This window comes from Rhizobium sp. YTUHZ045 (assembly GCF_051124255.1).
Lineage (GTDB): Bacteria > Pseudomonadota > Alphaproteobacteria > Rhizobiales > Rhizobiaceae > Rhizobium.
This window is the reverse complement of sequence record NZ_CP101432.1, coordinates 4,037,757-4,094,644: the sequence shown is the minus strand read 5'-3', so window position 1 is coordinate 4,094,644 and position 56,888 is coordinate 4,037,757. Positions and strand designations below refer to the sequence as shown.

The following is a 56,888-nucleotide window of genomic DNA, read 5'->3' as shown; positions in this document are numbered from 1 at the left end:
GCCCTGATAGCTGCCCCTCACCCTAACCCTCTCCTCGTAAACGGGGCGAGGGGACGCGGCAAACGCAGCGTTGAGGTTGAGGAAGACGGTGCGGCATACCTTCGCCCCGCTTGCGGGGAGAAGGTGGCGGCAGACGGATGAGGGGCAGGTGCCCCGATCGTCTGAACTAAGGATTATGTTGGGCAGGCCAAGCCGGGCGAAGGCCCGGCTCGATCAGCAAGTAATTGAATAGCTTAAGCCGCCCAGGGATGCGACGCGGCGTTCTTCTTTTCGAATTCGTCAATCGCCTTGCCCTTTTCCAGGGTCAGGCCGATATCGTCGAGGCCGTTCAGCAGGCAATGGCGCTTGAACTCGTCGAGATCGAACTTGATGGAGCCGCCATCGGGGCCGGTGATCTCGAGGTTTTCAAGATCGACTGTCAGGATAGCGTTCGAGCCGCGCGAGGCGTCGTCCATCAGCTTGTCGAGATCTTCCTGGCTGACCTTGATCGGCAGGATGCCGTTCTTGAAGCAGTTGTTGTAGAAAATATCGGCAAAGCTGGTGGAGATCACGCAGCGAATGCCGAAATCGAGCAGTGCCCAGGGAGCGTGCTCGCGCGAGGAACCGCAGCCGAAATTGTCGCCGGCGACTAGGATCTTGGCACCGCGATAGGCCGGCTTGTTCAGCACGAAATCGGGATTTTCGGAGCCGTCTTCATTGTAGCGGGCTTCGGCGAAAAGGCCCTTGCCGAGGCCCGTGCGCTTGATGGTCTTCAGATAGTCCTTCGGAATGATCATGTCGGTGTCGATGTTGACGACCGGCAGGGGCGCTGCAACGCCCGTGAGCTTCACGAATTTATCCATGACCTATGCTCCATTTCAGCAAAACGTACTTTCCTGAATGTGCATCTAGTCCAGTTTTTCGCCGAAATGAAGGAGAATCTTTCTAAAATGGCGGCCACGCGGCGTTTCGCGTGGCCCGCCGTTGCGCGTGTCCGCTACTTGGTCGGAGCGTTCAAGCCCCAGAGGACGCCGAACGGGTCGCGAAGCTGGCCGTAGCGGTCACCCCAGAACATCAGTTCGACCGGCATGACGACTTCGGCGCCGGCGGCCACGGCACGATCCCACCAGAAATCGATATCGTCGATAACAAGCTGGATGGCAAAACCTTCATGGCCTTTGAAGGGATGGCCGTATTCGGGATAGGCATCCGCCAGCATGAGGGAGCTGCCATTGATATAGAGATGAATATGCATCGTCCGGCCGCTTTCATCGACCGGCACCCTGTGGGCCTCTTCGGCGCCGAAGGCCTTCTTGTAGAATTCCGCGGCCTTCACCGCACCATCGACGGTCAGGTAGGGCAGCAGGCCATTCTTCACCGGCGGCAGCTTGGCCGGTTTGTCTTCCATCGTATCCATGCTCGTCCTCCATCGTTTTTGAGCGCCGGCTGAATGCCCGGCTGCTTCAAAGACGTATCATGGAAGCATGATCCGACAGTGGCGGCCAATATTTTTGAAAGCAGGACCTCAGAGATCGATGATCGTGCCGCGGCCGTCGTTCCAGACGCGCATCTCCGGCTTGCCGTTGTTTGCCTTGGCGCGCACCGGAGCGGGCTTCATCTTCATCGAAAGCGCGCGTCCGACCATGAACACGGTCAGGATGCCGCCGACGGCAAGCGTCACCGAGAAGGTGAGAAGCAGCATGGCGACAAAGAAGGTGGCGCCGGCCAGCATGAAGAAGATGGAGCGAATGTTCTGCATGGGTTTGAAACCTTTCTACAGAAAGGAATGTGGTCCTTCCTTTTCCTCTCTGCAAGGCAAGCATGGCTTTTTGTTGTCTTGCCGGGCTTTGCGAAGCTTGGCACTAATGGCTGATGAAGCAAACCACACCTCTGCGTTCCTCAAGTCTGCGCCGCTCGGTGCTGAGTGTGCCGGCCATCAACCTGCGGGCGCTCGAAAAGAGCCGTTCCCTTGATTGTGATGCGGTTATTTTCGACCTGGAGGACTCCGTCGCGCCCGAGAGCAAGGGCCAGGCGCGGGAAAATCTGCATGCTTTTTTTGGCGGACAGCCGCTCGAGGGCAAGGAAAGGATCATTCGTATCAATTCTTTGTCATCCGGATTCGGGGCGGCGGATCTCGATCTGGTCAAGGCGCTTTTGCCCGACGCCGTTCTCCTGCCGAAAGTGGATGGACCCCAGGATGTCATCGATATTGGCGATCTGCTGGCAGATGCGCAGGTGCCGGAGGAGCTGCGCATCTGGGCAATGATCGAAACGCCGCGCGGCGTGCTGAACGTCGGGGCGATCGCCGAAACCGGCCGCATGCCGGGGGCGCGGCTCGATTGCCTCGTCGTCGGCCTCAACGACCTGCGCAAGGAAACCGGCGTCCTGCCGCAGCCGGGGCGAAGCTTTCTCGTGCCCTGGCTGATGCAGGTCATTCTCGCGGTCAAGGCTTATGGGCTTGATGCGCTCGACAGCGTTTTCAACGATTTCCGGGATGGCGAAGGTTTCGACGTCGAATGCGGGCAGGGTCGCGCTATGGGTTTTTCCGGCAAGATGCTGATCCATCCCGCGCAGATTGCGGCCGCCAACCGGCATTTCGGTCCGAGCGCGGAAGAGATTGCCGAAGCGCAGGCAATCATATCAGCCTTTGCCGATCCGGCCGCCCAAGACCTCAACGTCATCAATGCGAACGGCCGGATGATCGAGCGGCTGCATCTTGTCCAGGCCGAAGCTCTGGTTCATAAAGCCCGCCTGATTTCTGCAAGAAAGCCCGCCTGATGAAACTCTACCGCTTCCTGACCGGTCCCGACGACGCTTCCTTCTGCCACAAGGTCACCGCCGCCCTCAACAAGGGCTGGTCGCTGGAGGGTTCGCCGACCTATGCCTTCAATGCCGCAACCGGCGCGATGCAATGCGGCCAGGCCGTCGTCAAGACTGTCGAAGGCAAGGATTACGATCCGGAGATGAAGCTCTCCGAGCAATAGCGCGTTCTGCCGAACGCACGGTTTCAGCGCTCGGCGGCTTCCTCGGCGCTGGCCTCGATCCGCTCCATATCCTCATCGCTCAGCCCGAAATGGTGGCCGATCTCGTGGATCAGGACGTGAGTGATGATATCGCCGAGCGTCTCGTCGTTCTCGGCCCAATAGTCGAGGATGGGGCGACGGTAGAGGCGAATGCGGTTCGGCATTTCGCCGGTTTCCACGGTGAAACGCTCCGAAATTCCCCTGCCTTCGAAAAGGCCAAGCAGGTCGAAAGGCGTTTCCAGCGCCATATCCTCGAAAACGTCGTCATCGGGGAAATCCTCAATCTCGATGGTGAGATTGGTCGTCAGCTGGCGGAATTCATCCGGTAGATGGCTGTAAGCCTCCATGGCCAGCGACTCGAAGGTGCTGATCGTCGGCGCATGGCGGTCCTGCCAATCATCGCTCTGGTCTACGCGGGCCATGAATATTCCTTCCTTTGCGGGCCCATATAGAACCTTTGCCGCCGATTTTCGAGTGCGGAATCAAAGGCAGGAATAAATTCATAAAAAATGATTGTTGACTCTTCTTCAGCTCTCTGGAATCCATAAGAACATAACAGGAACAAGACGACGGAGTAAACGCCATGGCGCAGAACGCCCTGGCGCGCGAGCGGCTTTTTGCGCTCCGCGAAACCATCGCCAAGCTAGAAGGAAAGCCTGCGCCGGCGCTTGCGGCAGCGGAGCGGGAAGCCATGGCTTCGGAAAAGACCGGAGAGATTCAGGAACGGAACGACCTCGGGCTTCGCCTGCCAATTGGCGTGTCACCGCTCGACGAGGCGATGGAAGGCGGCCTGCCGCTCGACGCGATCATTGAATTTCGCGCTGCAAGTTCCCGCGATGCTGGGGCGGCAAGCGGCCTGGCTATGGCTGTTGTGACGTGGATGCAGAAACAAGAGGAAGATGCCGGGAGGTTTCTGCCGCTGCTCTGGATCGGCGATGCGGTTGGCGCGCTGGAAGCAGGCCGGCCTTATGCCCCGGGGCTTAAGGATTTCGGATTGAAGCCGGAGCGATTTTTCCATGCCGCGCCGCGCAAGCTGGAGGATGCGCTCTGGCTTGCGGAAGCTGCCGTTGAAAGCGCAGCCTTCTCTGCCGTCGTCATGGAGGTGCGTGGCAATCCTCTGCATTTCGGTCTGACCGAAAGCCGTCGGCTTAGCCTCAGGGCGCGTGCCGCCCGCCGTCCGCTTTTCCTCATCCGTCAAGCCGGCGCGGAGGAAGCGAGCAGTGCTGCTTTGCGCCTTCGGGTCGAGCCGGCGCCGTCGCATCTGCGGCCGTTACCGGACGGATCGAAGCTAGCCGGCAGCATCGGCAACCCGATTTTCCGTCTCACGCTGGAGAAGAGCCGACATCCGGCTCCATTCTCCTTCCTTCTGGAGTGGAGCCCCCATGAACGCGAATTTCTTGCCGTCGACGAACCAAGCTTCACTCGGTCTCCAGGCGAAAAATCAGCGCATTCTGGCGCTCAGCTTCCCGCATCTGGCCACAGATCGCATCGCACGCAAGCGCTGGGGGCTTTCCTGGCGTTCGAAAGGGCGTCCTGAAGAACCGCCGCTCGTCTGTTGCGGCAAGCTCAACAACGCCATGCGTTTGACGGCGCTGGACGAATTCGCCGAGAGGTTGGGATTGCGGAAGGATCAAGGCGTTGCCGAAGCGCGCGCCATGTATCCGGCGCTCGATGTCATGGAAGAAGATCCTGCGGCCGACCGCCGGCTTCTGGAAGCCATTGCCGACTGGTGCGACCGTTATACGCCGATGGTGGCGTTCGATGGCAGGGATGGGCTGCTTCTCGACATTACCGGTTGCGCTCACCTCTTCGGCGGGGAAAGAGCTCTTCTCAAGGATATTCTGTCGCGGCTCTTCCATATGGGGCTCGATGCACGAGGTGCGGTCTCATCGACGCCGGGCCTTTCCTGGGCTGTCTCCCGTTTAGGAAACGGCGGCATCGTGGAAGACGAGGAGACGGAACATGTTTTGATGCCGCTGCCTGTCGCGGCCTTGCGCCTGGAAGAACAGATCGTCGAGGCTTTGAAAAAGCTCGGGCTCAAATATGTCGGCGATGTCATTCATGCGCCGCGGGCGCCGCTCACCCGCCGTTTTGGCCAGGCGCTGCTTCTGCGGCTCGACCAGGCGCTGGGCCGCGAGGAGGAGCCGATCTCGCCCCGGCGTCCCGTCGCCAGTCTTTCGTCCGAACGTCGTCTGATCGAGCCGATCGGAACGGAAGAACAGATCCTTGCCGTCACCGGGCAGGTTGCCGTGTCGCTGAAGCCGTCGCTGGAAGCGCGCGGTGCCGGCGGGCGGGTGTTCGAGCTAGTGCTGTTTCGTGTCGACGGCAGGGTTTTCCGCATTTCCGTCGGTGCTTCGCGGCCGCTTCGCGAGCCGAAGCTCGTTGCAGGGTTATTTTCCGAACGGCTGCATGCGATTTATGACGATATCGATGCCGGCTATGGTTTCGAGATCCTGCGCCTGAATGTGCTGCGGCATGACCCGTTCAACGACACGCAGGGCGATTTTGAAGGTGACCGGCAGGATGAAATCTCTCTTTCAACCTTCGTCGACCGCGTTTCGGCCCGTCTTGGCCGGGATTGCCTGCAAAGTTTCCAACTTCGGGAAAGCCATGTGCCGGAGCGGGCCGTGATCGCGGTACCGGCAATGGAGAGCCTACCGGCATTGCAGAAAGTGAAGCAGGACAGCGCGCTTCCTTTTCGTGAGGAGCGCCCTCTGCGGCTCTTTGCAAACCCGGAGCCTGTTGAGGTCGCATTTGCTGAAGTGCCGGACGGTCCACCGCAGACTTTCCGATGGCGGCGGACACAACATCAGGTGGCAAGAAGTGAAGGACCGGAACGGGTCGCCATGGAATGGTGGATCGATGGGGATGATGCGCAGACGCGCGATTATTTCAGAATAGAGGATGAGTCTGGACACCGCTTCTGGATCTATCGTCAGGGTCTTTATGGTGAAAAACCCGATCCACGCTGGTTCATGCATGGGGTCTTTGCATGAGGGCCGAGCCTGCATTCTTCGAAATCGGCACGAGAACGAACTTCTCGTTCCTCGAAGGTGCCTCCAGCCCGGAGGAGATGGTCGTGCAGGCCGCTCACCTCGGACTCGTCGGTCTCGGCATTGCGGACCGCAATTCGGTTGCCGGCGTCGTCAGGGCACATGCGCAGGCCGAGCAGCTTGAGGAGAGATATAAAAACAGAGATGCGATTATGGCTCAGGCAGCGAAGGAAGGGAAAAGAGAAGAGATTCTCGATCCTATCCGGATTCAGCCGGGCGCCCGACTCGTCTTTTCCGATGAAACGCCTGATATTCTCGCCTATCCCCGCAATCGGCAGGGCTGGGCGAATCTCTGTCGTCTCCTCAGCGCGGGCAATCTGAAAGAAGAGGCAGTCAAGGGCGCCTGCATTCTGACAGAAGCAGAGCTCATGGAATGGGGCGACGAGATGATGCTCGCGCTCGTTCCGGACCGGAGCCTTATCAGCGATCCTGCCCGCCAGCCGGTGCTTGAAGACTATCTGGAGCGGTTTCGCAAACGGTTCCGCAAGGGATTTTTCATGGCGTTGTCGCCAGCCTATGACGGGCGGGACCGGCAGGCCTTTGCGGTGTTTTCCATGCTGGCCGCCCGAAACCGTGTGCCCTTGATTGCAACCAATCAGCCGCTCTATCATCACCCCGATCGCCGGCCGCTTTCTGATATCGTGATTGCGATCCGGGAGCATGTGCAGATCTCGGAAGCCGGATTCCTTCTGGCGCCCAATGCCGAGCGCTTTCTCAAGGATGCACGTGAAGTATCCAGGATTTTCCGGGACTATCCTCACGCGGTCGAGAATACGCAGGTGTTTTTCGCAGGGCTGAGCTTTTCCCTGAACGAGTTGAAACATAATTATCCCGCGGAAAACGATCCCGGCGAAACCCCGCAGCAAACTCTGAAAAGGCTGACGTGGGCAGGAGCGGCAAAACGTTATCCGGATGGTATTCCCGAGAAAGTGGCGCAGCAGATCGAGTATGAGCTGAAACTCATCGGCGACAAGAATTATGCCTCCTACTTTCTGACGGTTCACAAGATCATCCAGCACGCTCGTTATCAGATTGGTGTGCTCTGCCAGGGGAGGGGGTCGGCAGCGAATTCGGTCATTTGCTTTTGTCTTGAGATTACCGAAGTCGATCCTCAAAAGAGCACGCTCCTCTTCGATCGCTTTATTTCGATGGACCGGGACGAGCCGCCTGATATCGATGTCGATTTCGAGCATGATAGGCGTGAAGATGTCATCCAGCATATTTATGGAAGGTATGGCGTCGCGCATGCCGGGCTGACGGCAGCCGTCACCAGCTATCGCACTCGTTCGGCAGGCCGCGAAGTCGCCAAGGCCTTTGGCCTGTCGGAGGATGTTCAGTCGGCCATCAGCAGTCTCGTCTGGGGCTGGTCGGAAGACAATCTCTCGGAGCGGGATGCGAAGGCGGCTGGCCTCGACATCAAAAATCCAGTGACGCGGAATGTGCTGAAATATGCATCGGAACTCCTCGGTTTTCCGCGTCACCTCACACAGCATGTCGGTGGCTTCGTCATCACGCGGGACCGGCTCGACGAAGTGGTGCCGATCATGAAGACGGCGATGCCGGATCGATACATGATCGAGTGGGACAAGGACGATCTCGACAATGTCAAGATTCTCAAGGTGGATGTTCTGGCGCTCGGCATGCTCACCTGCCTGCGGAAAGCTTTCTCGCTGCTTGAACTGCATTATGAGATCAAGAAGACGCTCGCCGATCTCGGCAATAGGGAGCATGGAGAAGAAGGCGAGCCGGTCTATGACATGATGGGCCGCGCCGATACGGTCGGGGTTTTCCAGATCGAAAGCCGGGCGCAGATGAGCATGCTGCCGCGTCTGAAGCCCAGGCGCTTTTATGATCTTGTCATCGAGGTGGCGATCGTCCGGCCGGGACCGATCCAGGGCGACATGGTCCATCCCTATCTGAAAAGACGGGAACAGACGAAAAGGAATATTCCGATCGAATATCCGAGTGAGGAGCTGAAGACGGTTCTTGAAAGAACTCTTGGTGTGCCTTTGTTCCAGGAGCAAGCCATGCAGATTGCAATCACTGCGGCAGGCTTTGCGCCAGCGGAGGCGGACCGGCTTCGACGCGCCATGGCAACGTTTAAAAGAACCGGCACGATCGGCAATTTCGAGACGCGTTTCATCGAGGGGATGACGACAAACAAGCGTTACACCAAAGAATTTGCGCAGCAATGTTTCAATCAGATCAAGGGTTTCGGTGAGTATGGATTCCCCGAAAGCCACGCCGCCTCCTTCGCGCTGCTGGTTTATGCCTCCTCGTGGATCAAAGCCTATTATCCCGATGTCTTCTGTGCGGCGCTGCTGAATTCACAGCCGATGGGATTCTACGCGCCGGCCCAACTGGTACGGGATGCACGAGAGCATGGCGTGAAAATCCTGCCGGTCGATATCAACCAGTCGGACTGGGATTGTACCCTGGAAGAGGCCGCCTTCGATCATACGGCCATTGATTTCCGGCACCGTGAAATGCGGGAAATCATCAGGACACGACATGCGGTACGGCTCGGCCTGCGGCAGATCAAGGGTCTTTCGTCCACCGATATGCAGTTGCTCGTCGACAATCGTGGAGGAGGTTACGCGTCGGTGCGTGATCTCTGGCTGCGTTCCGGGCTGCAGAAATCCGTCATCGAGCGACTGGCGGATGCGGACGCCTTTCAATCCATCGGACTATCGCGTCGCGAGGCGCTTTGGGCGGTACGGGCTCTCGATGTGAAGAGCGCAACGGAGGAACTGCCGCTTTTCGGGCAAGTGCGCCATATCGATCTGCAGCCCGAACCTCAGGCAAAGCTGCCGGATATGCTGCCGGGAGAGCAGGTGATCGAAGATTATCGCTACCTGTCGCTGTCGCTGAAGGCGCACCCCGTATCTTTCCTGCGCGACGATTTGCGCAATGCTCGCGTAACACGCAATGTCGACTTGCTGCGCGTCGCGAACGGGCAGCGGGTGACGATTGCCGGCCTGGTGCTGGTGCGGCAGCGACCGGGATCGGCCAGCGGCGTGATCTTCATGACACTGGAAGATGAAACCGGCGTTGCCAATGCGATTGTCTGGCCGAAAATTTTCGAAAAATACCGGTCGGTCGTCATGGGTGCGCGGTTGGTGAAGATCTTCGGAAAACTGCAAAGCCAGAGTGGCGTGATTCATACCGTCGTCGAGCATATCGAGGACATGACGCCTGCCCTTGGTATCCTGCAGCGCGAGGCCCGCCGTTTCGGCGCTTGCGAACGCTCGGACGAGGTATTGCGGCCCGGCGGCGACCAGCGGCAGCTTGGCGATGCGCGCAAGAGGATGGGGCGAGAGACGGCTGCCGCAAACCGGCATACGGATGTGGCGGAAACCGCCGATGTCATGCCGCGCGGCCGGAATTTTCATTGAACGCGTCGCGCTGCCCCTGACTTATCTCCACGTCTTTTGTCGTGCATGTCATCGCCTCCGAAGCGAATATTAGAAAATTTGCAACAGGCTCCGCCTAACGTGCCTTGCAGGGAAGCGGACTCGAATTTTTTCTTGACAGCAACCATCTTCTTTAGCAGAAAACACGATAGTCAGTGTCATGTTTGGAAATGAAGACGTGCTTGTCTGCAGCTGCAATTACATAACCGACAAGGAAATCCGGGAGGTTATCACCAACCTTCTCGACGAAGATTGTTGGCAGCTTATCGTGCCTGCGAAGGTCTACCACGCCATGGAAAAACGCGGCCGTTGCTGCGGCTGCTTCCCCAACGTGGTCGACATCATCATCCAGACCACCGAGGAATATCACGCCCGTCGCCACTCGACGGAGGCCGAAATATTTGATTTCATGTCGCGCTTGAAGCAGTTCCATGAGGAAAACAGGAGAGCGGACATTGAAAGGCGACAAAAAGGTCATCGAGCGGCTTAACGAGGCATTGTTCCTCGAACTCGGTGCGGTCAACCAATATTGGGTTCACTATCGTCTTCTCGAAGATTGGGGCTACACCAAACTCGCCAAGAAGGAACGCGCCGAGTCCATCGAAGAGATGCATCATGCCGACCGGCTTGTCGCCCGCATCATCTTCCTCGAAGGTCATCCCAATCTGCAGACCTTGGCCCCTCTGCGTATCGGCCAGAACGTCAAGGAAGCCCTCGAAGCCGACCTCGCCGGCGAGTACGACGCCCGCACGGCCTACAAGAAGTCGCGCGATATCTGTTATGACGCCGGCGACTATGTGTCGATGAAGCTGTTCGAAGAGCTGCTGGCCGATGAAGAAGGCCATATCGACTTCCTCGAAACGCAGCTCGATCTGCTCGAAAAAATCGGCGAAAGCAAATACGGCCAGCTCAACGCCGATTCCGCCGACGAAGCCGAATAAGCTCCTACCAGATGCCGGCCGCGTCAGGGCGGCCGGCACTCCCGTGCTCGCCGCGCGCAAATCGGAAGCATCCCGGTCTGATCAGTCCTCCGATTTCAATGCTGTCAGATGCTGGAATTCGGCGATCACCTGGTCATAGACGGCGCGTTTAAAGGGGACGATCAGGCCAGGTAGCTCCTGCATCGGCTTCCATTCCCAGGCATCGAATTCGGGATCGTGGCCGCCGGGGGGCGGGTTGATGGCGATCTCGTTCTCGTCGCCCTCGAAGCGGAAGGCGAACCAGCGCTGCGTCTGACCGCGGAATTTTCCTTTCAGTCCGATGCCGATCAGCGTCGGCGGCAGATCGTAATTGATCCAATCGCTTGCCTCGGCGAGCAGCGTCACCGTCCTGATGCCGGTTTCCTCATAGAGCTCGCGATAGGCGGCATCCAGGGGATCCTCGCCCTTGTCGATGCCTCCCTGGGGCATCTGCCAGAGCTGCGGCGAGCCGTCATATTCGGAATTGCCGTCAGGGATGCGTCGGCCGGCCCAGACCAGGCCATCGCGGTTCAGGATCATCACGCCGACGCATGGGCGATAGGGCAGATCCTCGGCTTTCACGGTCGCTTGGCTCATCTTCTTCTCCGTTGAGACATCATCTCAGGGGTTTTTGGGGTCGTTGGAAAGCGCCGCGACGCCGACGATCTCGATGCCGCGCATCGAAGCCTCCTCGCTCCACTTGGCAATGGCGTCGACGCTTTCGTCAAAAGCCGAGGCGATGCCGATCGCCTGGCCGTTTTTGCGTGCGATGCGTTCGAGCTCGTCGAGTTTCTTCAGGATGGCGTCGACATTAAGCTGGCCGTCGAGCTGCAGATCGGCAAAGGCATAGGGCAGTTCGGTCCCCTTGGCGACATCCGCCGTCTTCGACTGCGCCGACGTCCCGTCGTCGAGGAAGAGCAGGCCGCGTTTGCCGATATCGCGCATCACGGGTTCCATGGCGGCAGGGTCGGAAAGGAAACGGCCGCCGAGATAGTTCATGATACCGGTGTAATTGGTGATCTCGCCCATCGCCTTGTGCAGATTCTCGATGTTGCGGGCGATTGGCTTTGAGGTCAGCAGGGTCTCCGGGCCCGGATCATTGGCCGGATAATCAAACGGTTCAAGCGGCACCTGAAGAAGGATTTCATGGCCGCCGCGGCGAGCCTCCTGCATCCAGCGCTGGAGGCTGTTGCCGCTCGCGGCAAAGGCCAGCGTGATCTCCTCGGGCAATTCGGCGATGGCGCGCTGCGTTCCTGTCTGGCTGAGCCCAAGGCCGCTGACGACAATGGCAATGCGCACACCGCGGGCGCCGGACGAGGGGCGGGCATACTGATCCATCGGCCGTCGGCCGTCGGGACCGACGATCGGCAGCCTGCCATAGGCCGAATCCTCGAGCAGTGTCTCGTTCGGCAGCGCCGCCATGCGCGGATCCTGGCCGACCTGCATGGCATCGACCAATACCGGTCCGCTGCCGTCGCGGGGACGGGGGCTGTATTTGGTAACGACGGAGCCGTCGCCGGTAACCATCTGCTCGACATTGGCGCCCGAACGCGGTTCCGCGCGCGGCATTCCATCCGCCGCCTGGCCGGCCGGCGTCTGCGCTGGTTGAGGTGTGCTGGAAGAGGGCGCTGCCGCTTGCTCGGTTGCCGGCGTTTTTTTGCGCTCGAGCCCGTCGCCGCGAAAGGCCGTATAGAGAGAGAAGCCGCCTATCGCGAAAAGGCATAGACTGGCGGCAATGCGGCCGAGGCGCAGGACTCCCGGCCGCCGACTGCCGGTTTTGCGGTTGCGCCCCAAAGGCGCATGCAGGTCCGTTCCCAATTTTCTCGCCCGCTCCAAACCGGGAAACAGCAGAAAGGGTCAAGGCCGGGCGAGTGCCCGGCCTTGCAATGATCGATTACTTGGCGACGACGGCCTTGTCCGGGTTCGGCGGGAAGGCCGGATCGGTCTTCTTGCCGCGCAGCAGGTCGAGCGCGTAGTTCAGCTGAACGTCGTCCTTCGGGTCTGGCGGCACATAGGCAACGGAGCCTGAACCCTCGTCGGTTTCGCTCTGGCCCTTGATGTGGCCGCGCAGGCTGGATTCACCCTCCGTCACCATCTTGCCCTGAAGTTCCTCCGGCAGCGGCTCCTCGACCTTAATGTCGGGTGTGATGCCGGTGCCCTGGATCGAGCGCCCCGACGGCGTGTAATAGAGCGCCGTGGTCAGGCGTAGCGCGCCGTTTTCGCCGAGCGGGATGATCGTCTGGACAGAACCCTTGCCGAAGGAGCGGGTGCCGAGAACGGTGGCGCGACGAAGATCCTGAAGGGCGCCGGCGACGATTTCCGATGCGGACGCCGAACCGCCGTTGATCAGCACAATAACCGGCTTGCCGTCCGTCAGATCGCCCGGGCCGGCATTGAAGCGGCGGGTTTCATCGGGATTGCGGCCGCGGGTCGAAACGACCTCGCCACGCTGCAGCAGGGCATCGGAGACGTTGATCGCCTGGTCGAGCAGACCGCCCGGATTGAGGCGCAGGTCAAGGACGTAACCCTTCAGCTTGTCGGCCGGAACGGTGTCCTTGATCTTCTTGATCGCCTTCTCCATGTCGGGATAGGTCTTTTCGGTGAAGGAGATGATGCGGAGATAACCGACATCGTCCTCGACGCGCGACTTGACGGCCTGGACGGCGACAACGTCACGGACGATCGTCAGCTCGATCGGCTTGTCGGCGCCCTTGCGGATCAGCGTCAGCTTGATTGGGGTGTTGACGGCGCCGCGCATCTTCTCGACGGCGTCTTCCAGCTTCAGGCCGCGAACGGACTGCCCGTCGATCTCGGAAATGTAGTCGCCGGCGAGAACACCGGCCTTGGCGGCGGGCGTGTCATCGATCGGCGTGATGACCTTGACGAGCTCGTCTTCCATTGTGACTTCGATGCCGAGACCGCCGAACTCACCCTTCGTCTGGGTGCGCATATCTTCGGCGTCCTTCGCATTCATGTAGCTCGAATGCGGGTCGAGCGAAGACAGCATGCCGTTGATGGCGTTTTCGATCAGCTTGTCTTCGGCCGGCGGCGTGACGTACTGCGCGCGCACGCGTTCGAAGACATCGCCGAATACCGACAGTTCCTTGTAGGTGGAGGATCCGGCTGCTTCTGCCGGCACACCTGCCGAATAAATGACGCTCATCGCGGTCGCACCCATCAATGCGCCGACCAGAACAAGAGAAGCCCTACGAATCATTGCGTGCCTTTCCAGTGTCCTTGGCGGTCCACCACGGTCGGGAATCGACCGGTTTACCGTCTTTTCGAAATTCAATGTAAAGCGTTGGCCGGTCCGTTTCCAGCGCCAATGCAGTTGCGCTCGCCACTCTTTTCGCTCCCATCATGGCGAGCGGTTCACCAGAGAAAACGAATTTTCCCTGACGGGTGTTGATCGTATCCATTCCCGAGAGAACCAGGTGGTATCCGTCGCCGGCGTCGAGAATGATCATCTGACCGTAACTGCGAAAAGCGCCGGCAAAAACCACCAGCCCGTCTGCCGGGGCCGTCACCACTGTCTCCGGGTTGGTGGCGACCGTCATTCCCATGGCTTCATGCCCGGTGCCATCGGCATCGCCGAACTGGCGCAGGATATCGCCTGCCACGGGCAGTTCCAATTTCGCCCTCAAATCTGCGAAGGGATATGCGGGCGCAATGCGGTTTTTATCGGGCACGCCGCTCTCTGCCAGCGCCTTGGCCTGAGCCCGCTGCTCGTCCGTCAAGAGCTTGCGGTTCTCCTCCGCCTGACGGGCCGCGGCGGCCGCTTCGCGCACCGAGGCGATCTCGGATTCCATCGAGGCGACGAGGCCTTCGAGGCTGGTCGCCTTGCCCGCGAGTTCCTCGGACCGCTTCTTCTCGGCCTCCAGATCAGCGGCGTTGCTGCGGCTGAGCTTGTCGTTTTCGGCAAGCAGCAGATCCATGCGCCGCTCTTCCTCGATGCTGTCGGTCATCGTCGCCGTCAGCTGGCTCTTCTCGGCGGCGCTTGCCGTCTGTAGCGCGGCCAGGCTTGCGAGATCGGCGGCGAGCTTGTCGGTTTCCTTGCGGATGCCGGGAACGACGGCGCCGAGCAGGATGGCGCTGCGCACGGATGCGAGCGCGTCGTCCGGGGTAACGAGCAAAGCCGGCGGCGGATTGCGGCCCATGCGCTGTAGTGCCGCCAGCACCTCGGCCAGCAGGCCGCGGCGTTCGTGCAGGGAACGGCGGATGCCATCCTCCCTGACGCCGAGGTCGGCAAGCTTCTTCTCGCTCTCAAGGATCTGTTTTTCCAGCCCCTTGCGGCGGGCGGCGGAATCGATCAGCGCCTGGCGAATGCTCTGCGTGCTCTTTTCCAGATTGGCGATACTCTGCTGGAGTTCGCTCACCTTATCGGAGGAGAGGCTGATTGATTTCGACAGGGTTTCGAGTTCGGCGCGGGTCTGATCCCGTCTGGCGGCAAGTTCGGCGGCCGGATCGGGCGGCGGCGCCTCGGCGGGCGGCGGGTGTGAAGATTGCGCCGCTTCCGGGGCGGCATCCTGGGCCAGAACTGAAAACGGGCTTGTCGAGACGAGGATGACCGCAACACCGAAACCGGCTGCAAGTGCCGGCAAAATCATGCGGTGTCGCCTGGTTGGAGTCGTCGTCATGCGTGTCAGGGCACTCTCTCAAATCGCGCGGAGACTAAGCTGATTTGGCACGCTTTGCCAGAAAGTTTGCAGGAGAAAGCCTGCCTGCGCAAAACACGGCTGCGTGACAATGCGACGCATAGCCGAGCCATGGACCGAGCGTGAATGGTCAGACACGGTGATAGGGATGGCCGGACAAAATGGTGACGGCGCGGTAGAGCTGCTCGGCGATCAGAGTGCGCACGAGTTGATGCGGCCAGGTCATCTTGCCCAGGCAAAGCGTGGCGTCGGCCCGGTCGTAAAGGCCGGGATCAAGGCCGTCGGCTCCGCCGATTGCAATCGTCAGCTCACGTTTGCCCTGGTCACGGTAGTTTCCGAGCAGCTTGGCGAAGGCTTCACTGTCGAGCGCCTTGCCGCGTTCATCGAGAAGGATGAGAACGCTGCCCTCGGTCAGCGATTTCAGCAACATCGCCGCCTCTTCTCGCTTTCGAGTCTCCGCATTGGAGGCCCGGCTTTCACCGACTTCAGCAACGCGGGTGAATTCGAGGCCGACAGCAGAGCCGGCCTTGGCAAAACGATCGAGGTAACGGGCCACAAGATCCTTTTCGGGGCCGGACTTCAGCCGTCCCACCGCAAAAAGACCAATTCGCATTTCCCCGCTCCTGCTCGTGACGGCATTTCAGGCACACGATACACCGCGGCCGGCTTCTCATGTTTCCCGGCCAGTCAAATGCCGCATCTCAGGCGCCGGGCGATGCCGGCCCGCCTGTCAGTGCCGTGTCTCTTCATCCATATCCGGAGCCGCCCACATCTTTTCGATGTTGTAGAACTCGCGGATTTCGGGACGGAACACATGCACAATGATGTCACCCGTGTCGATCAGGATCCAGTCGCCGCCTTCCTGACCTTCGACGCGGGCCGTACCGAAGCCTTCGTCCTTGAGATCGGTGAGCAGGTGATCCGAGATCGCCAGGACGTGCCTGTTCGAGCGGCCGGAGACGACCACCATGTAGTCTCCAAGCGCCGATTTTCCGGCAATGTCGATCGTGACGATATCTTCAGCTTTGGAGTCCTCAAGGCTGGTGAGGACGGCTTCTAAGGCGCGGGCAGCGGCATCGGCGCCACGTTCCGCACTCTTCGGGACAACGGCGAGCGTTTTTCCCTTGGCGTGTACTGTTGTCAGTTTTTTCCCTTTCCTGGAATGACAAACCATGCACAACACGAGATCCGATTAAGGCCGGATCATGGTTAAGATAGGCATCAAACCATTAATGTTTCAAGACGTGCTAAGGTACAGAGCGGCCGAAAATCCGATCTGACGTCCGAAATGAAGAATATTGCCGCCGGGGCTGCTTGTGCGGTCGGTGTACAGTTTCCGTATCGCGGCGTAAAGTGCGGCAAATTCCTCGATTTTCCGATTCGATGACCGACTCAGCCGTAAAAACACCTGTTCCCGTCCTGCGAATCAGCTTCCCGAATGAGCACCGCCTCGGTCACGGCAAGATGGAGCTGCTGGAGCATATCCGCGCGACCGGGTCGATCTCGGCGGCCGGGCGGGCGATGAACATGTCCTATCGCCGCGCGTGGCTGCTCGTCAGCGAGATGAACCGGATGTTCTCAGAACAGGTGGTGGAGCCGCAGCGCGGCGGCCAGAAGGGCGGCGGCGCGGCATTGACGCCGTTCGGCGAAGAATTGCTAGCGCGGTTTCGCCGAATGGAACAGACGGTGCGGGAGAGCCTTGCCGAGGATCTCGCCTGGCTCGAAGCCAAGCGTAACCTGCTGCTTGGCGAGCACGATTGATCAGCTTTCCAGGGCAACCGTCTTGATGATGGCGAAGACGGTCTTGCCGGGCCGGAGATCGAGGCGCTCGCAGGAAAGCGCGGTGATGCGCGAGAGAACGGTATCGCCGTCACAATCGAGCCGGATTTCGACCGTTCCGTCATCGTCCGGCGCCATGTCTTCGATTTTGCCTTCAAGAATGTTCAGCGCGCTCAGGCCCTCGGGCCTTGCGGTCGCCAGCATGACATCTCGGGAAGGAATGCGGATGCGTACCGGTCTGCCTGAGGCAAGGGCGGTGCCGGGAATATGCAGCCGGTTGGATTTCAGAGCGACGATCGACAGGCGGTGGCGCGCATCGAAGCTCTCGACCGTGCCTTCGAGCAGCGCCCCCACCTCTTTCCGGTCGGAAGCCGCAGAGGGATGGCTCAATATGTCGACTGCGGGACCTGTCGCCTCGACCTTGCCCTCGTGCATGACGATGACTTGGCTTGCCAGCCGCGCCACCTCGGCGATCGCATGGCTGACATAGACGATCGGGATTTCGGTCTCATCGCGCAACCGCTCGAGATAGGGCAGGATATCCGCCTTGCGCGCCTCGTCGAGGGCAGCAAGCGGCTCGTCCATCAGGAGCAGGCGCGGCGAGGAGAGGAGGGCACGGCCGATCGCGACCCGCTGCTTTTCACCGCCGGAAAGTTTTGCAGGGCTGCGTTCCAACAGCGGCTCGATGCCGAGCAGGTCGATGATATGATCGAAGCTCTCGCGGTGTGCCGCCTTGGGGGCAAACCAGCGGCCGTAGGAAAGATTGGCGCGGACGCTCAGATGCGGGAACAGCCGCGCCTCCTGGAAGACATAACCGAAACGGCGGCGGTGTTTCGGGACGAAGATGCCAGCTGTCGTTTCGGTGAGGCGCTCGCCGTCAAGCACGACGCGGCCCTCATCCGGCCGGGCGAGACCGGCAATGATGCGCATCAGTGAGGTCTTGCCGGAGCCGGAGCGGCCGAACAATGCGGTCACACCGCCTTCGGAGGTGAAGGCGGCGTCGAGTGTGAAGGCACCGAGCCTTTGTTTTGCCTCGACGATCAGCGTCATTCCGGATCGATCCTCCGGCCGGCGAGACGAGCGAGGAATTCGGAGGCGAGCAGGGCGGCCATGGATATGACGATGGCGACGAGCGTCAGCCGCAGCGCACCGGCATCACCGCCCGGCACCTGGGTGAAGGTGTAGATCGCTGCCGGCAGCGTCTGCGTCTCGCCGGGAATGTTGGAGACGAAGGTGATCGTCGCGCCGAATTCCCCCATCGCCTTGGCGAAGGAGAGGATCATGCCGGCGATGATGCCGGGGAGCGTCAGCGGCAGCGTGATCGTCAGGAAAATCCAGACAGGGCCGGCGCCGAGCGTTCCGGCCGCCTCCTCCAGCTTGCGGTCGACTGCTTCGATCGAAAGGCGGATGCTGCGCACCATCAGCGGAAAGGCCATGACGGCACAGGCGAGTGCGGCGCCCGTCCAGCGGAAGGAGAAGACGATGCCGAAATGCTGGTCGAGCAGACTGCCGATCGGGCCGCGGCGGCCGAAGAGGATCAGGAGAAGGAAACCGGTGACGACGGGCGGCAGGATCAGCGGCAGGTGAACGATGCCGTTCAGCACCGACTTGCCCCAGAAGCGGCCGCGGGCCAAGAGCAGGGCAACGAGAATGCCGAAGGGCAGGCTCGCCAGCATCGCGACGATCGAGACGCGCAGGCTGAGCAGGATCGCCGTCCATTCCTCATTGCTCAGGCCGAATATGTTCAACTGCAGTCGTCTCCCTGGAAAATCCGGCATCATCCGACGCCTGCCCCTCATCCGCCTGCCGGCACCTTCTCCCCGCTTGCGGGGCGAAGGGGAATGGCCGCAACCTCTCCGTCCCTCGCTAACGTCTCGCAGGGCACGTCCCCTCTCCCCGCGAGCGGGGAGAGGGTTAGGGTGAGGGGCGACCATCCGCGCGAAGTGGGCAGCCGGAGTAGTAGGTCAGCAGCCTTGACTGACGCTAAGCTGTCGCCCCTGATTCCGCAATCGCCTCAGTTTCTCAATCACTTCAGGATAGTGAAGCCCTGCGCCGTGAAGAAGACGGACGCCTTGTCCGATTTCAGGAAGTCGAGATAGGCCCTTGCATCCGGGTTCTTGCTCTTAGCAAGGATCGCGACCGGATAGATGATCGGTGGGTGGGAGTCGGCCGGGAAGGTGCCGACGATCGCGACACCCTTGTCGGCCGCCGCGTCGGTCTGGTAGACGATGCCGTAAGGCGCTTCGCCGCGGGAGACAAGGACGAGGGCTGCGCGTACGCTTTCGGCGCCGGCGACCTTGCTTTCGACCGATGTCCAGACGCCGAGTTTTTCCAGCGCAGCCATGCCGTATTTGCCCGCGGGAACCGATTTCGGCTCACCCATGGCAAGCCTGCCGTCACCAAGCAAAGCGGCGAGATCGAAACCCTGTTTGATCTCGACCGGCTTTGCCTTGTCCTTTTCGGCCACGAGCACGATCCGGTTTCCGAGCAGGTTCGAGCGGGTGTCGGCTTTGATCAGCTTCTTATCCGCGAGGTAGTCCATCCAGTCGAGATCGGCTGAGATGAAGATGTCGGCCGGCGCGGCGTTTTCGATCTGCTTGGCAAGAGCCCCGCTCGCCGCATAGGAGGCGACGGCTTCCTTGCCGCTCTCCTGGGTCCAAGCGGCATTGGCGGCGTCGAGCGCATTTTTGAGACTTGCCGCGGCAAACACGGTCAGCTTCTCAGCGGCTCCGGTTGGCGCCGGCAGCGCCGCGCATATGCAGAGAGCCGCGATCGCGGCGGTTGCCAGCTTCATCCATTGGCGGCGGTTCTGCATGCATTCAGTCCCCAGGTATCGAAATGTTTCTACGAATATAACGATACTCATAGTTTGGCTAGGGGATATGTCCATGAAAATATAACCCTACCGGCGGCCGGGCTTATCTCTTCATGGCGGGCTTGCTTTTGAGAGGTTGGTCCGTAGGCGCGCAATGAGCGGGGATGGCGATTGCCAAATCAGCGGACCCGCAGGGGGGAAAGAGTTGTTTTGCAGAGCTTGCCGATTAATGCGGCAGCATTCGACGCCTCGTGAGCGCAGTATTGCGTCGGTTGCATTGCTGCATTGCACAAAATGATATTCACCTTGCCGCGGAATATGGTACAACACAGTCATCGAAACGGCTTTCTCCTCCTCCCATAGCCGTTCGACAGGATCGGCAACACTCCTCCTCCCAGTTGTCGATCGAGTTTATAAGCCCGACGGATCTCCTCCCCCGTCGGGCTTTCTCGTTTCCGGGATTTTTTCTAAAATCAACTATCTGACCGTGCCCGGCAAAGCGCCATTGCGGATTGCCGTCGAGCTCAGGCCGGAGCGCGGGCCGTGGATGAAGGTCCAGGCCGGCGCCCGCTTCTTCCAGAGAACGCGCGCATCGTCCTCGTCGACGCGGGCGAAATCGAAGCTCCGCGTCATTTTCGAAGAGAGATAGGAGAGCGTCGCGCCCGGCCGGTCGATCACCGCGATCGGAAAGGTGCGGGCGATCTCCTGCCATTTCTGCCATTTGTGAAAGGTCTGCAGGCTGTCGGCGCCCATGATCCAAATGAAATGCACATGCGGATTGCGGGCCTTGACGCGGGCCAGCGTATTGGCTGTGTAGCTGACGCCGAGCGCCTGCTCGAAAGCGGTGACCTTGATGCGCGGATCGGCGGCGACACGCTCGCTTTCGGCAATTCGTTCGGCGAGCGGCGCGAGAAGATTGCGGCTTTTCAGCGGATTGCCGGGGGTCACCATCCACCAGAGCTGGTCGAGACCGAGCCGCTTGATGGCGATTTCGGCGACGAGCGCATGGCCCTCATGCGGCGGATTGAACGACCCGCCGAACAGGCCGACGATCATGCCGCGCTCGCTGTGCGGCATGCGGAGATAACGTCGGTCCAGCTCTTCCGTCGTCACGTCAGGGTCGGGTCTGTCCGGCACCGCGCACCCGGTATTTGAAGGAGGTCAGCTGTTCGACGCCGACGGGGCCGCGGGCATGCATCTTGCCGGTGGCGATGCCGATTTCCGCGCCCATGCCGAACTCGCCGCCATCGGCGAACTGTGTAGAAGCGTTGTGCAGCAGGATCGCCGAATCGACTTCGGTGAAAAAACGCTCGACGACACCGGGGTCTTCGGCGATGACGGCCTCGGTATGGCTGGACGAATATTTCTGGATATGGGCGATGGCGCCCGATATGCCGTCGACGACGGCGACCGAGATGATCGCGTCGAGATATTCGGTCGACCAGTCCTCCTCCGTCGCGGGCTTCAGGCCGGGCGCAACCTTCAGCACCGCCGCCGAAGCGCGGATCTCGCAGCCGGCGTCCGTCAGCACCTCGAGCAGTGGCGTCAGATGCGTGCCGATTGCCGCGATATCGACGAGCAGAGTCTCGGCAGCGCCGCAGATGCCGGTGCGGCGCATCTTGGCATTGACGACGATCTTCTTCGCCATCTCAAGATCGGCCGATGCATCGACATAGATGTGGCAAAGGCCTTCGAGATGGGCAAAGACCGGCACCCGGGCCTCGGTCTGCACGCGGGCAACCAGGCTCTTGCCGCCGCGCGGCACGATGACGTCGATTGCGCCGTCGAGGCCACGCAGCATGGCGCCGACGGCGGCTCGATCGGTAACAGGGACAAGTTGGATAGCGTGCTCTGGAAGTCCCGCGGCCTTCAATCCTTCAACCATGCAGGCATGGATAGCCTGCGATGAACGACGCGAATCCGAGCCGCAGCGCAGGATGACCGCATTGCCCGCTTTCAGGCAGAGCGCCCCGGCATCGGCGGTGACGTTCGGCCGGCTTTCGAAGATCACCCCGATGACGCCGAGCGGCGTGCGGACGCGCTCGATCTTCAGGCCGTTCGGCCGGTCCCAGGCGGCGATGACTTCGCCAACCGGATCGGCAAGGGCGGCGATGGCGCGGATTCCCTCGGCCATCTCGGCAATGCGCTTTTCGTTCAGCGTCAACCGGTCGACGAAGGAGGCAAGCGTTTCGCTGCCTTCGATATCCTTCAGGTCCTTGGCGTTTTCGGCCAGGATATGCGCCCTGCTCGCCAGGATCGCGTCGGCCATGGCGTTCAGGGCCTTGTTCTTCGCCTCGGTGGACGCAAAGCCTAGCGGTCGCGCGGCAGCCTTCGCCTTGCGGCCGATGTCGTTCATCAGCGCATCAATGTCAGGCCCCGGCGCAACGTTATCAAGCATAGCTCGCGTCCTTCTTCTGCCTTTCCGATTTCGGTCTGATCTGGGTGGTCATCACCATGTCGTCGCGATGGACCATGGCGGCGCGCCCGGCATAACCGAGAATGGCCGCGATCTCGGCCGACTTGCGGCCGGCGATGCGGCGGGCGTCCTCGGCATCGTAGCTTGCCAACCCGCGGGCGATCTCGCGACCGGCCGGTCCGATGATCGCTACCGTGTCGCCACGGCTGAAGAGGCCGGAAACGCTGCGCACGCCGGCGGGAAGCAAGCTCTTGCCGGCGCCGAGCGCGGTGACGGCGCCCTCGTCGACATGCAGTTCGCCTGCCGGCTGCAGCTGCCCGGCGATCCAGGTCTTGCGGGCGGTGACTGGCGTTCCGGAAGGAGCGAACCAGGAGGAGCGCGCGCCGTTTTCGATCGCCGACAGAGGGCTGTCGGTCTTGCCCGACGCGATGATCATGGCGCAGCCCGACGTGGTGGCGATCTTGCCGGCATCGATCTTGGTGCGCATGCCGCCACGCGAGAGCTCGGAAGCGGCCCCTCCGGCCATCGCCTCGATTTCCGGGGTGATTTCGCCGATCGTCTCGAGGAAGGCCGCATTCGGATCGAGATGCGGCGGCGCGGTGTAGAGGCCGTCAATATCGGAAAGGAGGATGAGCAGGTCGGCGCCGGTCATCGTCGCCACACGGGCGGCAAGCCGGTCGTTGTCGCCATAGCGGATCTCGCTGGTCGCGACCGTATCGTTCTCGTTGATGATCGGCACGGCGCCGATCTTCAGGAGCTGATTGATGGTGGCGCGTGCGTTGAGATAGCGGCGGCGCTCCTCGGTATCGCCGAGCGTCAGCAGGATCTGGCCGGCGACGATTTCGTCGCGCGACAGGCTCTCCGACCAGGCGCGCGCCAAGGCGATCTGGCCGACGGCGGCGGCGGCCTGGCTTTCCTCTAGCTTCAGCGCGCCCGAGGGTAGGTTGAGCACCGAGCGGCCGAGTGCGATTGCCCCTGATGAAACGACGAGCACGTCGATCCCCTTGGCCTTCAGGCCTGCAATATCGGCGCACATCGCATCGAGCCAGGCCTTCTTCAGCCCGGCCTTACGATCGACCAGCAGGGCCGAGCCGATCTTGATGACGATGCGGCGGTAGCGGCCAAGCGGTTTACGGCTGGTCATCGGCCGCATCCTCGTCCGTGCCTTCTTCGCTGACGATCATGTCGCGATGCCGGAGCTTCGGCACCTTGGCTGGCTTTTCATCGGCATTCTCTTCGACGATGATATCGCGCAGCGCGCGCAGAACCTCTGTCATGCCCCTGCCGGTGACAGCGGAGATCTGGAACGGCGTCTTGCCGCAGGCCTTCGCCAGCTCCTTCGTCTTCTTCTTCAGTTCGGCCTCGTCAAGCACGTCGATCTGCGACAGCGCCACGATCTCGGGCTTGTCGGTCAGCTCATTGCCATAGGCTTCGAGCTCGTGTTTGACCGTCTTATAGGCCTTACCAACCTTTTCCTCCTGGGCGGAGACAAGATGGAGCAGCACGCGGGTGCGCTCGACATGGCCGAGGAAACGGTCGCCGATGCCGACACCTTCATGGGCGCCTTCGATCAGGCCGGGAATATCGGCAAGAATGAACTCCCGCTCGTCAACCGTGGCAACGCCGAGATTGGGATGCAGCGTGGTAAAGGGGTAGTTGGCGATCTTCGGCCGGGCGCGGGTAACGGATGCGAGGAAAGTCGACTTGCCGGCATTGGGCAGGCCGACAAGGCCGGCATCGGCAATCAGCTTCAGCCGCAGCCAGATGGTTTTTTCCTCGCCTGGCAGGCCGGGATTGGCCCAGTCAGGGGCCTGGTTGACCGAGGTTTTGAAATGGGCGTTGCCGAAGCCGCCATTGCCGCCATGGGCGAGGCAGTAACGCTGGCCTTCCTCGGTCAGGTCGCAGATCATTGTTTCCCGGTCTTCCTCGAAGATCTGGGTTCCCACGGGGACCTTCAACGTCACGTCGCTGCCGTTGGCGCCGGTGCGGTTGCGGCCCATGCCGTGGGTGCCGATCGTCGCTTTGAAATGCTGCTGGTAGCGGAAATCGATCAGCGTGTTGAGGCCGTTGACGGCCTCCACCCAGACATCGCCGCCGCGTCCGCCGTCACCGCCATCGGGGCCGCCGAACTCGATGAATTTCTCGCGCCGGAAGGAAACGCTGCCCGCGCCGCCATCTCCGGATCGGATATAGACCTTTGCTTCGTCGAGAAATTTCATTTTTACTTCCAAATATTCCGTGGCAGTTGGACGGCCCGTCTTGGCCCATTCGATATAGGCGGTTCCGACGGAGGTCAAAGATTATCGTGAATTTTGTCAGCTATAACATACAGTACGGCTTCGGTCTCGACGGCCGATACGATCTGGCGCGGATCGCCCGCAGCCTCGAAGGCGCCGATGTCATCGCGCTGCAAGAAGTGACCCGCGGCTTTTCCCGCAACGGTTTTGCCGACATGGTGGCTGATATCGCAGCCTTCTTTCCTGACCATTTCTGGGCGTATGGGCCGGCCTGCGACATCCATATCGACGCGGGTGAAGGCGGCTTGCTGCCGGTGCGCGGCACGCGTTTTCAGTTCGGCAATATGGTGCTGTCGCGCTGGCCGATCCTGTCGACGCGGACGCTGCTTCTGCCACGCAGCCGGACGATCGCCAAGATCAACCTGCAGCGCGGCGCAACCGAGGCGCTGATCGCCATTCCGGGCGGAGCGATCCGCGTCTACTCCGTGCATCTCGACCATGTCTCCGCCGACGAGCGCATCCGCCAGCTGCAATTCTTGAACGGGCAAGTCAACGCATTCGTCCAGGAGGGCGGATCGCTGACGGGCGGTGGCGAGCTTGATCTGCCGGAGCTGCCGCTGCCCGACGACTATATGATCATGGGCGATTTCAACATGGAGCCGGAATCGCCGGAATATTGTGCGCTTGCCGGCGCCGGCGGCGGATATTACGGCCGTGTTGCCAGGATCGGCATGCCGATGGACGCTTTTGCGGCGCTTAACGCTTACACGCCGGACAGCTACAGCTGGATGGATCCTGATGATCACGGCAAACGCATGCATCTTGACTATTGCTTCGTCAGTTGCGGCCTGGAGAGCCGGTTGAAATCCGCCCGGATCGATACACAATCCCTCGGTTCCGATCATTTCCCTGTCTGGGTCGAGATCGGCGATTGACGAAGACGCCGCCGAGCCGGCGGCGTCTTCTTTTCCACTTCTTTCAGAGCATGTTCGGCACCATGCTCTGTTATGCGACCTTGCGCGGCTGCAACGCGCCCGGCTGCAGCACGGTTTCGATATGCGACACCATGGTGTTGCGGGCGAAACAATAGATTTCGCCGCAACCGGTCATGCGGAAACCGAGCTTCTCCTGCAGTCGCAGTGAAGCCGGGTTGTCTGCGAAGACACCGGAATGAACAGGCGTCTCCGGCATGCGGCGCGAAAAGCGTTCGATGATCGCTGCCACCGCCTCGCTCATATAGCCGCGTCGCCAGTAGTAACGGTTCAGCCAGTAGCCGAGATGCCAGCGGCCGTGGCGCAGTTCGATCGAGACGGCGCCGATATGGACATCGTCATTGCCGGTGATGGCGAGCGACCAGTCCGGCAGCGTGCCTGACGTGACCGGCATCAGCCAATCCAGCGCATCCTGCCGGTCGAAGGGCGCGGGGACGCGGGAAAGCATGCGCGTCACCGCGAAATCGGCAAGCGATTCCGCGATGGCGGGCGCATCGCTCAGCCGGTGGGGGCGGAGCGTCAGCCGGGCAGTCGGGATGACCGGCGCGGGGCCGGGCATCATCGGCTTGGTGTCCGGCCTTTGCAGTGCCGTCGTGCTCATGCGATGTTCCCCCAGCTTCGGAGCGACATCCAGGTCTTGCGGTCGAGCCTGTACCATTCGACAGGCACGTTGCTGCCGAGCGCCAGCGAGGCCGCAAGCCCCGATCCCTGGAACTGGAAGCCGCACTTCTGGATGACGCGGCGCGAGGCGACGTTCATCACCCGGCAGCGGGCGTCGATCTGATCGACGTCCTGACGGGTTCTGAACACCATATCGACGAGGGCATGGCAGGCCTCGGTGGTGTAGCCCTGGTTCCAATAGGGCTCACCCAGCCAGTAACCGATCTCGACGGTCCTGCCGTCGCTGTGCGGTTCCACGCCGCAGCACCCCATGAAGGCGCCGTTTTCGGCTTTGGTGATGGCATAGACGCACTTGCCAATCTCGCCATTTCGCGAACGCCAAACAAAGTCGGCGGCATCATTGGCGGTATAGGGGTGCGGCATACGCGATACCATGGTGGCGACTTTGGCGTTGTTGGCGAGATGGGCAAGGGCGTCGATGTCTTCTTCATGGGGCGCGCGAATGACGAGCCTTTCCGATAACAAGACAGGGCAATCGGTCCTTAACCGCTCCGGCCTCAGCCGTTCCTTGGAAGACCGCTGGTCTTCCCGGGAAGACCGTGATTGGTCTACCCTTATCAATTCGCCTTGCATGTTCAGTCCTCCTGTTTGGACAAAGAAAAAGGGGAGATGGCGCCCCATCTCCCCTGTTTTCTGGACTGAACCTGGTACGGCCAGCCGGGTCGATGAGACGCCGGCTGTTTTTGAGCGCTACCGGCTTATTCCGCTGCTTCCGCTTTCGGCATGACAGACACGTAGACGCGACCGTTGGCCTTCGTTCGGTAGTCCACATTGCCGGCGGTAAGTGCAAAGATCGTGTGATCCTTGCCGAGGCCGACGTTGGAACCGGGATGCCACTGCGTACCGCGCTGACGCACGATGATGTTGCCTGCGATGACGGCTTCGCCGCCGAACTTCTTCACGCCAAGGCGCTTGGATTCGGAATCGCGACCGTTGCGCGAGGAACCGCCAGCTTTTTTATGTGCCATTGGAGTTCTCCTTTAAACCTGAAACCCGTTGATCTTACTTGGCAGCCACGATGTCCGTGATACGGACGACCGTGTGATGCTGGCGATGGCCGCGCGAACGCTTCGAATTCTGACGACGGCGCTTCTTGAAGGCGATGACCTTCTTGCCGCGGGTCTGGTCGACGACTTCCGCCTTGACGGAGGCGCCGGCTACGAAGGGCGCACCGATCGCCGCGTCGGCGCCTTCGCCGATCACGAGGACTTCGGTGAATTCAATGGAGTCGCCAGCGGATGCTTCAAGCTTCTCGATGGTCAGCACGTCGTTGGCTGCCACACGGTACTGCTTACCGCCGGTCTTGATGACTGCGAACATTTTTTATCCTTTCATGTTCGTTCCGGCGCTCCCCGCTATTTCCGCAGGTGGCCGTCTTTTTATCAGTCGAAGTTAAGCAGGGATTTCAGGGAACTAGCCCGGAACTCTGGTCTGCCGGTGAAACCCCGCGCGAGCGCGAGGCGGGCAAGGGGCGGACTACTCCACTCCTATTGCGGATGCGGGATACGCGAGTGACAGAAAGGTGTCAAGGCAAAAGGATGGAAAAGCTTGAGATTTCGGCTTGCCAACCTGTCATCTGCCCGTTATGAGAACGCCCGCGCCGAACAAGCGCCGACCAAGACCGCGGAGAGGTGGCAGAGTGGTCGAATGCACCGCACTCGAAATGCGGCATACCTGCAAGGGTATCGTGGGTTCAAATCCCACCCTCTCCGCCATCCTGGATCTTGGTCTATAACGCTCCCCCGCGAACTCGCACCTGTCTCGAGTCTTGATTCCGTGCTCCAAATTGATGAGGGCCACACTCTCGGCACGGGCGAAGATCTTCTCATATAGGGTCTGCGCACCGAACGTGCCCCAACATGTAGTAGGGAACTTGACATTCATCACAAAAAGAGTCCATCCGGGCGAGTCGCCCTTTACAGTCGATCGGCAAATCACATATAACGACCACATAATCCCGTATGGCTAGCCCAGCGGACCCCACGGATTCAGGTTCGTGGGGTTTATTATTTTAGCGGCATGTATTTAACTGTCGTAATGATTCGATCTTCCTTTTTCATTGATGGGTTTAATCTCTATCACGCAATAAAGCGTCTCAATGAGCCCCATTTGAAATGGGTTGATCTGATGCGCCTTATGCATCGGCAGATATCACCGAAAACAGAGACAGTTCATGCGGTGTATTATTTCTCCGCCTATGCTCACTGGCTGCCTGGTCAGAGAAGCCGGCATGAACAGTATGTTGCAGCCCTAAACACAAGCGGCGTTCAAGTAGTTCTTGGCCAATTTAAGGACAAGCACAAGCATTGCCATGACTGCGGGACAACTTGGATTCAGCACGAAGAAAAAGAAACAGACGTAAATGTCGCTCTCTACGTTCTAAACGAGGCTTACCGAGACACCTACGACCGCGCTTACATCGTCTCACGTGACAGCGATTTAAAGCCAGCGGTTGAAATGGTGAAAATGCAGTTTCCTGAAAAGCAAATATTCATAGTTGCTCCTCCTAACCTCGGACATTCTAATGACTTGATCCAGGTGGCAGACGGAAAGCAGAAGATAAAAAAGCAGCAGATCGAGCAAAGCTTATTTCCGCCGGCGGTCAAAGATGCATTCGGCAATGTGGTTGCAAACCGCCCGGCAGAATACGATCCGCCAGACGATACGAATGCTGGCACTTAGACGATTGCCAAGGGGTGGACATGGATCTGGTGCTAGACGCATCTCCGGCAGTATGCGTCGACGACCATCGGTATGTTTTTGATGGCCGCCTCCCTCCCACCTTTAGAAGGGCGTCGGAAGTTGTTGCGCCCAAGCGATCGCTGCGTCAGCCGCCGCGTGCAAGGCATGGATGATCTCAGTGCGATGGGTTGACAGGTAGGTTGCCGCATTGTCGAGAACATCAGCCCCATGATTGCCGATGAAGGTTGAAATGCTTTCGCCCGCCACAAATGCGATTCCCATTGCGAACATACGGGCCAGGCTGCGGAACATGGACGCCTTCTGGACAACCACTTCCGGATCGGGAGTCAAAGCATTCGCCTCCTGGCGCGCTTCGGCTATCACATCCAACACTTGTTGCTGCTGATCGCCGCTGAGTGGTGGATCTCGCTCTAGCAGCTCGGGGGGATTATTGTGCAATCGGTGCGCTCGATCGCTCTCCCCCCGCACCAACGCCTCTAGTTGGTCGAACCGGGCAAGCATTTCGCGCCGCAGCGCATCCGCCTGCTCGGGTGTGGTAGCCACCTCCGTAGGATTGGCGAAATCATTCTGAAAAGATTCAGGCTGGAAGGCTGCGATATCCTCGTTGTAGTCCTCGTCCTCGCCTGGATCATTCAGATCATCGTTCTCCGGTGGCGGATCGTCACCAATGTGCTTTGGCGCCCAGTCAACGAGTCCGCCTTTTTGCACCTCATCTACTGCAGCCCGGATCAGCTCCTCGTTCGCGACGTCACCGAAGTGGCTAAAAAGCTCCTCCGACGCATCGTAAGGGCCGCCCCAGATATATTGATACCCACCTTCGGCCGAAACGTGTGGCGTCTTTTCCGCAGGATCTTCGAAGTTGTCGAAGAACCACTCGACCATTGACTCGATCTTTCTTGCTCTGGACAGGCGCCTAAACTGGGAGGGCGTAAGTTCTTCACCTTCCAGGTAATATTGCGGTGCTCTGGCCATTCCGTCTCCGAAGGCTAAATAAGTTGCGTTGATTTTGCGTACACTTAGTGCGCGAGCGATGAAACAGAGGTGCTGAAATTTAGTAACGTGCGCACCGTTGTCCGAATAGGTAAATCATCCTTGGCTTCCCAATAACGACATCCTATGCGTGATCTTCAGCATCGACTGGACACATGGCAACGATCGGGAAGCTTACAGACCGCCAGGGATGATCCGGATATGAATCTCAACGCAGGGTGATCGCACTCTTTTCAGCAATTCCAAAATCGAACGGGATTTTGAACGTGCTTGAGCTCGGGGGTCGTTATCCGCTTTCCTCTCGCACCAACGTAGAAATCCCATATCTCTTTCGGTGCCTCCCTCCCGACAAAGCCGAACCTATTTGCCTCAGAACCGTCGGCATAAAGAATGTCCGGAAAGTTGTCGGTAGTCGCGGCCATCCACCTCTCGGCCTTGAACGCTCCGACAACCACACCGCGAACAACAGCGAGCACATACTGAGCATTCTCAGCGCGTGACCTTGAAATTCTCCAGCAATAGCGAACGAGATTGTATATTGCTCGACGATCGAATCTATTATCAAGCTTGTTGATGTTGATCAGCACAAGGCGATGCTCAGGGTTCGAAGGAAATGCCGGCAGGCTATACTTGTCCACGATCTCGGCATGGTTCATGGGACCGCGGTCGCTGCTGGCGTGGCCACCCTGGATGTTGGTGAGGCCTGGATAGGCATCGATCAATGCAGCTTCGACTTCAAAGATCGCTGCCTCAGGTATCTCATGACGATGGATGACGTGAAGCACCGCAAGCCCAGCGTTCTTTATCGCCCGGATGCGATCAAGCTTTGATCCAAGTGTTTGGCTGTCGTCATCTGTTAAGTCTGCGACGCCAGCGGCATGATCGAATACTCGATTGTTACGACCTTTACCGACGTAAAACGTCTCGCCGTTCCGCGGATCGATGAGGCGATAGACATAGTTGCCAAGCCGCTCGCATACTTCTTCAGAAAATCGCACGGCCGCCCCTTAGTTCAAGCTGATGATCTTCGCGGGCGAGAAGTTCTGAAACTTCTTGAACCCGCTGACCATTCCCTTGCCTGGCATAGGTGTGCCAACCGACCCTTTCAGCCAGCACTGCTTCTTCGCATAGTTATAGGAGAATGCCATGCAGCGATTGTCGTCAACGCAGGCGAGGCGACAGTCGAGCGGCGTCTTGGCGGTGCTATGAGGGCGTGGGGAGAGATCGCCGCCTCGAAAGTCAACGTCGTGAAAGAGTGCGCTCTGCGGGTCGATCGTTCCAAGAGCAAATGTGGGCGGGTCGGCGTCCGCCCCGCTGAGGAATCGGCCTGAAAAGGCGACGCTATTTCCATCTGCCCGGCCCGCACTGGATTTGAGGAAGCAGTTCGGCCCTTTTTTGATCTTTGGGTTGGCGTTGAAAGTGAACGCCTTGCATTGACCGTTCATCACCAGACAACTCTGAGCACATTCCGCAGCGTCGCTTGCGCGGATAGAAGAAATGTCGTCGCCGAAGAGATCCAGGCCGGTATAGACGGCGATTCGGTTTGGGCGCTTCGTGAATTCTTCGATCGTTGAGAGTTTCGCTTGTGTCTGCGGCGTCGGCGTTGTGCTTACCGTTGTTTCTGTCGAGCGCGGCTGCTCCGGTGTCACCGGCTGCGCAGTTGATTCCGTTGTGCTCGTCGCGTTTGGGGCCGGCGGAGATGTATCTGGTGCTGCCGACGTGCCCGCTGCAGAGGGCTTGGACCCATCGCCACTGCGGTTGAGTTTATACCGCTCAATCTCTTCTGGAGTGAAGACGTGCATGTCATTCGGCGGTGTCTTGAACATGACGCTCAACACGTCCACGGGAGTGTCGAAGCGGTTGAGCACGTCAATGATGTCCGAAATCGTGAGCTGCGCTCCCACAAGATCCGAGGTATCAGACGAGATCTGGTGCACGCCGAGCTTGCCGTCGACCTTCCGCTCGACACCCGCAAGAAACATATAAGCACATGCGGATAGGCATGCGCTGTCTTTCGGGATGTAGGTCGCGAGCTTTCGCTCATGAATGTCGTCTGCCATCAGCAGACCCATCTGCACGGCGCCGCCTGAGCTGTTCAAGGTAACAAGTTTAGCGCCGGGCGCTGCATGAAGAGCCCGCCGGAAGTTGAGCGCTGAGCCGACGTCGATATAGCCGTTCATCACAATGACATCTGGCTTGGCGTCATCCACGACAAACGGACCAAAGGCCTTCTCAGACGCGGCGGCAGGGCTGACAATTGTCATTCCGCATAGCGCAGCGCTCACCGCGGCAGATCGAAGCAACTTACGCATGAACAAGCTCCCAGCCCGAGATTATCAAACTACATCCGCCTGAAGCTGACAAGGTTGTTGGAGGCTCAACACTGCATATTCTGGATTGCGGTTAATCGACCGCCTTTGGGCCGGGATAATCCTTGGCTCCTTCCACGGGCATTCTACTCGTGATCTTCACCGTCGATGGAGATCATATGGGGATGATCAGAAAGCTCTGATGTCGCTAGCAAGCCCAGGGCGTCATGGTGGTGGGCTGTGAGCGCCGAGAAGTCGTTCGGCGTGATCAGGCGCCTGACCTCGGGTGGGTAGCAATTTCCACCGCCGATGTAGTCTCGAAAGGTGGCGCGCGCCTGGGCGTTAGTCAGCACATAGAAGGTTGGCGTGAGAGTTCTGAGATCCAGCTCGATGAAGATGAAAAAGTCGGCGTTGCCCTTTGTGGTCATATTCACTGGCCAGCGGGTGATGTCCTGCGCTGGGCTTGTTCGGAATTGCCTGGTCTTCACCTCGATTGATTTGGCCACGCCATCGATAACTATGATGACGTCGTGACCGGGTGCGCCTTCGGGGCTGATGTATGCTGCGTGTCCGAGGCTGTTCAGCTTTGCTACGGTAAGCAGTTCGCCGAGTGTTCCGGCCTGTAGCCTCGAAAGTAGAGTTAGCACCACAACGCTCCTGCTGTTCCTGGATCAGACCGAATGCCATGCGCGAATTCTGCAGGCCCGACTGGCAGGGCGGCCGACAAAGCGGTCGGAAACCCGCCTCGTCGGCGGCATGCAATATGAATGATGAAATACCTTCAAAACGTCACCTATCCCTCAGGCCGGGCACTGTCCACGCCGACTTTACAAGCCTGGTTTTCAGCCGAGATCGGCTCGCCTCGATTTACCGGTCAAGGCCGGCGGTAGTTCGCCGCCAGCAACGCCGCCAATTCGGCGCGGCAGTCGCGGAGCGGGCCGACATCCTGATTTGCCTTTGCCATTGCCATGGCGCCGGAATAGGCGGCAATGACCAGCGTTGCGACTGCCCGGGGGTTGAGCCCGATGGCGCGTTTTTCCTCCAGATCGGCCGCAAACTTGGCGGACAGGGCTTCGTGCCAGTCTCCGAACACGGCACTGACAAGCGCCCGCATCTCTGCATCGTGTTGGGAAACTTCCATTGCTATATTGTTGAGCGGGCAACCGGAGACCCGGTCCTTTTGCGTCAGTTCACCGATGATGGCTTCAAAAGTCAGGTCTATGGCAGTTGGCGCATCCGCGCATGTGCGCAGCGGTTCGATCCATGTCTGCCGAACGGCAGCGGCGACGCGATCTCGGATGACCGCAAGACCGAGATCGCGCTTTCCAGGAAAATGATGTGCCAATGCGCCGCCGGATACGGAAGCCCGCTCTCGCAGTTCCAGCATGCCGGTTGCGAGATAACCCTGCGTGACAAAGGCATCGTAGGCGGCATCGATGATCCTGCGGCGCACACCTTCGGGATCGTTGGTTCTCTTCTTTTCGATCATTGCGTCCCACGTCAATCCGCACGCACTTTAGCAGCTTGACAAAACAGGTCAATTGTCCTGTGTTTAAACAGGATGATCGACCTGTTGGGAAAGCCATGGACCCTCATATCATATTCGAGCTTCGCCGCTATCGGCTTCTCCCCGAGCGCAGAGAGGCATTGATCCGCCTGTTTGATCGCGAGTTCGTTGAGCCCCAGGAGGCGCTGGGCATGCGCGTCGAAGGGGAATTTCGCGATCTCGGCGATCCCGATTGCTTTGTGTGGGTTCGCTCATTCAAGAACATGGACGCCAGAACGGACGCGCTCGCATCATTTTATTCCGGCCCGGTCTGGAAGCAGCATGGATCGGCCGCCAACGCGACGATGCTGAATTCCGACAATGTCCTGTTGCTGAAGCCGGCGGCCGGCGTTCTTCCATTTGCGCATAACCTGCCGAGGCAGAAAGAGGCGGAGCGCGCGGAAGCACAAGGGCTGATCGTCGTGAATATCTGCTCGCTCGCACCCGGAACGGAAGAGGATTTCTCGGAATTTTTCCGCGACAGGGCGATGCCAGCCATGTTGGCGGCCGGTGCGCGGATCGAGGCGGTGTTTATGACCGAGCGAAACAGGAACGGTTTTCCTCGGCTGCCGGTTCGCGAGGGAGAAACGGTGTTCGTCTGGCTTGAAGCTCACGAGGATCAAGACGGTGCGGTCGCCTGCCAGCACCGACTGCGGCAGAATCCGGTCTGGACGGCCGCGATTTATCCTTGGATGGACAGCCGGTGCTGGCGGAGGATCGAGGTCGCACGCTTGACGCCGACGGCGCGGTCGCTTTGCGCCTGGTGAGCGACTTTGCGCTGGACGCAACCCGGTTTCAAAGGCGGCTCCTCGGAAAAATGTCTTACGTCACGGGGTTCCGGATTGTCGATCTCGGGATTGACCGCTGTCAATTTTGTCATTGATGCGGTTGATTGGCTCGTTTTGCGAACTATCATCAGGATCAACTCATCCTGCCCGATTGCTCCCTATATAACCGAGGTCTCCCATGCGCATTGCCGTCGGTGGCATTCATATCGAATGCAGCACATACAATCCCGTTCTGAATGAGGAAAAGGACTTTCGGGTGCTGCGCGGAGAGGGGCTGCTGGAATCGTCCTATTTCGCCTTTCTGAAGGATTATGATGCCGAATTTCTGCCGACGATCCATGCCCGCGCCATTGCCGGCGGGCCGGTTTCGCGCGGCACCTATGAGGCCTTCAAGAGCGAATTCCTCGCGCGGCTGAAGCCGCTGCTGCCGCTTGATGGTCTGTACCTTGCCATGCACGGCGCCATGTATGTCGAGGGCATGGAGGATGCCGAAGGCGACTGGATCAGTGCGGCCCGGGCGCTCGTCGGCGAAGAATGCACCGTCTCGGCAAGCTATGACCTGCACGGTAATGTCACCCAGCGCATCATCGATGCGCTCGACATCTACTCTACCTATCGCACCGCGCCGCATATCGATGTCGAGGCGACGATGCGCCGTTCGGTTTCCATGCTGGTCAAAAGCCTGAAAACAGGTGTGAGGCCGATCGTTCTCTGGGCGCCGATCCCGGTCGTCCTGCCCGGCGAGCGCACCAGCACTGTCGATGAGCCGGCTAAAAGCCTCTATGCCGAACTGCCGGAGATCGACGCGATTGAAGGCGTCTGGGATGCGTCGCTGATGATCGGCTATGTCTGGGCCGACGAACCGCGCGCCACGGCCGCCGTCATCATGACCGGCAGCGACCGCGCCGTGCTGGAACGCGAGGCGAGGCGCCTTGCCAGGGCCTATTGGAATGCCCGCGAGGACTTCGTCTTCGGCTGCGAGACCGGTTCGGTCGAGGAGTGCGTTGCGAGGGCGATCGCCAGCCCGACCGCTCCCGTCGTGCTCGCCGAATCCGGCGACAACCCGACCGGCGGCGGCGTCGGAGACCGGGCCGATGTCCTGGCTGAGTTGATCGCCAAAGGTGCTGATGGCGTCGTCTTTGCCGGCATTGCCGACAAGGCGGCGACCGAAGCCTGTTACGCCGCAGGTGTCGGGGCTGAGCTTGCCCTCAGTGTCGGGGCATCGCTGGATACCAAGGGCAGCAGGCCGGTCAATGCCCGCTTTACCGTCAAATTCCTGCACGAGACCGCCGACGCGGCCGATCGGCAGGCGGTCGTTTCGATCTGTGGCATCGATCTCGTGCTCTCGGCCAAACGGCGACCCTACCACAATATCGCCGATTTCACCCGGCTCGGCCTCGACCCGCACGCTGCCAAGATCATCGTCGTCAAATCGGGCTATCTCTCGCCGGAACTGGCGCCGATCGCAAACCCTAACCTGATGGCGCTGTCGGAGGGCGTGGTCGATCAGTTCGTCGAGCGCCTGCCGCGGCTGCGCAAGCAGCATCCGACCTACCCCTTCGACAAGGATTTTGCCTTCGAACCGCGGGTCTTCCTCTCCGCGCGTTCGCTGCGGGCTTGAGGTCCTACCGACCCGAACAGAGATGATATTGCAGAGATGGCATGACCGGATTTACGACTCGTCCTGAAATTCTCGGCACCTTCGGCGTCGTCACTTCGACGCACTGGATCGGCTCGGCGGTCGGCATGAGCATTCTCGAAAAGGGCGGCAACGCTTTCGATGCGGCGGTGGCGACCGGCTTCGTGCTGCAGATCGTCGAGCCGCATCTCTGTGGCCCCGGCGGCGACCTGCCGGCGGTGATCTATTCGAAGAAGAGGGACAAAGTCGAGGTCATCTCAGCGCAAGGGCCCGCACCGGCCGGAGCGACGATCGAGCACTATACAAGAGAAGGCCTGGCGCTCATCCCCGGCGACGGCCTGCTTGCGACGGTCATTCCCGGCGCCTTCGACGGCTGGATGCTGATGCTGCGCGACTACGGCACGATGAGCGTGCGCGAGGTGCTGGAACCGGCGATCTATTATGCCGAGCATGGCCATCCGCTGCTGCCGCGGGTCTCGGCGACCATCAAGGGGCTTGCTGCCTTCTTCGAAAAGGAATGGCCGACCTCCCACGAAACCTGGCTGCCTGGCGGCAACGTTCCCGAAGCGCAGGCGAATTTCCGCAATCCGGCGCTGGCGGAAACCTGGAAGCGCGTCATTGCCGAAGCAGAGGCAAAAAGCGGTCGGGAAGCGCAGGTGCAAGCGGCTCGCGACGCCTTCTATCGCGGCTTCATCGCCGAGAAGATCGACGCCTACCTGAAGGCGGCCGAAGTGATGGATGCCAGCGGCAACCGCCACAAGGGCGTGCTCACCGCAAGCGACATGGCCAACTGGTCGGCGACGATCGAGGAGCCGCTGACCTATGATTATCACGGCTGGACGATCGCCAAGACCGGGCCGTGGGGTCAGGGTCCGGTCTTCCTGCAGACCCTGTCGATCCTGAAGGGTTTCGACCTCGCCGCGATGAGATCGGATGGTGCCGATTTCGTTCATACCGTCGTCGAGGCGATGAAGCTCGCCTTTGCCGACCGCGAAGTCTATTACGGCGATCCGCGTTTTTCGGAGATCCCCGTCGCAGATCTGCTGTCGGAGCGCTACGCTGCCGAGCGCCGCAAACTCGTCGGCGCGGATGCCTCCTTCGATCTTCGCCCCGGCATCATTCCAGGTTTCGAAGCGCAGCATGATCTGACGATGAAGATGCTCGGCGCCGAATCCAAGACCGGCGCCGTCTACGAGCCGACCATGGCGCATCTGTCCGAAAAGCGCGGCGATACCGTGCATATCGACGTGATCGACCGTTACGGCAACATGGTCTCCGTCACGCCGTCGGGCGGCTGGCTTCAGTCTTCGCCCACCGTGCCCGACCTGGGCTTCTGCCTCAATTCGCGCGCGCAGATGTTCTGGCTCAAGCCGGGCCTGCCGACATCGCTTGCTCCGGGAAAACGGCCGCGCACGACGCTGACGCCGTCCCTTGGCCTCTTCGAGGGCCGACCAACCCTTGTTTTCGGCACGCCGGGAGGCGATCAGCAGGAGCAATGGCAGCTTTCCTTCTTCCTGCGCCATGTCCATCACAAGCTGAACCTGCAGGCGGCGATCGATCAGCCGCTCTTTCATACCGCGCATTTTCCGAGTTCTTTCTATCCACGCAGCCGCGAACCCGGCAGCCTGATGGCGGAAGAGAATTTCGGTCCTGACGTGCTCGACGCGCTCGCTCGAAAGGGCCACAAGATGACGATCACGGATGCCTGGACGATCGGCCGGCTGACCGCCGCGCGACGCGACGTCGACGGTCTGATGCGCGCCGCAGCCACCCCGCGCCTAATGCAGGCCTATGCGGTCGGACGATAAGCGGGCGGTTTTGCCAAGGGCCTGGAAGACCACAAGTATTGCCTGACATAAGCTGTGCCGGTGCGGTGCGCGGCCGTCTTTTTGCTGCACCGCTTATATGACTTATGCTAGATATTATTTCACCGATAATTGTTAACGACCAATCGCCTCCGTTTGTGTTCTCTTATCCTTGCGAATCAAAAAGGTTTGATTTGCCCGGGGACGACCACCATGTTCATGCATGGGGCGGTGCAACAGTTGGGTAGGAGCCTATGCTGCAGCGGATCGAAGACATTGATGCAGCCCTCATAGACAGGTTGCAGCATTCGGCATTCAAGTACTTCCTGAAATATTCCAATCCCGAAAATGGCCTGGTGGCCGATACCTCGATCGGCGGCGTGCCGGCAAGCATCGCGGCCGTCGGTTTTGCCCTTTCCTCCTATCCGGTTGCTGTCGAGCGTTGCTGGATCAGCCGCAAGGAAGCAGCCGAGCGCACGGTCAATACGCTGCGTTTCTTCGCCGAGGCGCGCCAGGGCGAAGAGCGCCATGCGACAGGCCATCGCGGCTTCTTCTACCATTTTCTCCACATGGATAGCGGCAATCGCGCCTGGAACAGCGAGCTTTCGACCATCGATACCGCGCTGCTGATCGCCGGCGTACTGACCTCAGCGCAATATTTCAATCGCGGAGACGACGAGACGGAGATCGAAATCCGTCAGCTCGCGACCTTCATCTACGAACGCGTCGACTGGCGCTGGGCGCTGAACAAGGGTGACGCCATTTCCATGGGATGGAAGCCTTCGTCGGGCTTCCTGCGCTGGCGTTATCACGGCTTCGACGAGGCAATCATCCTTTATGCGCTAGCGCTCGCCTCGCCGACGCATCCCATCCCGCAGTCGAGCTACGACGCCTTCACATCGAGCTATTCCTGGATGACGTTCGGCGAGCAGCCATATCTCTATGCCGGCCCGCTTTTCATTCATCTCTTCTCGCATGCCTGGATCGATTTCCGCGGCATCCAGGACAGACCGATGATGGAGCGGAACTGGGACTATTTCCGCAACACCCAGGTCGTCATCAACATGCAGCGCGACTATGCCGAGCGCAATCCCGGCGGTTTCGTCGGTTACAACAGGAATGTCTGGGGCTTTACGGCCTGCGACGGCCCACCGCCCACCCGGCGCATGCGCGGCGGCCGGCAGCCGAAGGTTCTCGGTTATGCCGCACGCGGCGCGCCGCTCGGACCCGATGACGGCACGATAGCACCCTGGGCCGCACTTGCCTGCCTGCCCTATGACCGGCAGGCGGCTCTCGACGGCACCAAGACGCTGCTGACCACCTATCCGAACCTGCTGTTGGAGGGCGGCTTCCCCGGCGGCTTCAATCCGACCGTCCAGACCAAACGTCCGGAGGGTTGGGTGGACGACCGCACCGTCGGCATCGACCAGGGCCTGATCGTCATGACCGTGGAAAACGAGCGTTCCGATTTCATCTGGAAGCTGATGCGGCAATCGCCGATCATCCGCCGCGGGCTCGAGCGCGCCGGCTTTACCGGCGGCTGGCTTGAGGACATCGAGCCGCAAGAGTTGGTCCGCAGGGTCGGTTAGCGCACAAACCGACGGAAACTGATTTTCCGGAACGGATTATGCTCAGCGATCGAAGACGTGTGCCTTGCCCGATATATCCAGGCGCACGAGATCGCCTCGCGAGGGAAGGGCGACGCTCGAGGTTTTGATCCGGATCGGCGGCAGGGCAACGCCATCGAGCGAGACGGCGACCGTGCAGACCGCGCCGCCGAACTCCACCTCGACAACCCGTCCGCCGTAGTCGCGATCGCTTTCCCCGGCAATGACGCGAATCTGCTCGGGCCGCAGCATGATTTCCGCTTTGCCCTGGCGGCTGCCTTCGACGGCGACATGGCCGAGAGCACAGTCGGCAAGACCGTTCCGGATGATGGCCGGAAGCAGCACGGCATCGCCGAGGAACAGCGCCGTCTCGCGGTCTCTGGGATGCAGATATAGCGTTTGCGGCGATCCCGCCTGGATCAGCCGCCCTTCCCTCAGGACCGCGACCTGATCGGCAAAACTCAGTGCCTCTTCCTGATCGTGAGTCACGAGAACCGCGGTAATGCCGGCCGCCTGCAGGACGCGCGCGACAGCCTTGCGCATGTTTTCCCGCAAGCCGGTGTCGAGCGCCGAGAATGGTTCGTCGAGCAGCATCAGCCGCGGCTTGCGACCAAGCGCGCGGGCGAGCGCCACGCGCTGCTGCTGCCCGCCGGAGAGCTGGTGCGGGCGCCGCGCCAGCATGCCGCGGTCGAGCTCGACCATATCGAGCAGTTCGGCGATGCGCCGCTCACGATCGGCAGCACCCCGTTCGAAGCCGAAGCCGATATTTTCAGCCACGCTTAAGTGCGGAAACAGCGCGCCATCCTGGGAGACGATGCCGATGCCCCGCTTGTGGGCCGGCACCGCCGCCAGGCCATCGGCCAGCACGTCGCCATCCAATGTCACCCTGCCGGCATCGGCCTGCTCGAAGCCGGCGATGATGCGCAGCAGGGTCGTCTTGCCCGAGCCGGACGGCCCGACGACGGCTGTGCGGCTGCCGGCCTGGACATCGAGCGAAATATCCTTCAGCGCCTGGACAGGCCCGTAGCGCTTGCTGATGTTTTCGATCGTAAGCAGCGTCATTGGCCGGCGGTCCGTTTCGATTGCGTATAAAGCGTCAGGGTGAGCGGCAGCGAGAGCACGACCATCATGACGGCGTAAGGGGCGGCCGAGACATAATCGATCTCGCTCGTCAGCGACCAGAATTTCGTCGCCAGCGTATCGACGCCGTTTGGCGAGAGCATCAGCGTCGCCGTGAGTTCATTGGTAATGCCAAGTGCGGTCAGGGCGATGCTGGCAGCGGCCCCCGGTGCGGCAAGCCGCATGGTGATCTGCCGCACCGCCTGGCCGGGGGTGCGGCCGAGGCCCATCGCGGCGCGCTCCAGCTCCACCGGCGCCTGGGCGATGCTGGCGCGCAGGCCGACCATGGCCCGGGGCAGGAAAAGCATCACATAGGCGACGAGCAGCGTTGCGAAGGTCTGATAGAGCGGCAGCACGATACGAACGGTGATCGTCACCAGCGCCAGCGCGACCACGACGCCTGGCAGCGAGCCGACATAATAGTGGCAGGCTTCGAGCAGGCGCTGGAAGCGGCCTGGGGCGCGCACGGAAAGCCAGGCCATGGGGGCTGCGGCAACCGTCGCCAGCACGCCGCCGGCCAGAGCGAGCGCCATCGTCTGCAGGAAGGCGCTGCCGACCTCGATGCGCCAGATCTCGCTGCCGCCGAGATAGAGCCAGCGGCCGAGCGTCATCAACGGCACGCCGAGCGTCAGCACCGCCAGGACAACAGGCAGCAGGATGGCCGGCACCACGAACCAGCCGAGACGCCGGCGATCGGCCGGACGCGGCGAGCCGGAGCCGACGCGGGCATAACGTTCGTTGCCGCGCAGCAGCACTTCGAGGCCAAGCAGGAAAAGGCAGCAGGCAACGAGTACACCGCCGAGCATGTTGGAGGCCGGGCTGTTGTAGGAGGATTGGAACTGGTCGACGATCGCGGTGGCGAAAGTGTCGAACCGGATCATGACGAACAGGCCGTATTCCGACAGCAGGTGCAGCGCGATCAGCAGCGACCCGCCGCAAATGGCAAACCTCAACTGCGGCAGCACGGTTCGGAAGAAGACGCGCCAGGGGTCGAGACCAAGGGAGGCGGCGGCATCCTCGATGGCCGGGTCGAGACGGCGCAACGCTGCGGCAACCGGCAGATAGAGAAAGGGATAGTAAGCGAGGACAGAAACGAAGACGCCGCTCTCAAGGCCGCGCATGCCGGGGATAAGGCTGACCCAGGCATAGCTGTGCACGAAGGCCGGCACCGCGAGCGGCGCGATCGCCAGCCAGGCCCAGAGCCTGGCGAACGGTATATCCGTTCGTTCGGTCAGCCAGGCAAGCGTCACGGCTAGCGCGATCGACAGCGGGATGGTGATCGATTCCAAAAGAACCGTATTGATGAGGAGTTCACCGACACGGGCCCGGAAGACGAGTGTTTTCACCGTCTCCCAGCCAACATCGTAAGTTATCCAGCCGATGAAGCCGAGCGGCACGAGACTGAAGATCGCGATGACGGTGGCGAGTAGCATCACGGGCGCGTGCGGCATGCGCCGGCGCGGCAATAGCATTCGCGCGCGCTTCGGCGCGACCGGCGCCTCGTTGCCGGCGACGAAAAATCTGTTGTCCTGCAGCAAGGCCGATGCCTTCATACGCTGAAAAAGGAAGGCAACCGTCTTGGAAAGACAGTTGCCCGATCCCGTCATGCCCTAAGGTTTTCTTGAGCCAAAAGCAATAGTTTTGGCTGCTGCAAGCCTGCGGCAGAAAGCCCGACGCTTCTCCCGCACAGGTGCTGCGACACGCAGAAAGCCTAAATCAGACCTGCCGCTGTCATCAGTTCCACGACCTTTTTGCTGTCCAGCGTCGAGGCTTCCACCTTCGGAGCATTGAGGTCGGCAAGCGGAACGAGCTTGTCATTGGAAGGGGCGTCCTTGCCGACGGCATATTCATAGGAGGTGCCGTTCTTCAGAACCGCCTGGCCTGCCTTGCTGGTGACGAATTTCAGGAAAGCCTGCGCTTCCTTCATGTGCTGCGTGGACTTCAGGACGCCGCCGCCCGAAACGCTGATGAAAGCGCCCGGATCCTGATTCTTGAAGTAATGCATGCCGACATTCTTGCTGTTTTCGCCGGTCTTTGCCTGATCGCCGAACCAGTAGTAGTGATAGATGACCGCGCCTTCGACTTCACCTGAATTGACCGCCTTCATGGCAACACTGTTGCCCTTGTAGGGCGTCGCATTGTCCTTGAGACCCTTCAGCCATGCCTTGGTGGCATCTTGACCCTTCAGCTGCAGCAGCGCCGCGACGATGGCCTGAAAGTCGGCGCCGGCGGGCGATGCACCCCAGCGGCCCTTCCAGGCGGGGTCGGCGAGGTCGAGCAGCGACTTCGGCAGCTTGTCTTCGCTGAGCTTCGTCTTGTCATAGGCAAAGACGGTAGAGCGGGCGGCAATGCCGGTCCACATGCCGTCGGCCGGGCGATACTGCTCCGGCACCTGATCCAGTGTTTCCTTTTCGACCGGGGCGAAGAGGCCGGCGCCGTCTACCAGCGTCATGGCCGGCGAATTCTCGGTCAGGAAAACATCGGCGGGGGATGCGTCGCCTTCCTGAATGATCTGGTTGGCGAACTGCATGTCGCCGCCCTGGCGCATGGTGACCTTGATGCCGGTCTCCTTGGTAAAGGCATCGATCCATTCGCGGCCCAGGCTTTCGTGCTGCGCATTGTAGACGACGAGACCTTCATCCTGCGCATTGGCGCTGCCTGCGAGCACCGTGGTGGAGAGAAGCGAAGCGGCGAGCGCCAGCACGTGGGAAAAACGGTTAACAGCAGTTATCATGAGGGCCTCCATGGCGATGTCACCCCAACAGGGTAAGAGGCGTATATTTTTCTTGACTGGCTATTTCAAGTTTCGTCGCTGAGAAAAAAGCATCACAAAATCTTGACCCAATATTTCAGATTGCGAGGGAATAAATCTCGATCGAGACAAAAAGGCGACGCTGGGCCCAGTGTCGCCTTTGTTGAGATTGTGCTTATTCGACGTCGAACTTGACACCCTGCGCAAGCGGCAGCGTGCTGCCGTAATTGATCGTGTTGGTCGCGCGGCGCATATAGGCCTTCCAGGCATCCGAGCCGGATTCGCGTCCGCCGCCGGTCTCTTTTTCGCCCCCGAAGGCGCCGCCGATTTCGGCGCCCGAAGGCCCGAGGTTGACGTTGGCGATACCGCAATCCGAGCCGCGCGCCGAAACGAAGGTTTCCGCCTCGCGCATGTCGTTGGTGAAGATCGACGACGACAATCCCTGCGGCACGGCATTGTGCAAGTCCAGCACCGCATTGAAATCGCTGTATTTCATGACGTAGAGAATGGGCGCGAAGGTCTCGTGCTCGACCGGGCCGATCTGATCGGGCATTTCGACCAGCGCCGGGCGAACGTAGAAGGCATCGGCCGAACCATTGTCGACGCGTTCGCCGCCGGTCACCTTGCCGCCGGCCGCCTTTGCCTCGCCGAGCGCCGCCTGCATCTTCTCGAAAGCCTGACCGTCGATCAGCGGGCCCACCAGTGTGCCGGTCTCCAGCGGATTGCCGATGGTGACGGAGCCGTAGGCCTTCTGCAGGCGCGGCACGAGCTGGTCATAGACGCTTTCATGGACGAAGAGACGGCGCAGCGTCGTGCAGCGCTGGCCGGCCGTGCCCATGGCGGAGAAGGCCACACCACGCAGCGTCAGGTCGAGATCGGCGCTCGGGCAGACGATCGCGGCATTGTTGCCGCCGAGTTCGAGTATGGCGCGGGCAAAACGCTGCGACAGGCGCGGGCCGACGGCGCGGCCCATGGCCGTCGAGCCGGTGGCAGAAACGAGCGGGATTTTCGGGTGGTCGACCAGCACCTCGCCCACCTCACGGCCGCCGATGATCAGGGTGGAGAGATTGGCCGGCGCCTTGCCGCCCTCGGCGACGAAGCGCTTCAGGGCCTTTTCGAACAGCGCCTGCACGGCAAGGGCGGTCAGTGGCGTCTTTTCCGAGGGTTTCCAGACGGTGGAATTGCCGCAGACCATCGCCAGCGCTGCATTCCACGACCAAACGGCGACCGGGAAGTTGAAGGCAGAAATGATGCCGATGGCACCGAGCGGATGCCAGCTTTCCATCATCCGGTGCTCCGAGCGCTCGGTGGCGATCGTCAGGCCATAGAGCTGGCGCGACAGGCCGACGGCGAAATCGCAGATGTCGATCATCTCCTGAACCTCGCCGAGGCCCTCGGAGGTGATCTTGCCGACTTCGATCGAGACGAGGCGGCCGAGCGCCGTCTTGGCGGCACGCAGCTCCTCGCCGAGCAGGCGGATCAACTCGCCGCGCTTCGGCGCCGGCACATTACGCCATTCCAGGAAAGCCTTGTGCGCCTCTTCGATCGCCGCTTTCGTTTCGGAAACGGAATGTTCTCTGAGCCTGCCGATTTCCTTGCCGGTGACCGGCGAGGTGACGGACAGCGTGCCGCCGTGATAGCGGCCGGCATCGACGCCGAGTTCGGCGAGCAGCTTGGCGGTTTCGGTGGCGAGATCGAGGACGGCTATGGTCATTGTCGGGTTTCCAATCTTATTGTTCTCAAGAAGCGGACATCGGTTCTCAGAAGCGGGCATCGGCGAAATGGGCGACCTGGGCGCCGGCTTCGTACCATAGTTCCCTGAGCGCACGGAAGCGTGGCTCGGTGGGTGACGTCAGCGGCAGCGGCAGATCGGCCTCGGCAAGCCGGCCGAGAATATGTTCGGCCAATGTGCGGCCGAAGACCGTACCGGGAGCTATGCCGCGGCCATTATAGCCCGAAAAGCCGATGACATTGGGGGCGAATTTGTGGAAACGCGGCAGCGCATTGTCGGTCATGCCGATCTGGCCATACCATTCGCATTCGAACTCGACGTCGCCGATAACGGGAAAGAGCCGCTTCAGGGCGCGCTTGGCCCAGCCCTTATGCACGGCAAGCCCGGTATTGCGCAGCGCTCCGACGCTGCCGAAGACGAGGCGCCCAGCCTGATCCATGCGAAAGGAGGAGAGAATGTCCTTGGTGTCCCATGCGCCCTCCCGGCCGGGCAGGATCGACTGACGCAGATTGTGGCCGAGCGGCACGGTGGCGAAATTGAAATAGGGCAGATAGACCTGCTCGTTGCGCACCTGCTCGAAGGGGCCGGTGCTGTAGGCATCGGTCGCGACGATAATCCAGTCCGCGCTGACTTCGCCGCTTTCCGTCTTCACGGTCCAGCGGCTGCCGCGACGCTCCGTTGCGATGACGGGGCTCGATGTATGGACGGCGACACCCGCCTTGACCGCGGCATGGGCAAGGCCGCGTGCATAGGCAAGCGGCTGCAGCGTTCCGGCGCGCAGATCGAGCAGCGAACCGGCATAAGCCTCGCTGCCGACACGCCTGGCCGTCTCGGTGGCATCGAGCAGCGCGACCGGCGCGCCGCGCGCGGCCCATTGCGCCGCGCGCTCCTCGATCTCCTTCAGCCCGTCGGCGCCGACGGCGCAGTGCAGCGTGCCGCTGCGCTCGAGTTCGCAAGCGATCCCATGTTTGTCGATCAATTCCATGACGAGCTTCGGCGCGTTGCCGAGCAACTCGAGCAGGCGTTCACCATGGACGGGGCCGAGCACGCCGGGCAGGTCGTTGGGCATCACCCACATGCCGGCATTGATCAGGCCGACATTGCGCCCCGCACCGCCGAAGCCGATCTCTTTCGCCTCCAGCAGCACCACCTTCGACCCAGCCTCGGCAAGATGCAGGCCGGAGGACAGACCTGTGTAGCCGCCGCCGACGATGACGACGTCGGTCGACACCGCGCCTTGGAGGGGTGAGGTCGCCGGCGGTTCGCCGGCGGTCTTTTCCCAGAGGCCGTGGGAGCGCGGATCATTCAGCATGGTACAGTCCGATCAGATGAAACCGGTGTACTCTAGCGCATAAGAACAGGTGTTGAAGCGGCGATTTCACGCAACGGTCCTCAGCTGCAGATCCGCGAGCCCGAGCGCCTTCATCGCGGCATCCAGCGATGCGGCCTGCCGTTCCGCGTAAAGCGCCAGCTCGTCCTGAACGGTCGCTCCGAGTGCGGTCTCGAAGGCGTCGCGGTTCGATCGTGTCGCATAATTCTGCTGCTGATCGGTGCCGAGATTCGACTGGAAGATGCCGGCCGCGCTGACGGGCAGGAAGTCTTCATAGACGATCGGCGCGAAAGCGAGATAGCCCTTGGCGAGGAGCGCTTCGGGATCGCGCGGCAAGGTCCCGGCGATCGCGGCGGCAATGCCCGCGGGCGTGGCGGAATAACGAAAGAAGGCGAGATCCTGGCTGCGCAGCTCATCCCAGCTGTCCGGCAGCGCCTTGAAGCGCTCAGCCAGTTCCTGATCATAGGCGCCGGCTTTGGCGCCGCCGGCGCCGACCTGCACTTCGCCGCGAACCGAGGCAAGCAGTCGGTCGTAGAGCGCCCGGCCCTTGGCCGTCAACGCCACGCCGCGCTGTTCGATCTCGCCGAAGCGGGCGGTATGCGTGCCCTGGACCGCACCCTCGTCACCCGAGAAGACGATCGCCTCCTCCAGCGCCTTGAAGCTCGTCTGCCGCAGCAGGATATCGCACTGCCGGCGCGGCGGCCCTTCGATGACTGCCTTCGGAGTGATGCCGCGTTCCGGCATGCGGGCCTGCACCGCATCGATATCGAGGGTGCGCGGCGTCAAGTGGTTGATGTGCGGGCCCTTGAAGCTGACGACGTCGGCGATCAGCCGATGCGCATCATGCAGGCGCTTGTAGGTTTCGGCGCTGACGGTGGCTTCGCCGTGCCAGCGGAAGGTTTCAAGCGCCTCGGCGACGAATTCGCTCGCTTCCGCCTCGGTCAGGCCGCCATTCTGCTCGTGACGCTCGATCAGCGCGACGGCGCGCGGCGTATAGATGCGTCGCTTGGCCAGAATGGCCTCGGCTTCGCCACGCAGGCCTTCGTCCTCGATCAGTTCCAGGCGCAGCAGCGAGGTGAAGACGCGGAAGGGATTGGTGTTGAGCGCCGCCTCGTCGATCGGCCGGAAGCAAGTGGAGTGAACCGGCACGCCGGCCACCGAAAGATCGTAATAACCGACCGCCTGCATGCCCATGACGGCAAATAGCCGGCGGATAGTGAAAAGCTCTTCCGGCGTTCCGAGCCGGATAGCGCCGTGGCGCTCGATATCGATGCGCTCCAATTCGCCGGCGCAGGCGAGGCGTTCGCGCAGAGCGGAATCCTTTTCGAGGCAGGCGGCATTCACATCCGCCACCAGTTCGATCAGGGTGCCGTATTGCGGCACCTCCGTCCGGTACATCTGCGACATCGCCTCAGTGAAAAGCGAACGGATATGGTCTGTGGAAACGAAGGCTTGCGGCATCTTGGAAAACTCCGGCTCATTCCGTTTTTGCAGGATGAAGCTCTTTACAATCGCGGGAATCCCGAAAATATCGACATTTCGGAAATAGCTCATTCTGAAACGGAATGATCATGCTCGCTTCAAGACGTTTTCTGCCATCGATTTCACATCTCGCCGCCTTCGAGGCGGTCGCCCGCACAGGCAGCGTGACGGCGGCGGCGCGCGAACTCGATCTGACGCAGAGCGCCGTCAGCCGTCAGGTCAGCGCACTGGAGGAGCAGCTCGGCGTCGAGCTTTTCCTGCGCGAACGCAAAACCATGCGGCTGACGCTGGCCGGCGACGGTTATGCCCGCGAGATACGCGAGGCGCTGCGACGCATCTCGAGCGCCTCGCTGAACCTGCGCGCCAATCCGCATGGCGGCACGCTCAATCTCGCCATCCTGCCGACCTTCGGCACGCGCTGGCTGGCGCCGCGCCTGGGGCGCTTTCTCGGCGCAAATCCCGGCGTGACCATCAATCTGGCGACCCGGCTTTCGCCCTTCGACTTCCGCCTCGATTCGATCGACGCCGCGATCCACTTCGGTCACCCGCACTGGCCCGGCGCAGAACTGACCTTGCTCATGTCGGAGCGCACGGTGCCGGCCTGCAGTCCCGATTTTCTGAAACAGCACAGGATTTCGCGGCCAGAGGATCTGCTTGCCGTTCCGCTTCTGCATCTGACGACGCGCCCCGATGCCTGGGAACAATGGTTCGCCGGCAATGATGTTTCCTTCGAAAGCGTGCACGGCATGCTCTTCGACCAGTTCGCCACCGCAGCGCAAGCGGCGATCGCCGGCCTCGGTGTCGCCCTGTTGCCGACATTCCTGATGCAGGAAGAACTCAGGCGCGGCGATCTCGTCGCCGCCGTCGACCGGGAGATGGAGAGCCGAGAGCGCTATTATCTCGCCTGTCCCAGCGAGCGCGCCGATTATGCGCCGCTTGCCGCCTTTCGCGACTGGATCGTCGCGGAAGCGGCGGCCGAAGGGACCGTGTGAGGAACGGCTTGCATCGGCATGGCGCTTTCGACCATTATGCGGCCAAACAACTTTGCAGGAAATTTCCATGAAGCCGATCTTCGTCCAGCTCCAGTGCGCCCCCGGCAAGACCTATGACGTCGCCGATGCCATCTACCAGACCGAGCTGGTCTCGGAGCTCTATTCCACAAGCGGCGATTACGACCTGCTGTTGAAGGTCTATATCGAGGAAGGTCAGGATATCGGCAAGTTCATCAACGACAATATCGCCAATATTCCAGGCATCGTCCGGTCGCTGACGACCCTCACCTTCAAAGCCTTCTGAATTCTCGTCAGACACGGTTAACCCTTTTCGCGAAGAATCGCTTCCCCGGGACGTCGCTGAAACCACGCCTTAACGCCTGAGATATCAGGTCGTTGCTATAAATCCGCGCCAACACGCGTTTGGCATGCGCAGCGATAGGTGGAAAATGGCGATCGTCGAGGCAGATAGGGGGCGTGAGAATCCGCAGCCGCAAACGGCGCCGCTGATCGTCCATGTCGTGCGCCAGTTCCTGCCCAATCGCGGCGGCCTGGAAGACGTCGTCGCCAATCTCAGCCGCCAGACCCTCCGGCGTGGCTATCGTGTCCGCGTCGTCACGCTGAACTCGCTGTTCACCGCGCCTGAAGATAAGCTGCCGGCTTGCGAGAATATCGACGGCATCGAGGTGGTGCGCATCCCGTGGTCGGGCAGCAGCCGTTATCCGCTGGCGCCGCAGGTTTTTCGTCATCTCGGCGACGCCGATCTCGTGCACGTCCATGCCATCGACTTCTTCTTCGATGCGCTCGCCTGGGGCCGGATGCTGCACGGGAAACCGATAATCGTCACCACCCATGGCGGGTTCTTCCACACCCGCAAATACGCGGCGATCAAGAAGATATGGTTCCGCACGCTGACCCGCGCCTCCGCGAGAGCCTATCGCCGCGTCGTCTGCTGCAGCGCCTCCGATCTCCGACAGTTTTCCGAAATCGTGCCGAACAGCGTGCTGATCGAGAACGGCGCCGATATCGGCAAGTTCGCCGACGCCGCCTCACGCCGGGCAAGGCGCCGCATCGTCACCATCGGCCGATATTCGGTGAACAAGCGGCTGGACCATCTGCTCGACGCGATGGCCGTTCTGAAGAGCCGCGATCCGGAATGGCATCTCGACGTCGTCGGGGCCGAATCCGACCTGAACCGGGTGGATATCGAAGGCGAAATCGAAAGCCGGGACCTGACCGGCCGCGTCACCCTGCATGTGTCGCCAGACAACGATACCATCCGCCGGATCATCGCTGCGGCTTCGCTCTTCGCCTCCGCTTCGGAATATGAAGGTTTCGGCCTGGTCGCGCTGGAGGCGATGAGTGCCGGCCTGCTGCCGGTGCTGAACGCCAACGACGCCTTTCAAACACTCGCCGAGCGGCATCCCGTCATCATGCTTGCCGATTTCACCATTCCGGAGACTGCCGCGACGACGATGGAATCGGCTTATGCCGACCTTGCGTGCCGACCGCACGCCCTTCGCTCGGAGCTCCTCGAGACTGCGCGTGGCTATTCCTGGGATATCGTCGCCGGGCGTTACATCGATCTCTACAGATCGCTTGATATCGCCGCCTCGGAAAGCCTCTAACTAAGATCCGCTTACGCTCTTGCGAGACGAATGATCTCGTCGAGAACGAATTTGCGCGATTGCGGCGGCGTCAGATTGTGGTCGGCATCCGGCAGCATCAGCAGCCGCACGTTGGGATAGCGGGAGAGCCTGGCGCCGCGCGGGCCGAAATGGAAATAGACATGATCGAGGCCGACGTCGCCTTCGCTGTAGATCAGCGTCAGCGGCACCTTGCGCCTTCCGAACAGCGCGAAGGACTGCCGGACCTCGCGGGCGATGTGGCGCCGGTCAGGAAGCAGTTCGAGCAGCGGCGCGACGAAGGGCGACACTCGCCGGCCGCCGGCGATGACGATATTGCGCAGCGCCGACACCACGTCCACCTGACCGCGCAGCAGTCGCTTCAACGTGTCGAGCCGCGCCAGGCGCTGGCCGTAATCGTCGAGGCTGCGGGGAACGGAGACGACATGCTCGCGGCGCACGGGCACCTTCGGATCCCAGTAATAGACGAAGGGATTGATCGAGACGACCGCCTTCAGCCGCTCGTCGGCGACGCCGGCGCGGAAGGCGACATAGCCGCCGCTGCAGCGGCCAGCGACCATGACGGGGCCGGCAACGACGCGTTCGAGCAGATCGAGCGCGGCGATCGCATCATCGGTCTGCGTCATCGAATATAGCACCTGCTCCGGCGCATCCGGCCGCGGCGGACTGTCGCCGACATTGGCTGAATCGAATCGCAGCGAAACGACACCGTGCCGCGCGAGTTCGCGCGCCATGTCCACCGTCGTCCGCCCCCAGCCGGCATGGCGGTCATAAGCGGTTGACAGGAAGAGCACGGCGTTGCCCTTGATCTCGCCGAGCGGCCGGCTGACGACGCCGACCAGGTGATCGTGACTTCCGAAACGCACCGGCGTCTCCACGAAACCTTCGCCGGCAAGCGGGGTGGTTTCGATCGCTGCCGGCGAATGAGCTACGGATGTCTCCGCGGTCGCCGTCTTCAGCCAAGCCGTCAAAAGCTCGACCACAGCCAAGGGTGTCTTGGCGAAGAGCGGATTGGTGACGAGCTCGTCATAGCCGTCGAACACTTTCTGGTCGACATTGGCGCCAAGCGCCTGCAGCGCATCGGCAAAGCCGGTATCCTCGGCCCTGACGGGGCGTTCGAGGATCAGGTAGCGCGACGCCGCCAGGCCCTGCGGCGCGGCGATGTTGAGCTTGCCGAGCTCGGCGGCGATCTCTTCCGGCATGACAAGCCCGGCGATCTGCACCTTTGCGGCCTGCACATGCTCATGGCCGAGGCCGAGATCGGCGTCGATGATCTTCGACCACATGTTGAGCTCACGCAAATAGGCGCGGCCGCTCAGCACCGGCGCCAGCATGACGAGGCTGTCGACGCCCTCGATCGAGGAGCCGATCCGCTGGGCAAGGGTCGCGCCGAGACCTTGGCCGATCAGGATGATGCGGTCGCAGCCGGTAAGCGATTTCAGCGTGGCGGCCGCCGCGCGGATCGAGTTTTCCCAGGTTTCCAGCCTTGCCGGCAGCGCACCGAAATCGAGCGCATCGCCGGTGCCGCGATAATCGAAACGCAGACTGGGCACGCCTATATCGGAGAAATGTTCGGCCGCAACGCGGAAGAACTTGCGGCTGCACATTTCCTCGAAGCCCCAGGGGCTGACGAAGAGCACCGCAGCCGAGCGTTTCCCGGCTTCAGGGTTTTCCGGCATGAACAGCCCAATCGTGCTATCGAAGACGACGGGCAGGGCGGCGCTGCGTCCGGCACCTTCGGCCGGTTCGAGCGACAGTTCGCCGGGCGCGACTTTGGCGCGGTCGGGATCGCCGGGGCGCCCCGGTGCAATGAAGTCGATTAGGCGGCTGACCGGCCGCCGCAGTGCCGACGGCATTTTTTCGACAATGGAACGCATGACCTCGACATCCTCGACGGGCACGGCGCGCAGCACTCGGAGTGCGGCGAAATGCGCAAGCGTGCCGGCGATTATCGCGAAGATAAGACCGATCGGGCCATGGACGAATTCCAGCACTGAAATCGCCGCGCAGGCGCACAAGACGGAGGCGAGCGTCACCTTCGTCAGGCTTGCGTAGAGACCCGAAAGCTGGGACCCGAATCCTGTCTGTCTGATCATCATCACCGACATCGCAACGAACACGAGAATGCGTACGATTGCGGCCCCCTCGGCGGCAAGCCTAGGTATGATCAGTAAACAACCCGCTACCATGAGGAGGCCACCTATCACACTGATGTTGAGGCGGGAGCGGGCCTTGTCCATCGACAGCAGATAGAGGCTGAGGATCTGCATGAATGTGTAGGCGGGAGCGACGAGCGCGAGCAGCGCGACCACCGTGCCGCTGCGGCGGAAGGCTTCCCCGAACACGACGAGCACCAGTTCGCTGGAGATCGCGGCCAGCCCGAGGCTCATCGGCAGCACGATATAGGCCATGCTGCGGGTGACGGCGGCGAAGACCTCGACCGGCAAGGTCGAATCGTCGCTGCTGTGCCGCCGTTCGGAATAATAGGGCAGCAGGCTGCCGGTCATCTGGATCGGCAGCTGCAGCGCGATATTGGCGATCGACAGGCCGACCGCATAATAGCCGACCATTTCCACCGACCAGAACTGCTGCAGGAAGAGCAGTTCGAGACGGTTGAGAAAGATGGAATCGATGATGAACTGGATCGAGAGGATGATGGAGGAGGAGGCGAGGTACTTGAGTGAAACTCCGCACCAGTCGCGCCGCGCCAGAAGGATCGGCAGTGTGGCGAAAAACAGCACGAGCTGGCCGAGCGCATAACCGACGAGAACGCCCTCGACGCCATAGAGAACGGCGCCGGTGGCGACCCCAGCGAGCTGGATTATCGAGACGCCGACGGTCAGCTTGAAGAAGCTGCCGAGCTTCTTTTCGCCGATCAGGTAGAATTTGACGAAAGATCCGATCGCCTGGACGAAGAACAGCGCGCCGGTGACGAGCGCGACGGAAGGCGCGGTTTTCGCCCAGTGCATCTCCTCGGAGGTCAGGAAGAACAGGGCGTAGAGCGCCAGCAGCAGCACCGTCGAAAACATCATGAAGCTGACGAGGATGGCGGCAAAGCCTCTCCGGCGTCCCGCGTCATAGCCCTCCGCCGAAAGCTGCGGCAGGGTCTTCAGCAGCGTGATGCTGGAGCCGAGCTCGGCGATAGAGGCGCCCGTCATCACCAGCCACAGCGAGAAGGCGACGATGCCGTTGGCCTCCGGCCCGAGCAGGCGCGCGGTGATGATCGAGGAGACGAAGCCCGTCAGCAGCAGCAGCATGCCTGCCGCCGCATTCATCACCGAATTTGCGATAATACCCTTCGACATCTGTCCATCCGCGAGGATCAGCCTAAAGCGCACCGCGATCTTTCAGATTCGCTCCTCGCGCTTTAGGTTTTTGTTTTTACGCATGTCATTATCGCAAAACCGCTGCACACTTTTGCGCAACATGCTTTGCAGCCGCATACCCGTCATCACTAATGCGAAAACATTAAAATAAAGCGGAGTGGCGCCTCACCTTAGCTGGCCTGCATCGCCGCCAGCTTCTGGAGCGCCTTCTCATAACTGTTCTCCGCGAGGTAGCGCAGCAGGAACTCCCGAGCTTTCCCGGCCTTCTCTCGTGCACGCTCGGGCGCACGAAAGATATCGCCGAGATGCGCGGCCGCGATTTCAGGAGGGGGATCCGCCCAGACCGCACTTTCGAGCCCGGCAAATTCGGGATGGGTATCGACGACGGGGACGAGGGGAGCGTCGACCAGCCAGGTATTGTCGGGATCGCAGAAATCTTCCGTGCCCGACCAGGCGGTGGAAACGACAGGCGTATCCTGCATGATCGCCTCGGCAACCGTCAGCCCGAAACCTTCAGAGCGATGCAGCGAAAGATAGGCATCGGAAGAGCGGATGAGGCCGTTGATATCAGTGTTCGAGAGCTTGTCGCTTATGATCCGGATACGGCTATTGCCGGCGACCGAAGCAATCAGTTCGCGCAAGCTCTGATCCTTGCCAATATCGCCGCTCGCCTTCATCAGCAGAAAGGCGCTCGGGCATTCGGCGCTGAACAGTCTGAAGGCTTCTATCACCGCCTGGGGGTTCTTCCGGTTGATCGAAGAGCCGGCGCTGAAAATGAAGCTGACGAGAAAGGCCTCCTTGTCGATGCCGAATTTCTCACGCATGCCTTCGCTCGCCGGCTTTTCGGTGACGGGATGCGGTACCACGATGACAGGCGCTGCCGTCAGTGGTGCGATCGCCCGCCTGGTGAATTCCGATGGCACGAAGAGGGCATTCATGTAACGCAACCCATTGCGCCACTCTGCCGGCACGACTTCAAGCTCCCAGGCGAAATAGCCGATGTTGAAGGCGCGGGTGAAATTGGCGACACCCATCTTCAGAATGGCGCGCGGGAGCATCGGCGGGTTGAGATGCCAGATACGGCTTCCCGGCGGTTCGGCGGGAAGGTGCGACGACACCCAGCCGGCAAAGGATTTTTCATCCGGATGCGTGCTGACATCTGAGAGCGAGATTGCCCTTCCCGCTTGGGAAAGCGCCCCTGCACAGAGCCTCGCCGATTCACCGACACCGACCGGCATCGAGAGATAGCCGACGATTTCGACCGGCTTGCGCGGGTTGAAGGCGAGACGCGACCGCGGGATCAGCCGTTGCAGGACATGGGCGCGTAGATAGCGGTATGCCGTTCTCAAATCACGATCTTTCCAGTGAGTTTGCATTGTTCCCTGCGAGCCTCAGCCCGCGAGCCCGATGCGACGCGAAGTGCCAAGATTTCTGATTTCGCCCGTCGGCGGAACATCGCTCTCAGTGCCCGGCAGCGCGGAGAGCTTCAAGCGCCGCACCGGGCCGGGAGCAAGGTGGAACCAGTCGTCGTCGGCCCTGTAGCCCTCGACGTCGATATGCACCGATTGCGCCAGCCGGTCGGTCCTGAGATCGATGACCCAGCTGTCGCCGTCTCTGCCGAGTGACGCCTCGATGTTGGCGTCGTGCAGTGCCTTTCCGCGTCCGCAGGGGAAATGGAAGTTTTCCGCGAGAACGGCCCCATCGGCGAGGGAGCGCAGGCGCGCCACACTTGCATCATGGGCCGGCGGGCCGAAACGGAAGGCATAGGTCGTATCGAAGAAGGCGCCGAACAGCGCGGTCGAGGCAAAGCGTTCCACGCTTCTTGCCGCCAGCTTGAAAGCCAAGTTGCCACTGACGATCTGCTGTTTCCCATCGCGCAGGCACACGACCTCGAGTTCCAGATCGAGATCGGTGTCCGTCTCGTTGATGGCATGCACGTCGAGACCGTTGGTTCCCTCGTCGGTGAAGACTGCCTGAACAGGCCGGAAGGCACGGCGCATCGCATACCAGACAGGTTTCGGTTCGCCGGTGGAATCGATCACGCCCCAGCCGGGGCCGGGCAGCAGATCCTGCAGCGTCCAGACGAGTGCTCCGTTGCAGCCGGAGCCCTTGCGCCGCCATTCGGCGAAGGTCTCTTCGATCACCTCGCCGGTCACGGCGCGGGAAAGATCGAGATAGCGTTCCTGATCTTCGCGGCGCAGCCGGGCCGGGTCGAAATCGTAAAGAAGCTTCAAATAATAGTCGCGAACATCCTCGAAATCCCAGGATGCGCTGCGATCGCGGGGCACCCGCGCCTTCCACAGCGGGCTGTGGACGGCGGGCACATCGAGATGGCGCTGAAGCGTCCTTTGCTGCGGCACATGCGCAAAGGCGAGGCTTTCGGAGGCAAAGCGCACATCGGCTCGGCGGGCATCGGCAATCGGCCGCATATAGGCGCCGACCCCGTAATAATGCGCAATGCCGGAATTGGACGAAAAGGGCATCGCTCCGCCATAGGGCGAATTCGCCACATAGGGCACGTCGGGACGCATGCGCGCGGCGATGGCCGGGATGATTTCGTCGGTCACCGGTCCACTCCAAAATTCCCTGGGCAGGCCGAGCATCGCCGCCTGCTGATGGATCTCGCTGCCGCCGCAGAGAACGGCAAGGGAAGGCGACGCCTGGACGCCGTACAGGAACTCTTCGACCTCGGCATGCACATGGCCGAGAAAAGCCTTGTCGTTGCGCGGATAGTCGAAATTGGCGAACATGAAATCCTGCCACACGAGCAGGCCGAGCTCGTCGCAGAGCGCAAAGAAATCAGGCGTCTCGTAAGCCATGGTGCCGCCGATGCGGATCATGTTCATGCCGGCTTGCCAGGCAAGCCGCAGGAATGGTTCATAATCCGCCCTCCCGCCCGGCAGCCGCGCAATATCGGCGGTCGTCCAGACCGCACCGCGGCAGAACACGCGCTCGCCGTTGACGAGGAGCGCGAAGTCTTCGCCATCCGCACCGCGGTCGACGTCGATGCGCCGGAAGCCGGTGCTGCCGAGCGAATATTCCTCGCCGTCGGAAACCAGCGTCAGATCATAGAGGCGCGGAGTGCCATGTGTATGCGGCCACCAGGGTTCGATGTCGGAC

The 56,888-nt window shown here is 61.0% G+C and carries 51 protein-coding genes, 1 tRNA gene and 1 pseudogene (1 of these 53 only partly in view); 18 read left to right on the top strand and 35 right to left on the bottom strand.

All coding sequences use genetic code 11. From position 1 onward, the window contains the following. Positions 1 to 233: 233 nt before the first annotated feature. The 3 genes from leuD to NMA58_RS20080 form a co-directional block, all read right to left on the bottom strand. Complete coding sequence (gene leuD / locus NMA58_RS20090; protein WP_434711699.1) at positions 234 to 842, bottom strand: 3-isopropylmalate dehydratase small subunit; 609 nt, start codon at positions 840 to 842, stop codon at positions 234 to 236. A 134-nt stretch (positions 843 to 976) separates the two neighbouring features. Beyond that, complete coding sequence (locus tag NMA58_RS20085; protein ID WP_434711698.1) at positions 977 to 1,396, bottom strand: VOC family protein; 420 nt, start codon at positions 1,394 to 1,396, stop codon at positions 977 to 979. Between the two features lie 108 nt (positions 1,397 to 1,504). Further along, the gene (locus NMA58_RS20080) at positions 1,505 to 1,738 is read right to left on the bottom strand and encodes a hypothetical protein (RefSeq protein ID WP_085779873.1); all 234 of its coding nucleotides are present in this window, start codon (positions 1,736 to 1,738) and stop codon (positions 1,505 to 1,507) included. 113 nt (positions 1,739 to 1,851) lie between these two features. Between NMA58_RS20080 and NMA58_RS20075 the strand changes: the two genes are divergently transcribed. Both NMA58_RS20075 and NMA58_RS20070 read left to right on the top strand, forming a co-directional pair. Further along, on the top strand, positions 1,852 to 2,757 hold the full coding sequence (locus NMA58_RS20075) for an HpcH/HpaI aldolase/citrate lyase family protein (protein ID WP_434711697.1): 906 nt from the start codon (positions 1,852 to 1,854) through the stop codon (positions 2,755 to 2,757). Then, positions 2,757 to 2,963 (top strand): DUF1737 domain-containing protein, encoded by a 207-nt coding sequence (locus tag NMA58_RS20070; RefSeq protein ID WP_009996762.1) that lies wholly within the window; start codon positions 2,757 to 2,759, stop codon positions 2,961 to 2,963. The genes NMA58_RS20075 and NMA58_RS20070 overlap by 1 nt, the downstream gene beginning before the upstream one ends. A 23-nt stretch (positions 2,964 to 2,986) precedes the next feature. Here NMA58_RS20070 and NMA58_RS20065 read toward each other — a convergent pair whose 3' ends face one another. Beyond that, on the bottom strand, positions 2,987 to 3,424 hold the full coding sequence (locus tag NMA58_RS20065) for a metallopeptidase family protein (protein WP_085779871.1): 438 nt from the start codon (positions 3,422 to 3,424) through the stop codon (positions 2,987 to 2,989). A gap of 161 nt (positions 3,425 to 3,585) precedes the next feature. Here NMA58_RS20065 and NMA58_RS20060 point away from each other — a divergent pair, with 161 nt between their 5' ends. The 5 genes and pseudogenes from NMA58_RS20060 (at position 3,586) to bfr (ending at position 10,409) form a co-directional block, all read left to right on the top strand. Further along, positions 3,586 to 4,539, top strand: a complete 954-nt coding sequence (locus NMA58_RS20060; protein ID WP_434711696.1) for an ImuA family protein — start codon at positions 3,586 to 3,588, stop codon at positions 4,537 to 4,539. A gap of 40 nt (positions 4,540 to 4,579) precedes the next feature. After that, a complete protein-coding gene (locus NMA58_RS20055) occupies positions 4,580 to 5,998 on the top strand; it encodes a Y-family DNA polymerase (protein ID WP_434713458.1) in 1,419 nt (472 codons plus the stop codon). Then, a complete protein-coding gene (locus tag NMA58_RS20050) occupies positions 5,995 to 9,450 on the top strand; it encodes an error-prone DNA polymerase (RefSeq protein ID WP_434711695.1) in 3,456 nt (1,151 codons plus the stop codon). Before NMA58_RS20055 ends, NMA58_RS20050 begins: the two co-directional genes overlap by 4 nt. A 99-nt stretch (positions 9,451 to 9,549) precedes the next feature. Then, positions 9,550 to 9,958: pseudogene (locus NMA58_RS20045) on the top strand ((2Fe-2S)-binding protein). Continuing rightward, entirely contained in the window at positions 9,924 to 10,409 is a 486-nt protein-coding gene (gene bfr, locus NMA58_RS20040) for a bacterioferritin (protein ID WP_434711694.1), read from the top strand. Before NMA58_RS20045 ends, bfr begins: the two are co-directional and overlap by 35 nt. 81 nt (positions 10,410 to 10,490) lie before the next feature. Here the strand turns inward: bfr and NMA58_RS20035 are convergent, their stop codons facing one another. From NMA58_RS20035 to rsfS, 6 genes are all read right to left on the bottom strand, one after another. Continuing rightward, positions 10,491 to 11,024 (bottom strand): RNA pyrophosphohydrolase, encoded by a 534-nt coding sequence (locus tag NMA58_RS20035; protein WP_183704044.1) that lies wholly within the window; start codon positions 11,022 to 11,024, stop codon positions 10,491 to 10,493. Positions 11,025 to 11,048: 24 nt separating this feature from the next. After that, the gene (locus tag NMA58_RS20030; RefSeq protein WP_434711693.1) at positions 11,049 to 12,245 is read right to left on the bottom strand and encodes a divergent polysaccharide deacetylase family protein; all 1,197 of its coding nucleotides are present in this window, start codon (positions 12,243 to 12,245) and stop codon (positions 11,049 to 11,051) included. Between the two features lie 76 nt (positions 12,246 to 12,321). Beyond that, positions 12,322 to 13,644: a S41 family peptidase gene (locus NMA58_RS20025; protein ID WP_003543943.1), complete on the bottom strand. Its 1,323-nt coding sequence runs from the start codon at positions 13,642 to 13,644 to the stop codon at positions 12,322 to 12,324. Continuing rightward, complete coding sequence (locus NMA58_RS20020; protein ID WP_434711692.1) at positions 13,634 to 15,034, bottom strand: murein hydrolase activator EnvC family protein; 1,401 nt, start codon at positions 15,032 to 15,034, stop codon at positions 13,634 to 13,636. The genes NMA58_RS20025 and NMA58_RS20020 overlap by 11 nt, the downstream gene beginning before the upstream one ends. Before the next feature lie 178 nt (positions 15,035 to 15,212). After that, the gene (gene rlmH / locus NMA58_RS20015; protein ID WP_221113834.1) at positions 15,213 to 15,695 is read right to left on the bottom strand and encodes a 23S rRNA (pseudouridine(1915)-N(3))-methyltransferase RlmH; all 483 of its coding nucleotides are present in this window, start codon (positions 15,693 to 15,695) and stop codon (positions 15,213 to 15,215) included. Between the two features lie 117 nt (positions 15,696 to 15,812). Further along, positions 15,813 to 16,256, bottom strand: coding sequence for a ribosome silencing factor (rsfS, locus tag NMA58_RS20010; protein WP_085779863.1), 444 nt, complete (start codon positions 16,254 to 16,256; stop codon positions 15,813 to 15,815). 209 nt (positions 16,257 to 16,465) lie between these two features. Between rsfS and NMA58_RS20005 the strand changes: the two genes are divergently transcribed. After that, the gene (locus tag NMA58_RS20005; RefSeq protein ID WP_430959741.1) at positions 16,466 to 16,843 is read left to right on the top strand and encodes a winged helix-turn-helix domain-containing protein; all 378 of its coding nucleotides are present in this window, start codon (positions 16,466 to 16,468) and stop codon (positions 16,841 to 16,843) included. On the opposite strand, the gene modC is transcribed toward NMA58_RS20005, so the two are convergent. The 7 genes from modC to obgE all read right to left on the bottom strand — a co-directional run bounded on the left by modC (position 16,844) and on the right by obgE (position 24,311). Beyond that, the gene (modC, locus tag NMA58_RS20000; RefSeq protein ID WP_434711691.1) at positions 16,844 to 17,911 is read right to left on the bottom strand and encodes a molybdenum ABC transporter ATP-binding protein; all 1,068 of its coding nucleotides are present in this window, start codon (positions 17,909 to 17,911) and stop codon (positions 16,844 to 16,846) included. Then, positions 17,908 to 18,609 carry a molybdate ABC transporter permease subunit gene (gene modB, locus NMA58_RS19995; protein WP_430959743.1) on the bottom strand — a complete coding sequence of 234 codons (702 nt, stop codon included), beginning with the start codon at positions 18,607 to 18,609 and terminating at the stop codon, positions 17,908 to 17,910. The genes modC and modB overlap by 4 nt, the downstream gene beginning before the upstream one ends. A 278-nt stretch (positions 18,610 to 18,887) precedes the next feature. Beyond that, positions 18,888 to 19,676, bottom strand: coding sequence for a molybdate ABC transporter substrate-binding protein (gene modA, locus NMA58_RS19990; RefSeq protein ID WP_434711690.1), 789 nt, complete (start codon positions 19,674 to 19,676; stop codon positions 18,888 to 18,890). A 477-nt stretch (positions 19,677 to 20,153) separates the two neighbouring features. Further along, complete coding sequence (locus NMA58_RS19985; protein ID WP_430959750.1) at positions 20,154 to 20,753, bottom strand: nicotinate-nucleotide adenylyltransferase; 600 nt, start codon at positions 20,751 to 20,753, stop codon at positions 20,154 to 20,156. A gap of 37 nt (positions 20,754 to 20,790) precedes the next feature. Next, complete coding sequence (locus NMA58_RS19980) at positions 20,791 to 22,074, bottom strand: glutamate-5-semialdehyde dehydrogenase (RefSeq protein ID WP_434711689.1); 1,284 nt, start codon at positions 22,072 to 22,074, stop codon at positions 20,791 to 20,793. Next, positions 22,067 to 23,236, bottom strand: coding sequence for a glutamate 5-kinase (proB, locus tag NMA58_RS19975; protein WP_434711688.1), 1,170 nt, complete (start codon positions 23,234 to 23,236; stop codon positions 22,067 to 22,069). Before proB ends, NMA58_RS19980 begins: the two co-directional genes overlap by 8 nt. Further along, a complete protein-coding gene (gene obgE, locus NMA58_RS19970) occupies positions 23,223 to 24,311 on the bottom strand; it encodes a GTPase ObgE (RefSeq protein WP_434711687.1) in 1,089 nt (362 codons plus the stop codon). The genes proB and obgE overlap by 14 nt, the downstream gene beginning before the upstream one ends. Positions 24,312 to 24,397: 86 nt before the next feature. Here obgE and NMA58_RS19965 point away from each other — a divergent pair, with 86 nt between their 5' ends. Further along, positions 24,398 to 25,264, top strand: coding sequence for an endonuclease/exonuclease/phosphatase family protein (locus NMA58_RS19965; protein ID WP_434711686.1), 867 nt, complete (start codon positions 24,398 to 24,400; stop codon positions 25,262 to 25,264). Between the two features lie 70 nt (positions 25,265 to 25,334). Here NMA58_RS19965 and NMA58_RS19960 read toward each other — a convergent pair whose 3' ends face one another. The 4 genes from NMA58_RS19960 to rplU all read right to left on the bottom strand — a co-directional run bounded on the left by NMA58_RS19960 (position 25,335) and on the right by rplU (position 27,322). Beyond that, positions 25,335 to 25,922 carry a GNAT family N-acetyltransferase gene (locus NMA58_RS19960; RefSeq protein ID WP_221113827.1) on the bottom strand — a complete coding sequence of 196 codons (588 nt, stop codon included), beginning with the start codon at positions 25,920 to 25,922 and terminating at the stop codon, positions 25,335 to 25,337. After that, positions 25,919 to 26,575: a GNAT family N-acetyltransferase gene (locus tag NMA58_RS19955; protein WP_434711685.1), complete on the bottom strand. Its 657-nt coding sequence runs from the start codon at positions 26,573 to 26,575 to the stop codon at positions 25,919 to 25,921. Before NMA58_RS19955 ends, NMA58_RS19960 begins: the two co-directional genes overlap by 4 nt. A 125-nt stretch (positions 26,576 to 26,700) precedes the next feature. Then, positions 26,701 to 26,970 (bottom strand): 50S ribosomal protein L27, encoded by a 270-nt coding sequence (rpmA, locus tag NMA58_RS19950; protein WP_004676172.1) that lies wholly within the window; start codon positions 26,968 to 26,970, stop codon positions 26,701 to 26,703. Positions 26,971 to 27,004: 34 nt separating this feature from the next. Then, the gene (gene rplU, locus NMA58_RS19945; RefSeq protein WP_007824851.1) at positions 27,005 to 27,322 is read right to left on the bottom strand and encodes a 50S ribosomal protein L21; all 318 of its coding nucleotides are present in this window, start codon (positions 27,320 to 27,322) and stop codon (positions 27,005 to 27,007) included. A 305-nt stretch (positions 27,323 to 27,627) separates the two neighbouring features. Here rplU and NMA58_RS19940 point away from each other — a divergent pair. Together NMA58_RS19940 and NMA58_RS19935 are read left to right on the top strand one after the other, a co-directional pair. Next, a tRNA-Ser gene (locus NMA58_RS19940) sits at positions 27,628 to 27,717 on the top strand. A 394-nt stretch (positions 27,718 to 28,111) separates the two neighbouring features. Continuing rightward, positions 28,112 to 28,684 (top strand): NYN domain-containing protein, encoded by a 573-nt coding sequence (locus tag NMA58_RS19935; protein ID WP_434711684.1) that lies wholly within the window; start codon positions 28,112 to 28,114, stop codon positions 28,682 to 28,684. 102 nt (positions 28,685 to 28,786) lie between these two features. Here NMA58_RS19935 and NMA58_RS19930 read toward each other — a convergent pair whose 3' ends face one another. From NMA58_RS19930 to NMA58_RS19910, 5 genes are all read right to left on the bottom strand, one after another. Continuing rightward, positions 28,787 to 29,677: a hypothetical protein gene (locus NMA58_RS19930; RefSeq protein WP_434711683.1), complete on the bottom strand. Its 891-nt coding sequence runs from the start codon at positions 29,675 to 29,677 to the stop codon at positions 28,787 to 28,789. A 251-nt stretch (positions 29,678 to 29,928) separates the two neighbouring features. Beyond that, positions 29,929 to 30,693, bottom strand: a complete 765-nt coding sequence (locus NMA58_RS19925) for an LEM-3-like GIY-YIG domain-containing protein (protein WP_434711682.1) — start codon at positions 30,691 to 30,693, stop codon at positions 29,929 to 29,931. Between the two features lie 9 nt (positions 30,694 to 30,702). Continuing rightward, positions 30,703 to 32,007 (bottom strand): PAN domain-containing protein, encoded by a 1,305-nt coding sequence (locus tag NMA58_RS19920; RefSeq protein WP_434711681.1) that lies wholly within the window; start codon positions 32,005 to 32,007, stop codon positions 30,703 to 30,705. A gap of 143 nt (positions 32,008 to 32,150) precedes the next feature. After that, positions 32,151 to 32,651: a hypothetical protein gene (locus tag NMA58_RS19915; RefSeq protein WP_434711680.1), complete on the bottom strand. Its 501-nt coding sequence runs from the start codon at positions 32,649 to 32,651 to the stop codon at positions 32,151 to 32,153. Positions 32,652 to 32,878: 227 nt separating this feature from the next. After that, complete coding sequence (locus NMA58_RS19910; RefSeq protein WP_434711679.1) at positions 32,879 to 33,493, bottom strand: TetR/AcrR family transcriptional regulator; 615 nt, start codon at positions 33,491 to 33,493, stop codon at positions 32,879 to 32,881. 35 nt (positions 33,494 to 33,528) lie between these two features. On the opposite strand from NMA58_RS19910, the gene NMA58_RS19905 reads away from it, so the two are divergent. The 4 genes from NMA58_RS19905 (at position 33,529) to NMA58_RS19890 (ending at position 39,371) form a co-directional block, all read left to right on the top strand. Then, on the top strand, positions 33,529 to 34,317 hold the full coding sequence (locus tag NMA58_RS19905) for an NIPSNAP family protein (RefSeq protein ID WP_434711678.1): 789 nt from the start codon (positions 33,529 to 33,531) through the stop codon (positions 34,315 to 34,317). 199 nt (positions 34,318 to 34,516) lie between these two features. Next, a complete protein-coding gene (locus tag NMA58_RS19900) occupies positions 34,517 to 35,959 on the top strand; it encodes a M81 family metallopeptidase (RefSeq protein WP_434711677.1) in 1,443 nt (480 codons plus the stop codon). A gap of 41 nt (positions 35,960 to 36,000) precedes the next feature. Further along, positions 36,001 to 37,785, top strand: a complete 1,785-nt coding sequence (locus NMA58_RS19895) for a gamma-glutamyltransferase family protein (RefSeq protein WP_434711676.1) — start codon at positions 36,001 to 36,003, stop codon at positions 37,783 to 37,785. Positions 37,786 to 38,036: 251 nt separating this feature from the next. Beyond that, positions 38,037 to 39,371 (top strand): glucoamylase family protein, encoded by a 1,335-nt coding sequence (locus NMA58_RS19890; RefSeq protein WP_221113824.1) that lies wholly within the window; start codon positions 38,037 to 38,039, stop codon positions 39,369 to 39,371. A gap of 42 nt (positions 39,372 to 39,413) precedes the next feature. Here NMA58_RS19890 and NMA58_RS19885 read toward each other — a convergent pair whose 3' ends face one another. From NMA58_RS19885 to hglS, 6 genes are all read right to left on the bottom strand, one after another. Then, positions 39,414 to 40,451 carry an ABC transporter ATP-binding protein gene (locus NMA58_RS19885; RefSeq protein WP_430960012.1) on the bottom strand — a complete coding sequence of 346 codons (1,038 nt, stop codon included), beginning with the start codon at positions 40,449 to 40,451 and terminating at the stop codon, positions 39,414 to 39,416. Continuing rightward, complete coding sequence (locus NMA58_RS19880; protein WP_434711675.1) at positions 40,448 to 42,115, bottom strand: ABC transporter permease; 1,668 nt, start codon at positions 42,113 to 42,115, stop codon at positions 40,448 to 40,450. The genes NMA58_RS19885 and NMA58_RS19880 overlap by 4 nt, the downstream gene beginning before the upstream one ends. Positions 42,116 to 42,219: 104 nt before the next feature. Next, a complete protein-coding gene (locus NMA58_RS19875; protein WP_434711674.1) occupies positions 42,220 to 43,242 on the bottom strand; it encodes an iron ABC transporter substrate-binding protein in 1,023 nt (340 codons plus the stop codon). 193 nt (positions 43,243 to 43,435) lie between these two features. After that, entirely contained in the window at positions 43,436 to 44,974 is a 1,539-nt protein-coding gene (gene amaB, locus NMA58_RS19870) for an L-piperidine-6-carboxylate dehydrogenase (protein WP_434711673.1), read from the bottom strand. A 46-nt stretch (positions 44,975 to 45,020) separates the two neighbouring features. Then, positions 45,021 to 46,304, bottom strand: coding sequence for an NAD(P)/FAD-dependent oxidoreductase (locus NMA58_RS19865; RefSeq protein ID WP_434711672.1), 1,284 nt, complete (start codon positions 46,302 to 46,304; stop codon positions 45,021 to 45,023). Between the two features lie 66 nt (positions 46,305 to 46,370). Continuing rightward, positions 46,371 to 47,783 carry a 2-oxoadipate dioxygenase/decarboxylase HglS gene (hglS, locus tag NMA58_RS19860; RefSeq protein ID WP_430960016.1) on the bottom strand — a complete coding sequence of 471 codons (1,413 nt, stop codon included), beginning with the start codon at positions 47,781 to 47,783 and terminating at the stop codon, positions 46,371 to 46,373. A 104-nt stretch (positions 47,784 to 47,887) separates the two neighbouring features. Here hglS and NMA58_RS19855 point away from each other — a divergent pair, with 104 nt between their 5' ends. The 3 genes from NMA58_RS19855 to NMA58_RS19845 all read left to right on the top strand — a co-directional run bounded on the left by NMA58_RS19855 (position 47,888) and on the right by NMA58_RS19845 (position 50,424). Next, complete coding sequence (locus NMA58_RS19855) at positions 47,888 to 48,796, top strand: LysR family transcriptional regulator (RefSeq protein WP_430960017.1); 909 nt, start codon at positions 47,888 to 47,890, stop codon at positions 48,794 to 48,796. A 67-nt stretch (positions 48,797 to 48,863) separates the two neighbouring features. Next, on the top strand, positions 48,864 to 49,100 hold the full coding sequence (locus NMA58_RS19850; RefSeq protein ID WP_003543721.1) for an Lrp/AsnC ligand binding domain-containing protein: 237 nt from the start codon (positions 48,864 to 48,866) through the stop codon (positions 49,098 to 49,100). 145 nt (positions 49,101 to 49,245) lie between these two features. After that, complete coding sequence (locus tag NMA58_RS19845; RefSeq protein ID WP_430960069.1) at positions 49,246 to 50,424, top strand: glycosyltransferase family 4 protein; 1,179 nt, start codon at positions 49,246 to 49,248, stop codon at positions 50,422 to 50,424. 11 nt (positions 50,425 to 50,435) lie between these two features. Here the strand turns inward: NMA58_RS19845 and NMA58_RS19840 are convergent, their stop codons facing one another. The 3 genes from NMA58_RS19840 to NMA58_RS19830 all read right to left on the bottom strand — a co-directional run. Beyond that, positions 50,436 to 53,747 carry an oligosaccharide flippase family protein gene (locus NMA58_RS19840; RefSeq protein ID WP_430960018.1) on the bottom strand — a complete coding sequence of 1,104 codons (3,312 nt, stop codon included), beginning with the start codon at positions 53,745 to 53,747 and terminating at the stop codon, positions 50,436 to 50,438. A 191-nt stretch (positions 53,748 to 53,938) separates the two neighbouring features. Then, entirely contained in the window at positions 53,939 to 55,117 is a 1,179-nt protein-coding gene (locus NMA58_RS19835) for a glycosyltransferase family 4 protein (RefSeq protein WP_430960019.1), read from the bottom strand. 42 nt (positions 55,118 to 55,159) lie between these two features. After that, on the bottom strand, positions 55,160 to 56,888 hold the 3' portion of the coding sequence (locus NMA58_RS19830; protein WP_434711671.1) for a glycosyl hydrolase 2 galactose-binding domain-containing protein. The gene runs 752 nt beyond the window's last position; the window shows 1,729 of its 2,481 coding nt (coding positions 753-2,481); the start codon falls outside the window, past its right edge; its stop codon occupies positions 55,160 to 55,162.

Bases quoted from the DNA above. Each gene is read 5' to 3' on its own strand.
- NMA58_RS19865 (WP_434711672.1), bottom strand. From the start codon at position 46,304: ATGCTGAATGATCCGCGCTCCCACGGCCTCTGGGAAAAGACCGCCGGC.
- NMA58_RS19960 (WP_221113827.1), bottom strand. From the start codon at position 25,922: ATGAGCACGACGGCACTGCAAAGGCCGGACACCAAGCCGATGATGCCC.
- NMA58_RS19850 (WP_003543721.1), top strand. From the start codon at position 48,864: ATGAAGCCGATCTTCGTCCAGCTCCAGTGCGCCCCCGGCAAGACCTAT.
- NMA58_RS20080 (WP_085779873.1), bottom strand. From the start codon at position 1,738: ATGCAGAACATTCGCTCCATCTTCTTCATGCTGGCCGGCGCCACCTTC.
- NMA58_RS19890 (WP_221113824.1), top strand. From the start codon at position 38,037: ATGCTGCAGCGGATCGAAGACATTGATGCAGCCCTCATAGACAGGTTG.
- amaB (WP_434711673.1), bottom strand. From the start codon at position 44,974: ATGACCATAGCCGTCCTCGATCTCGCCACCGAAACCGCCAAGCTGCTC.
- rpmA (WP_004676172.1), bottom strand. From the start codon at position 26,970: ATGGCACATAAAAAAGCTGGCGGTTCCTCGCGCAACGGTCGCGATTCC.
- NMA58_RS20025 (WP_003543943.1), bottom strand. From the start codon at position 13,644: ATGATTCGTAGGGCTTCTCTTGTTCTGGTCGGCGCATTGATGGGTGCG.
- rsfS (WP_085779863.1), bottom strand. From the start codon at position 16,256: ATGGTTTGTCATTCCAGGAAAGGGAAAAAACTGACAACAGTACACGCC.
- NMA58_RS20035 (WP_183704044.1), bottom strand. From the start codon at position 11,024: ATGAGCCAAGCGACCGTGAAAGCCGAGGATCTGCCCTATCGCCCATGC.
- NMA58_RS20005 (WP_430959741.1), top strand. From the start codon at position 16,466: ATGACCGACTCAGCCGTAAAAACACCTGTTCCCGTCCTGCGAATCAGC.
- rlmH (WP_221113834.1), bottom strand. From the start codon at position 15,695: ATGCGAATTGGTCTTTTTGCGGTGGGACGGCTGAAGTCCGGCCCCGAA.
- NMA58_RS19845 (WP_430960069.1), top strand. From the start codon at position 49,246: ATGGCGATCGTCGAGGCAGATAGGGGGCGTGAGAATCCGCAGCCGCAA.
- NMA58_RS19980 (WP_434711689.1), bottom strand. From the start codon at position 22,074: ATGCTTGATAACGTTGCGCCGGGGCCTGACATTGATGCGCTGATGAAC.
- NMA58_RS19900 (WP_434711677.1), top strand. From the start codon at position 34,517: ATGCGCATTGCCGTCGGTGGCATTCATATCGAATGCAGCACATACAAT.
- NMA58_RS19985 (WP_430959750.1), bottom strand. From the start codon at position 20,753: ATGCCGCACAGCGAGCGCGGCATGATCGTCGGCCTGTTCGGCGGGTCG.
- obgE (WP_434711687.1), bottom strand. From the start codon at position 24,311: ATGAAATTTCTCGACGAAGCAAAGGTCTATATCCGATCCGGAGATGGC.
- modA (WP_434711690.1), bottom strand. From the start codon at position 19,676: ATGCAGAACCGCCGCCAATGGATGAAGCTGGCAACCGCCGCGATCGCG.
- NMA58_RS20065 (WP_085779871.1), bottom strand. From the start codon at position 3,424: ATGGCCCGCGTAGACCAGAGCGATGATTGGCAGGACCGCCATGCGCCG.
- NMA58_RS20055 (WP_434713458.1), top strand. From the start codon at position 4,580: ATGCGTTTGACGGCGCTGGACGAATTCGCCGAGAGGTTGGGATTGCGG.
- NMA58_RS20085 (WP_434711698.1), bottom strand. From the start codon at position 1,396: ATGGATACGATGGAAGACAAACCGGCCAAGCTGCCGCCGGTGAAGAAT.
- NMA58_RS20050 (WP_434711695.1), top strand. From the start codon at position 5,995: ATGAGGGCCGAGCCTGCATTCTTCGAAATCGGCACGAGAACGAACTTC.
- proB (WP_434711688.1), bottom strand. From the start codon at position 23,236: ATGACCAGCCGTAAACCGCTTGGCCGCTACCGCCGCATCGTCATCAAG.
- NMA58_RS19855 (WP_430960017.1), top strand. From the start codon at position 47,888: ATGATCATGCTCGCTTCAAGACGTTTTCTGCCATCGATTTCACATCTC.
- NMA58_RS19930 (WP_434711683.1), bottom strand. From the start codon at position 29,677: ATGGCCAGAGCACCGCAATATTACCTGGAAGGTGAAGAACTTACGCCC.
- NMA58_RS19840 (WP_430960018.1), bottom strand. From the start codon at position 53,747: ATGTCGAAGGGTATTATCGCAAATTCGGTGATGAATGCGGCGGCAGGC.
- NMA58_RS20070 (WP_009996762.1), top strand. From the start codon at position 2,757: ATGAAACTCTACCGCTTCCTGACCGGTCCCGACGACGCTTCCTTCTGC.
- leuD (WP_434711699.1), bottom strand. From the start codon at position 842: ATGGATAAATTCGTGAAGCTCACGGGCGTTGCAGCGCCCCTGCCGGTC.
- NMA58_RS19920 (WP_434711681.1), bottom strand. From the start codon at position 32,007: ATGCGTAAGTTGCTTCGATCTGCCGCGGTGAGCGCTGCGCTATGCGGA.
- NMA58_RS19885 (WP_430960012.1), bottom strand. From the start codon at position 40,451: ATGACGCTGCTTACGATCGAAAACATCAGCAAGCGCTACGGGCCTGTC.
- NMA58_RS20075 (WP_434711697.1), top strand. From the start codon at position 1,852: ATGAAGCAAACCACACCTCTGCGTTCCTCAAGTCTGCGCCGCTCGGTG.
- NMA58_RS20060 (WP_434711696.1), top strand. From the start codon at position 3,586: ATGGCGCAGAACGCCCTGGCGCGCGAGCGGCTTTTTGCGCTCCGCGAA.
- rplU (WP_007824851.1), bottom strand. From the start codon at position 27,322: ATGTTCGCAGTCATCAAGACCGGCGGTAAGCAGTACCGTGTGGCAGCC.
- NMA58_RS19955 (WP_434711685.1), bottom strand. From the start codon at position 26,575: ATGCAAGGCGAATTGATAAGGGTAGACCAATCACGGTCTTCCCGGGAA.
- NMA58_RS19880 (WP_434711675.1), bottom strand. From the start codon at position 42,115: ATGACGGGATCGGGCAACTGTCTTTCCAAGACGGTTGCCTTCCTTTTT.
- modC (WP_434711691.1), bottom strand. From the start codon at position 17,911: ATGACGCTGATCGTCGAGGCAAAACAAAGGCTCGGTGCCTTCACACTC.
- NMA58_RS20020 (WP_434711692.1), bottom strand. From the start codon at position 15,034: ATGATTTTGCCGGCACTTGCAGCCGGTTTCGGTGTTGCGGTCATCCTC.
- NMA58_RS19895 (WP_434711676.1), top strand. From the start codon at position 36,001: ATGACCGGATTTACGACTCGTCCTGAAATTCTCGGCACCTTCGGCGTC.
- NMA58_RS19910 (WP_434711679.1), bottom strand. From the start codon at position 33,493: ATGATCGAAAAGAAGAGAACCAACGATCCCGAAGGTGTGCGCCGCAGG.
- NMA58_RS19875 (WP_434711674.1), bottom strand. From the start codon at position 43,242: ATGATAACTGCTGTTAACCGTTTTTCCCACGTGCTGGCGCTCGCCGCT.
- hglS (WP_430960016.1), bottom strand. From the start codon at position 47,783: ATGCCGCAAGCCTTCGTTTCCACAGACCATATCCGTTCGCTTTTCACT.